The sequence below is a fragment of the Pseudomonas sp. P108 genome, from assembly GCF_032613195.1.
Lineage (GTDB): Bacteria > Pseudomonadota > Gammaproteobacteria > Pseudomonadales > Pseudomonadaceae > Aquipseudomonas.
Window position 1 is genome coordinate 5,858,893 of record NZ_CP126691.1, and the last position, 57,308, is coordinate 5,916,200.

54 protein-coding genes (2 of these 54 only partly in view) are annotated in these 57,308 nt (G+C 60.4%); 32 read left to right on the forward strand and 22 right to left on the reverse strand.

Features of this window, described 5'->3' with window-relative positions; genetic code table 11:
- From eat to QOM10_RS25890, 11 genes are all read left to right on the forward strand, one after another.
- Positions 1–319: the final stretch of an ethanolamine permease gene (gene eat / locus QOM10_RS25840; RefSeq protein WP_127929921.1), read on the forward strand. Its footprint begins 1,133 nt before the window's first position; 319 of the gene's 1,452 nt are visible here — the last part of the coding sequence; its start codon lies off the left edge, out of view; it ends in the stop codon at positions 317–319.
- 52 nt (positions 320–371) lie between these two features.
- Positions 372–1,766 carry an ethanolamine ammonia-lyase subunit EutB gene (locus QOM10_RS25845; protein ID WP_038361972.1) on the forward strand — a complete coding sequence of 465 codons (1,395 nt, stop codon included), beginning with the start codon at positions 372–374 and terminating at the stop codon, positions 1,764–1,766.
- Positions 1,763–2,596: an ethanolamine ammonia-lyase subunit EutC gene (eutC, locus tag QOM10_RS25850; protein WP_410479186.1), complete on the forward strand. Its 834-nt coding sequence runs from the start codon at positions 1,763–1,765 to the stop codon at positions 2,594–2,596. The genes QOM10_RS25845 and eutC overlap by 4 nt, the downstream gene beginning before the upstream one ends.
- 115 nt (positions 2,597–2,711) lie before the next feature.
- Entirely contained in the window at positions 2,712–3,173 is a 462-nt protein-coding gene (locus tag QOM10_RS25855) for a GNAT family N-acetyltransferase (protein ID WP_003228592.1), read from the forward strand.
- Between the two features lie 229 nt (positions 3,174–3,402).
- Complete coding sequence (locus QOM10_RS25860) at positions 3,403–4,053, forward strand: DedA family protein (protein ID WP_127929924.1); 651 nt, start codon at positions 3,403–3,405, stop codon at positions 4,051–4,053.
- Positions 4,054–4,058: 5 nt separating this feature from the next.
- Positions 4,059–4,871, forward strand: coding sequence for a zinc-dependent peptidase (locus QOM10_RS25865; RefSeq protein WP_316917169.1), 813 nt, complete (start codon positions 4,059–4,061; stop codon positions 4,869–4,871).
- Between the two features lie 112 nt (positions 4,872–4,983).
- Positions 4,984–5,511 (forward strand): inorganic diphosphatase, encoded by a 528-nt coding sequence (ppa, locus tag QOM10_RS25870; protein WP_053151827.1) that lies wholly within the window; start codon positions 4,984–4,986, stop codon positions 5,509–5,511.
- A gap of 223 nt (positions 5,512–5,734) precedes the next feature.
- Entirely contained in the window at positions 5,735–6,481 is a 747-nt protein-coding gene (locus tag QOM10_RS25875; protein ID WP_150751755.1) for a helix-turn-helix transcriptional regulator, read from the forward strand.
- Positions 6,482–6,976: 495 nt separating this feature from the next.
- Entirely contained in the window at positions 6,977–8,152 is a 1,176-nt protein-coding gene (locus tag QOM10_RS25880) for a diguanylate cyclase (RefSeq protein ID WP_316917170.1), read from the forward strand.
- Positions 8,153–8,279: 127 nt separating this feature from the next.
- Positions 8,280–8,837: a hypothetical protein gene (locus tag QOM10_RS25885; protein ID WP_316917171.1), complete on the forward strand. Its 558-nt coding sequence runs from the start codon at positions 8,280–8,282 to the stop codon at positions 8,835–8,837.
- A 62-nt stretch (positions 8,838–8,899) separates the two neighbouring features.
- Entirely contained in the window at positions 8,900–9,334 is a 435-nt protein-coding gene (locus QOM10_RS25890) for a hypothetical protein (protein WP_127929929.1), read from the forward strand.
- Positions 9,335–9,358: 24 nt separating this feature from the next.
- Here QOM10_RS25890 and QOM10_RS25895 read toward each other — a convergent pair whose 3' ends face one another.
- From QOM10_RS25895 to QOM10_RS25920, 6 genes are read right to left on the reverse strand one after another with little or no spacing between them, the layout of a single operon-like run.
- Entirely contained in the window at positions 9,359–10,171 is an 813-nt protein-coding gene (locus QOM10_RS25895) for a YfaP family protein (protein WP_150774609.1), read from the reverse strand.
- Between the two features lie 3 nt (positions 10,172–10,174).
- A complete protein-coding gene (locus QOM10_RS25900) occupies positions 10,175–11,794 on the reverse strand; it encodes a DUF2300 domain-containing protein (RefSeq protein ID WP_316917172.1) in 1,620 nt (539 codons plus the stop codon).
- Between the two features lies 1 nt (position 11,795).
- Complete coding sequence (locus QOM10_RS25905; RefSeq protein WP_316917173.1) at positions 11,796–16,370, reverse strand: alpha-2-macroglobulin; 4,575 nt, start codon at positions 16,368–16,370, stop codon at positions 11,796–11,798.
- Positions 16,367–17,005, reverse strand: a complete 639-nt coding sequence (locus QOM10_RS25910) for a DUF1175 domain-containing protein (RefSeq protein WP_316917174.1) — start codon at positions 17,003–17,005, stop codon at positions 16,367–16,369. The genes QOM10_RS25905 and QOM10_RS25910 overlap by 4 nt, the downstream gene beginning before the upstream one ends.
- Positions 17,002–18,714, reverse strand: coding sequence for a DUF2138 domain-containing protein (locus QOM10_RS25915; protein WP_316917175.1), 1,713 nt, complete (start codon positions 18,712–18,714; stop codon positions 17,002–17,004). Before QOM10_RS25915 ends, QOM10_RS25910 begins: the two co-directional genes overlap by 4 nt.
- A gap of 40 nt (positions 18,715–18,754) precedes the next feature.
- The gene (locus QOM10_RS25920) at positions 18,755–19,546 is read right to left on the reverse strand and encodes a YfaP family protein (protein ID WP_150774605.1); all 792 of its coding nucleotides are present in this window, start codon (positions 19,544–19,546) and stop codon (positions 18,755–18,757) included.
- Between the two features lie 278 nt (positions 19,547–19,824).
- Between QOM10_RS25920 and QOM10_RS25925 the strand changes: the two genes are divergently transcribed.
- The 5 genes from QOM10_RS25925 to QOM10_RS25945 all read left to right on the forward strand — a co-directional run bounded on the left by QOM10_RS25925 (position 19,825) and on the right by QOM10_RS25945 (position 26,222).
- On the forward strand, positions 19,825–20,970 hold the full coding sequence (locus tag QOM10_RS25925) for a Fic family protein (RefSeq protein ID WP_150751762.1): 1,146 nt from the start codon (positions 19,825–19,827) through the stop codon (positions 20,968–20,970).
- A gap of 112 nt (positions 20,971–21,082) precedes the next feature.
- Positions 21,083–21,325, forward strand: a complete 243-nt coding sequence (locus tag QOM10_RS25930) for an exodeoxyribonuclease VII small subunit (RefSeq protein ID WP_003228627.1) — start codon at positions 21,083–21,085, stop codon at positions 21,323–21,325.
- Positions 21,322–22,209 (forward strand): (2E,6E)-farnesyl diphosphate synthase, encoded by an 888-nt coding sequence (gene ispA / locus QOM10_RS25935; protein ID WP_099757289.1) that lies wholly within the window; start codon positions 21,322–21,324, stop codon positions 22,207–22,209. The genes QOM10_RS25930 and ispA overlap by 4 nt, the downstream gene beginning before the upstream one ends.
- A gap of 91 nt (positions 22,210–22,300) precedes the next feature.
- Positions 22,301–24,199, forward strand: coding sequence for a 1-deoxy-D-xylulose-5-phosphate synthase (gene dxs / locus QOM10_RS25940; RefSeq protein ID WP_150751763.1), 1,899 nt, complete (start codon positions 22,301–22,303; stop codon positions 24,197–24,199).
- Between the two features lie 139 nt (positions 24,200–24,338).
- Entirely contained in the window at positions 24,339–26,222 is a 1,884-nt protein-coding gene (locus tag QOM10_RS25945) for a TonB-dependent receptor domain-containing protein (RefSeq protein WP_316917176.1), read from the forward strand.
- A 110-nt stretch (positions 26,223–26,332) separates the two neighbouring features.
- Here QOM10_RS25945 and QOM10_RS25950 read toward each other — a convergent pair whose 3' ends face one another.
- The 12 genes from QOM10_RS25950 to nrdR form a co-directional block, all read right to left on the reverse strand.
- Positions 26,333–27,133 (reverse strand): cobalamin-binding protein, encoded by an 801-nt coding sequence (locus QOM10_RS25950; protein WP_160041978.1) that lies wholly within the window; start codon positions 27,131–27,133, stop codon positions 26,333–26,335.
- Positions 27,133–27,552, reverse strand: coding sequence for an MFS transporter (locus QOM10_RS25955; protein ID WP_122661425.1), 420 nt, complete (start codon positions 27,550–27,552; stop codon positions 27,133–27,135). The genes QOM10_RS25950 and QOM10_RS25955 overlap by 1 nt, the downstream gene beginning before the upstream one ends.
- Positions 27,549–28,166 carry a GTP cyclohydrolase II gene (gene ribA, locus QOM10_RS25960; protein WP_016984117.1) on the reverse strand — a complete coding sequence of 206 codons (618 nt, stop codon included), beginning with the start codon at positions 28,164–28,166 and terminating at the stop codon, positions 27,549–27,551. Before ribA ends, QOM10_RS25955 begins: the two co-directional genes overlap by 4 nt.
- Positions 28,167–28,317: 151 nt before the next feature.
- Positions 28,318–29,055: a substrate-binding periplasmic protein gene (locus QOM10_RS25965; protein ID WP_127929940.1), complete on the reverse strand. Its 738-nt coding sequence runs from the start codon at positions 29,053–29,055 to the stop codon at positions 28,318–28,320.
- 37 nt (positions 29,056–29,092) lie between these two features.
- Positions 29,093–29,596 (reverse strand): phosphatidylglycerophosphatase A, encoded by a 504-nt coding sequence (locus QOM10_RS25970; protein WP_011336134.1) that lies wholly within the window; start codon positions 29,594–29,596, stop codon positions 29,093–29,095.
- Positions 29,593–30,558 carry a thiamine-phosphate kinase gene (gene thiL, locus QOM10_RS25975; RefSeq protein ID WP_316917177.1) on the reverse strand — a complete coding sequence of 322 codons (966 nt, stop codon included), beginning with the start codon at positions 30,556–30,558 and terminating at the stop codon, positions 29,593–29,595. The genes QOM10_RS25970 and thiL overlap by 4 nt, the downstream gene beginning before the upstream one ends.
- Positions 30,559–30,576: 18 nt before the next feature.
- A complete protein-coding gene (gene nusB / locus QOM10_RS25980; RefSeq protein ID WP_034153728.1) occupies positions 30,577–31,077 on the reverse strand; it encodes a transcription antitermination factor NusB in 501 nt (166 codons plus the stop codon).
- Positions 31,074–31,550: a 6,7-dimethyl-8-ribityllumazine synthase gene (gene ribE / locus QOM10_RS25985; protein WP_003228649.1), complete on the reverse strand. Its 477-nt coding sequence runs from the start codon at positions 31,548–31,550 to the stop codon at positions 31,074–31,076. The genes nusB and ribE overlap by 4 nt, the downstream gene beginning before the upstream one ends.
- A 91-nt stretch (positions 31,551–31,641) precedes the next feature.
- On the reverse strand, positions 31,642–32,733 hold the full coding sequence (gene ribBA / locus QOM10_RS25990) for a bifunctional 3,4-dihydroxy-2-butanone-4-phosphate synthase/GTP cyclohydrolase II (protein WP_127929942.1): 1,092 nt from the start codon (positions 32,731–32,733) through the stop codon (positions 31,642–31,644).
- A 16-nt stretch (positions 32,734–32,749) separates the two neighbouring features.
- On the reverse strand, positions 32,750–33,415 hold the full coding sequence (locus tag QOM10_RS25995; RefSeq protein ID WP_127929943.1) for a riboflavin synthase: 666 nt from the start codon (positions 33,413–33,415) through the stop codon (positions 32,750–32,752).
- A gap of 47 nt (positions 33,416–33,462) precedes the next feature.
- Positions 33,463–34,596: a bifunctional diaminohydroxyphosphoribosylaminopyrimidine deaminase/5-amino-6-(5-phosphoribosylamino)uracil reductase RibD gene (gene ribD, locus QOM10_RS26000; protein ID WP_127929944.1), complete on the reverse strand. Its 1,134-nt coding sequence runs from the start codon at positions 34,594–34,596 to the stop codon at positions 33,463–33,465.
- Positions 34,593–35,057 (reverse strand): transcriptional regulator NrdR, encoded by a 465-nt coding sequence (nrdR, locus tag QOM10_RS26005; RefSeq protein WP_007910946.1) that lies wholly within the window; start codon positions 35,055–35,057, stop codon positions 34,593–34,595. Before nrdR ends, ribD begins: the two co-directional genes overlap by 4 nt.
- A gap of 128 nt (positions 35,058–35,185) precedes the next feature.
- Here nrdR and QOM10_RS26010 point away from each other — a divergent pair, with 128 nt between their 5' ends.
- The 3 genes from QOM10_RS26010 (at position 35,186) to trxA (ending at position 37,356) form a co-directional block, all read left to right on the forward strand.
- On the forward strand, positions 35,186–35,650 hold the full coding sequence (locus tag QOM10_RS26010; RefSeq protein ID WP_127929945.1) for a YbaY family lipoprotein: 465 nt from the start codon (positions 35,186–35,188) through the stop codon (positions 35,648–35,650).
- The gene (locus QOM10_RS26015) at positions 35,647–36,300 is read left to right on the forward strand and encodes a class I SAM-dependent methyltransferase (RefSeq protein WP_127929946.1); all 654 of its coding nucleotides are present in this window, start codon (positions 35,647–35,649) and stop codon (positions 36,298–36,300) included. The genes QOM10_RS26010 and QOM10_RS26015 overlap by 4 nt, the downstream gene beginning before the upstream one ends.
- Positions 36,301–36,483: 183 nt before the next feature.
- Complete coding sequence (gene trxA, locus QOM10_RS26020) at positions 36,484–37,356, forward strand: thioredoxin (protein ID WP_127929947.1); 873 nt, start codon at positions 36,484–36,486, stop codon at positions 37,354–37,356.
- A 112-nt stretch (positions 37,357–37,468) separates the two neighbouring features.
- Here the strand turns inward: trxA and QOM10_RS26025 are convergent, their stop codons facing one another.
- Positions 37,469–37,825 (reverse strand): hypothetical protein, encoded by a 357-nt coding sequence (locus QOM10_RS26025; protein ID WP_102899850.1) that lies wholly within the window; start codon positions 37,823–37,825, stop codon positions 37,469–37,471.
- 125 nt (positions 37,826–37,950) lie between these two features.
- On the opposite strand from QOM10_RS26025, the gene QOM10_RS26030 reads away from it, so the two are divergent.
- The 8 genes from QOM10_RS26030 to QOM10_RS26065 all read left to right on the forward strand — a co-directional run bounded on the left by QOM10_RS26030 (position 37,951) and on the right by QOM10_RS26065 (position 44,364).
- Positions 37,951–38,532 (forward strand): PAAR domain-containing protein, encoded by a 582-nt coding sequence (locus QOM10_RS26030; protein WP_238704362.1) that lies wholly within the window; start codon positions 37,951–37,953, stop codon positions 38,530–38,532.
- A complete protein-coding gene (locus QOM10_RS26035; RefSeq protein WP_102899849.1) occupies positions 38,529–39,476 on the forward strand; it encodes a CHAP domain-containing protein in 948 nt (315 codons plus the stop codon). The genes QOM10_RS26030 and QOM10_RS26035 overlap by 4 nt, the downstream gene beginning before the upstream one ends.
- Complete coding sequence (locus QOM10_RS26040; RefSeq protein ID WP_150774596.1) at positions 39,473–40,039, forward strand: hypothetical protein; 567 nt, start codon at positions 39,473–39,475, stop codon at positions 40,037–40,039. Before QOM10_RS26035 ends, QOM10_RS26040 begins: the two co-directional genes overlap by 4 nt.
- A gap of 158 nt (positions 40,040–40,197) precedes the next feature.
- A complete protein-coding gene (locus QOM10_RS26045) occupies positions 40,198–40,797 on the forward strand; it encodes a DUF2796 domain-containing protein (protein WP_127929949.1) in 600 nt (199 codons plus the stop codon).
- Between the two features lie 139 nt (positions 40,798–40,936).
- Positions 40,937–41,647, forward strand: a complete 711-nt coding sequence (locus QOM10_RS26050; RefSeq protein ID WP_122599851.1) for an ABC transporter ATP-binding protein — start codon at positions 40,937–40,939, stop codon at positions 41,645–41,647.
- A gap of 1 nt (position 41,648) precedes the next feature.
- Positions 41,649–42,914, forward strand: coding sequence for an ABC transporter permease (locus QOM10_RS26055; protein ID WP_150774595.1), 1,266 nt, complete (start codon positions 41,649–41,651; stop codon positions 42,912–42,914).
- An 11-nt stretch (positions 42,915–42,925) separates the two neighbouring features.
- Positions 42,926–43,444 carry a DUF3299 domain-containing protein gene (locus QOM10_RS26060; protein WP_150774594.1) on the forward strand — a complete coding sequence of 173 codons (519 nt, stop codon included), beginning with the start codon at positions 42,926–42,928 and terminating at the stop codon, positions 43,442–43,444.
- 221 nt (positions 43,445–43,665) lie between these two features.
- Positions 43,666–44,364, forward strand: coding sequence for an OmpW/AlkL family protein (locus tag QOM10_RS26065; RefSeq protein WP_316917178.1), 699 nt, complete (start codon positions 43,666–43,668; stop codon positions 44,362–44,364).
- Between the two features lie 465 nt (positions 44,365–44,829).
- On the opposite strand, the gene QOM10_RS26070 is transcribed toward QOM10_RS26065, so the two are convergent.
- Positions 44,830–45,762 (reverse strand): NAD-dependent epimerase/dehydratase family protein, encoded by a 933-nt coding sequence (locus QOM10_RS26070; protein ID WP_127929952.1) that lies wholly within the window; start codon positions 45,760–45,762, stop codon positions 44,830–44,832.
- Positions 45,755–46,639, reverse strand: coding sequence for a sugar nucleotide-binding protein (locus QOM10_RS26075; RefSeq protein ID WP_316917179.1), 885 nt, complete (start codon positions 46,637–46,639; stop codon positions 45,755–45,757). The genes QOM10_RS26070 and QOM10_RS26075 overlap by 8 nt, the downstream gene beginning before the upstream one ends.
- Positions 46,640–46,917: 278 nt before the next feature.
- On the opposite strand from QOM10_RS26075, the gene QOM10_RS26080 reads away from it, so the two are divergent.
- Positions 46,918–51,204: a DEAD/DEAH box helicase gene (locus QOM10_RS26080; protein ID WP_316917180.1), complete on the forward strand. Its 4,287-nt coding sequence runs from the start codon at positions 46,918–46,920 to the stop codon at positions 51,202–51,204.
- A 115-nt stretch (positions 51,205–51,319) separates the two neighbouring features.
- Here QOM10_RS26080 and QOM10_RS26085 read toward each other — a convergent pair whose 3' ends face one another.
- Positions 51,320–53,413 carry a mechanosensitive ion channel family protein gene (locus QOM10_RS26085; protein WP_316917181.1) on the reverse strand — a complete coding sequence of 698 codons (2,094 nt, stop codon included), beginning with the start codon at positions 53,411–53,413 and terminating at the stop codon, positions 51,320–51,322.
- Positions 53,414–54,094: 681 nt separating this feature from the next.
- Between QOM10_RS26085 and QOM10_RS26090 the strand changes: the two genes are divergently transcribed.
- The 4 genes in view from QOM10_RS26090 to QOM10_RS26105 are tightly spaced (each overlapping or abutting the next) and all read left to right on the forward strand, a layout consistent with a single transcriptional unit that may run on beyond the window.
- Positions 54,095–55,021: a DUF72 domain-containing protein gene (locus tag QOM10_RS26090; RefSeq protein WP_316917182.1), complete on the forward strand. Its 927-nt coding sequence runs from the start codon at positions 54,095–54,097 to the stop codon at positions 55,019–55,021.
- A complete protein-coding gene (locus QOM10_RS26095; RefSeq protein WP_038362074.1) occupies positions 55,018–55,815 on the forward strand; it encodes an endonuclease/exonuclease/phosphatase family protein in 798 nt (265 codons plus the stop codon). Before QOM10_RS26090 ends, QOM10_RS26095 begins: the two co-directional genes overlap by 4 nt.
- On the forward strand, positions 55,812–57,086 hold the full coding sequence (clsB, locus tag QOM10_RS26100; RefSeq protein ID WP_127929957.1) for a cardiolipin synthase ClsB: 1,275 nt from the start codon (positions 55,812–55,814) through the stop codon (positions 57,084–57,086). The genes QOM10_RS26095 and clsB overlap by 4 nt, the downstream gene beginning before the upstream one ends.
- Positions 57,083–57,308, forward strand: partial view of a lysylphosphatidylglycerol synthase domain-containing protein gene (locus tag QOM10_RS26105; RefSeq protein WP_150751777.1) — the 5' portion only. The gene runs 761 nt beyond the window's last position; only the first 226 of its 987 coding nucleotides appear in the window; it begins with the start codon at positions 57,083–57,085; its stop codon lies off the right edge, out of view. Before clsB ends, QOM10_RS26105 begins: the two co-directional genes overlap by 4 nt.

The window sequence follows — 57,308 nt, forward strand, 5'->3', positions numbered from 1 at the left end:
TCTGGTGGCGGTATTCGGCGCAACCATCTCCTACGTGCTGATGATGGCCGCGCACATCACCTTGCGGATTCGTCGCCCCAAAATGGACCGGCCGTACCGCACACCGGGCGGCATCTTCACCTCCGGCGTGGCCTTGGTGCTGGCGTGCATCGCCGTGGTCGCAGGCTTCCTGGTCGATCCACGGGTGGTAATCGGTGCCGCCGTCATCTATGGAGTGTTAATTGCTTACTTTGCGTTCTACAGTCGACATCACTTGGTAGCAGGCACGCCGGAAGAAGAGTTCGCGGCGATCCAGAAGGCTGAGCAAGCCTTGCACTGAGTGCCGACAATCCCGGCGCAGGCTCGGTCTGCGCCGTCACGGAGAATTGTGTATGGCCAGTTTCGCTCACACGGTCGGCGCCCAGACCTATCGCTTCGACAGCCTCAAGGACGTCATGGCCAAAGCCAGCCCGGCACGCTCCGGGGACTTTCTCGCCGGCGTCGCCGCCCTCAATGATGGCGAGCGCGTGGCTGCGCAAATGGCGCTGGCCGACATTCCGCTCACGCATTTCCTGCAGGAAGCGCTGATTCCTTACGAGTCCGATGAAGTCACCCGGCTGATCATCGACACCCACGACAAACAGGCCTTCGCCGTGGTCAGCCATCTCACCGTGGGTGGCTTCCGCGACTGGCTGCTCAGTGATGCCGCCGATGAAACCAGCCTGCGCAACCTCGCCCCCGGCCTGACCCCGGAAATGGTCGCCGCCGTATCGAAGATCATGCGCGTGCAGGATCTGGTGCTGGTGGCGCAAAAGATCCGTGTCGTGACGAAGTTTCGCGGCACCCTTGGCCTGCGCGGACGTTTGTCGACGCGCCTGCAACCCAATCACCCGACCGACGAACCGTCCGGCATTGCCGCGAGCATCCTCGACGGCCTGCTCTACGGTAATGGCGATGCGATGATCGGCATCAACCCGGCCACCGACAGCATCGCCTCGATCTGCGCGATGCTGGAGATGCTCGACGCGATCATCCAGCGCTACGACATCCCGACCCAGGCCTGCGTACTGACCCACGTCACCACCTCCATCGAGGCGATCAACCGTGGCGTGCCGCTGGATCTGGTATTCCAGTCCATCGCGGGTACCGAAGCGGCCAATGCCAGTTTCGGCATCAACCTGAATGTCTTGCAGGAAGGCTACGACGCCGGTCTGAGTCTGAATCGCGGCACCCTCGGGCAGAACCTGATGTATTTCGAAACCGGTCAGGGCAGCGCACTGTCGGCCAACGCCCACCACGGCGTCGACCAACAGACCTGCGAGACGCGGGCCTACGCCGTAGCACGACATTTCAAGCCGTTTCTGGTGAACACGGTCGTAGGATTTATCGGCCCGGAATACCTCTACAACGGCAAACAGATCATCCGCGCCGGCCTCGAAGACCACTTCTGCGGCAAGTTGCTCGGCGTGCCAATGGGTTGTGACATCTGCTACACCAACCACGCCGAAGCCGATCAGGACGACATGGACACCCTGCTGACCCTCTTGGGTGTCGCCGGGATCAACTTCATCATGGGCATCCCCGGATCCGACGACATCATGCTCAATTACCAGACCACGTCGTTCCATGACGCGCTTTACGCCCGGCAGACCCTGGGCCTGAAACCGGCGCCGGAGTTCGAGCAATGGCTGGCGAACATGGGCATCTTCACTCAGGCGGACGGCAAGGTTCGCTTCGGTAACAACTTGCCGCCGGCCTTCCGCCAGGCGCTGGCGCAACTGGGATGAGTCACATGGAAAAACCGCCCGTGGACCCGCAAAACCCTTGGCTGGAGCTGCGCCGTCTGACGCCAGCGCGGATCGCCCTCGGCCGCACCGGCACCAGCCTGCCGACCACTGCGCAACTGGATTTTCAGTTTGCCCACGCGCAAGCGCGGGATGCCGTGCATTTACCGTTCGATCACGCCGGGCTCAGCGCGCAACTGACTGAGCGCGGCCGTGAAAGCCTGCTGCTGCACAGTGCCGCCGTAGATCGAAACAGCTATCTGCAACGTCCGGATCTGGGGCGCAAGCTCAGCGATGAATCGGCGCAGGCCTTGCGCGAGTACGCGGCGGCGCATTCCGGCGGTGTCGATCTGGCAATTGTCGTGGCCGATGGCCTGTCGGCATTGGCGGTGCATCGGCATACGCTGCCGTTTCTCAACCGTCTGGAGGAGCAGATCAGTGACGACGGCTGGTCTGTTGCACCGGTGATTCTGGTGGAACAGGGCCGCGTCGCGGTCGGTGATGAAATCGGCCAATTGCTCGGCGCAAAAATGCTGGTGATGCTGATTGGCGAGCGCCCGGGACTCAGTTCACCGGACAGCCTCGGTTTATATTTCACCTACAATCCAAAGATCGGTCTGACCGATGCCTACCGCAACTGCATTTCCAATGTACGGCTCGAAGGCTTGAGCTACGGCATGGCGGCGCATCGCTTGCTCTACCTGATGCGCGAAGCCTGTCGGCGGCAGTTGTCAGGGGTCAACCTGAAGGACGAAGCACAGGTTCAGACGCTGGAATCGGACGCCGGTGTAGACATGAAAGGTAATTTCCTACTCGATCCGCCCACAACCTGAACCGTTTCCGCATTGCGTTTCTGCGCCGGTTTCAGGCAGGATCGATGCACGGCCGCACGGGTTTCCCATCGCCGTCAGAGCAGTTGAAGACAGCCACTTGAAGACGAGACCTATCATGCGGATTATTCAAGCGACCCTCGAACATCTGGACTTACTGACTCCGTTGTTCGTCAAATATCGCGAGTTCTACGGTTCCCTGCCTTACCCGGATTCATCCCGCGCCTTCCTTGAAAAGCGCCTGCGCCGCAAGGAATCGGTGATCTACCTGGCCTTGGCCGATGATGACGACAAGAAACTGATGGGCTTCTGTCAGCTCTATCCAAGCTTCTCCTCGCTGTCACTCAAGCGCGTATGGATCCTCAACGATATCTATGTTGCCGAAGACGCACGTCGCCAACTGGTCGCCGACAACCTGATCCGCACCGCAAAAAAAATGGCCAAGGAAACCCAGGCCGTGCGCATGCGTGTTTCCACCAGCAGCAACAACGAAGTGGCGCAGAAAACCTACGAATCCATCGGGTTCAAGGAAGACACCGAGTTCAAGAACTACGTGTTGCCGATCAGCGACGAACTCTGATTGCGCGGTTTGCCTGTGATGAGGGAGCAAGCTCCCTCGCCACAATGATTATCTGTCTGACAAATCCTCACATCCCGACATCCCCCGCTACAAAACCAACGCGCTTTTCATCCTTCAGACCGTATAATCCCGAGCTTTCCGGCTTGTAAGAAAAACTACACCCCGCTGTAGGCTTACACGAAGTCATCCGCACAGGCCTGCCGAGTCGGGCCGTCAAACAGGTGCCCCCATGGATTTCAACCCGCTCGACCTTATCCTGCATCTCGATGTGTACCTCGATTTGCTGGTGAACAACTATGGGCCATGGATCTACGCCATCCTGTTTCTGGTGATCTTCTGTGAAACCGGACTGGTGGTGATGCCGTTCCTGCCGGGTGATTCGCTGCTATTCATTGCCGGTGCCGTTGCGGCCGGTGGCGGGATGGATCCGGTGCTGTTGGGCGGTCTGCTGATGCTCGCGGCCATACTCGGCGACAGCACCAACTACGTGATCGGACGAACGGCTGGGGAACGACTGTTCAGCAACCCGAACTCGAAAATCTTCCGCCGCGATTACCTGCAAAAAACCCACGACTTCTATGACAAGCATGGTGGCAAGACTGTCACCCTGGCGCGCTTCCTGCCGATCATCCGCACCTTTGCGCCATTCGTCGCCGGTGTGGCGAAGATGCCGTATCCGCGTTTCTTTGGTTTCAGCGTGCTGGGCACCATCCTCTGGGTCGGCGGCCTGGTGACATTGGGATACTTCTTCGGCAACGTACCGTTCATCAAGAAAAACCTGTCGTTGCTGGTGGTGGCGATCATTCTGCTGTCGCTGGTGCCGATGATCCTTGGTGTGGTTCGCAGCCGTTTCGGCGGCACCAAAGCCCAATCGCACTAAGCCGGATGTGGTCGCTGAGCGCCTGGCGCCGCCGGCGCATTCTGGCGAAGTACCCGATTGCCGACGAGATGTGGCAACGGGTGCGCCATCAATTGAGTTTTCTTGATGGCATCAGCGCTGCCGAAGACCAATGGCTGCGTGAAGCCTGCGTGCTGTTCCTCGACGACAAACACCTGAGCGCCCTGCCTGGCGTCGAACTGCATCAGGAACAACGCCTGCTGCTCGCCGCCCAAGCGCAATTACCGCTGCTCAACCTCGGTAATCTGAACTGGTATCAGGGTTTCCACGAAATCGTCCTCTACCCGGACGATTTCCTCAGTCCGCAACGTCATCGCGACGCCAGCGGCGTCGAGCACGAATGGGACGGCGAACACAGCGGCGAAGCCTGGCAGCAGGGACCGATAATCCTCGCCTGGCCCGGCGTCATGGCCAGTGGCGGCTGGGAAGGCTACAACCTGGTGATTCACGAACTGGCGCACAAACTCGACATGCTCAACGGCGACGCCAATGGCCTGCCACCGCTGCACGCCGATATGCGCGTCAGCGACTGGGCCGAAGTGATGCAACACGCCTACGACGATCTCAATCGCCAGCTCGACCGCAATCCCGACGCCGAAACTGCTATCGATCCCTACGCCGCCGAGAACCCGGCGGAATTCTTTGCGGTCACCAGCGAATACTTCTTCAGCGCCCCGGATTTGCTGCATGAGGCCTATCCACAGGTCTATGCGCAGTTGCAGCTTTTCTACCGCCAGGATCCGTTGGGCAGGTTGCGGCAACTTCAGGCCACAGACCCGGTCTATCAGCCACACGACTAAGCGCTGCACGACTTTCGGTACATGGCGTCCACGGCAGAATATGCCTATAATCGCCGCCACTTTTTGGTCAATCCGGCCAAGTGTTTTTGGTCAACTACGGGGGCAACGCCCAATGAGCTACAGCAAGATTCCGGCTGGCAAAGACCTGCCGAACGACATCTACGTCGCGATCGAGATCCCGGCCAACCACGCGCCGATCAAATACGAAATCGACAAAGACAGCGATTGCCTGTTCGTTGACCGTTTCATGGCCACCCCAATGTTCTACCCGGCCAACTACGGTTACATCCCGAACACCCTGGCTGACGACGGTGATCCCCTCGACGTGCTGGTTGTGACCCCTTACCCGGTTGCGCCAGGTTCGGTGATCCGCGCACGTCCAGTCGGCATCCTGAACATGACCGACGACGGCGGCGGCGATGCCAAAGTCATCGCAGTGCCACACGACAAGCTGTCCCAGCTGTACGTCGATGTGAAGGAATACACTGACCTGCCGCCACTGCTGATCCAGCAGATCGAGCACTTCTTCGAGAACTACAAAGATCTCGAAAAAGGCAAATGGGTCAAGATCGAAGGCTGGGCCGGTGCTGACGCCGCCCGCGAAGCGATCACCAAGTCGGTTGCCGCCTACAAAGGCTAAGCACCTGCACGACGCGTGATGCTTGAAGAAAACCCCGGTTGATCCGGGGTTTTTTGTGCTCGGAAAAAGCCGCCTTAAACAGCGTGTTTATGGCGGACTACAGAAAAGTTTTATCCTGTGTAATTTCCCACAAGAGCGTCTTACATCCCGTCGCAAAATTCAGCCCGTTTTTGAACGTTCAGTTTATTCAAACCGCTCTGGCACGGCCGTAGACTCCGTGTTTATGAGAAAGAACACTAGCGGTCCAAGATTCAAGGCACTCCTGGAAGCAGCGAACATCTCCACAACGGGTTTCGCAAAGTTCTGGGGCACGGAAGCCCAAAATGTCCACAACTGGTACACCCGGGGCGTCCCGGCGTATCGCATGGAAGAAGTCTCACGCCTGCTGTCCGTCAACAGCGAATGGCTGAAAACCGGTGAAGGCATTAAAGAGCTGCCAAGCCTGACTCCGCCTGCCAGCAACGGCGACAGCTTTGACGCCCACGATCCTCAGGGCGCCTACCGATTCATCCATCCCAACGACATCGAACTGGCCTTCTTCAAAGAAACGCCACTGACCAACGGCTCCGACAAAACCCACGTCATTCAGGACCCGGACCTGTCCATCCGCCTGCTGCGTGCACAGGTTGATCAACTGGAGATCCGCCCCGCCGACGCCATCTGCGCGCACATGATCGGCAACAGCATGGCCGAACGCATCGAAGACGGCTCCGTCGTTGCCATCGACCGCGGCCTGACCCAAGTGGTGGACGGCGAAATCTACGCCATCGAACACGACGGCATGCTGCGCATCAAATACCTGCACCGCATGCCCGGCAACGGTCTGCGCCTGCGCAGCCACAACAGCGCCGAATACCCGGACGAAGTGTTCCGCGCGGCGCAGATCGAAGAGCAACGGATTCATATATTGGGCTGGGTGTTCTGGTGGTCGACGGTGAGCAAACGGCGGCCGGTGGTGCCGTTTCTTTGATCCGACGCAGCTATGCCTGCTTGCACAGAACCCTGTGGGAGCGAGCCTGCTCGCGAAGAGGCCCGGACAATCGGTACAAATCCCGGATTTCTGGTGAAGAAGTCGCTCTAAACCGCACTTCAGACTGGGAATCCCAAGCAAAACTCAGTATCCTGCGCCCCACATTTGCGCATCGACCCGCCCCGCGGCTCAGACAGCGCCCGACGCGGCAGACCAACGTCTGACCAAGTCCCGCAGCCGGACGCAGATCCGGATGTAAGTTTTGAAGGCTGGCAAGGCTTACCAAAAATAGGCCAAGCCAGTCCCCGAGAAGCCGGCCACAAGCCGGCTTTTTAATGCCTGCAAAAAAAACGTTTACCTTGGCGAGCTAGACTCAACACTTGCCAACCTCAACCCCTCAGTGCTAAATCCCGCCCAACACCCACCCCCTCTGTTTTTACCCGCATCCCCGAACCCGGCCGGATTCCGGTATTGAGCCTCACGGGAATCCATGGAATGGCCCTGCATATCCCGACCCTGTTGGTCGTTTCGGTCTTCGTCTTCTTTTTGATGGGGCTTTTGACGCTGCACGCCTGGTATCGCGAAACCCGTGAGCCGCCGCTGGCGTACCTCGGCAGCATGATGCTGCTGGGCGCCTTGGGCGTGGTACTGGTCAGTTGGCGTGATCGAGGGGTCGACTTCATTCCGATTGTGTTCGGCAATGTTGTTCTATTGCTCAGTGCAGCGATGAACTGGACGGCCATGCGCACGCTGGTCGGGCGCAGGCCGTCAGTGTCCGGCATTCTGGCAGGGGCGTTCGCCTGGCTGACCTTGTGCCTGATTCCCGCCTTCTACGAGTCGATGCCAAATAGGGTCTTAATCTACTCCTTGCTGGCATTCGGTTACGGCGTGATGACAACGCTGGAGCTCTGGCGCAGCCGCCACACTCTGGACGTCGCGTTTATGCCGGCGCTGGTGCTGACCGTTCTGCACACTGTGTTCTACGCCGTTCGCAGTGCGACCGATGAAGGGCTGCCGGTGACAAAGGCGCTGCTGGGCACTGGCGAGGGTGTGCCGTTTTTCTCGTTCATGCTGTTCGAGTCGATGCTGTATGTCATCGGCATTGCCTACATCACCCTGGCGATGGTCAAGGAACGTGCAGAGCTCAAGCTCAAAGCGGCGGCGTTCAGCGATCCGCTGACGGGCATTGGCAATCGTCGCGCGTTCATGATGAACGCCGGCCAGTTGCTTACTGAAAGCCAGCAACACGCAGAACCGGCGGCGTTGCTGCTTTGCGACCTGGATAACTTCAAGCGTCTGAATGATACCTATGGCCATCCCGTTGGGGATCAGGCGTTGATCGCGTTCGGCCGGATCGTGGTCGAGAGCCTGCGCAAGGAAGATGTTTGCGGGCGGATTGGCGGTGAGGAGTTTGCCTGCCTGCTCAACGATTGCGATGAGCAGACTGCACTGGAAATTGCCGAACGGATCCGCCGTTCGTTCTCGCAATTGTCGATTCTTGAGCCGGGGCTGCTCAGCGTCAGCATCGGCGTGGTGACCACCCGCGAATCCGGCTACGACTTGTCACGTCTGCTCTCGGAAGCCGATCAGGCGCTGTACGGCGCCAAAGACAAGGGGCGTAATCGTGTACAGACGTTGCGTTCGCTGTACCTGAGCCTTACCGATAATTAGTGCCCAGCCACCGACCATTTCAATAAGCCACTAGCACATCCGCCCTAATTGCCCCTGCCGGCGCCCGCCACTAAATTTCCATTCTGTTTTTGTGCATTACAAAAGCGCCAAGGAATGGAGCAACACCATGTCATCGTTTTTCAAACTGAGTAAATCCGTCGCTTTACTGACTGCACTCTTGACTGCCACTTCAGTGTCAGCAGAAGAGCCGAACCCCGTTGGCGACTGGTGGATCATTTACGGTAACGGCGTCCCGCACAAGAACATCATGTATGTCGCCGACAGCACATCCGTGGTGCCGTCGACGCGTACCAAGGGTGCGCAAATGCTGGCGGTGACGCTGGTGTATGAAGAGCCGGGCAAGCCAATGATCGATGCCTACAACCTGGAAGTTCAGTGCAAGACCAACAAGGTGCGGTTTGTTAACGGCCAGTCGGTGGATCGAATTGCCTACATGCTGCGGCACCTGAAAGTGAACGAGCAATGGCAACAGCCGAAGGAGTTCTGGGTGCAGCGCGCTTTGGCTTTCGTTTGCACTCCAGAGAAAAAAGACATGATTGCAGTGGGCAAGATGGAGTACTTGCAGATGATTCAGGGCATGCAGCAGATGTTCTTCAAACTTGCACCGATTCAAGAGAAAGGCCAGATGATGGACAACCTCGACTCGATACTGGGCAACAAGTAGCAGCCTGATTTCTGGGCGCTGCAGCGCGCTATTTCGTCTCGCACATGACACCGGGAGTCATGATGAATCAATGGACTAAAACGTTTTCGGCGCTGTTGATAACAGCCACAGTATCAATGGTGAATGGCTGCCACCTGATTGCACAGTCGCGCTGGGAAGGACGGGATGTTCAGGAAGCACTCGATCTGTTCGGCAAACCTGACTCGATGAAAAAACAGACCGGTGCGAACGGCGAAAATCTGGCCGTCTTGACCTGGTTCAAATCCTCCAGCTGGACCACCACCGAAGCGGCCGGCACTTCCATGAATCACACCGGCAACGGCATGGTGTACACCGAGTACTACGAGACGGTCGGGCATAGCTCTGACTGCAAACTGGAAGCCACCGTCAACAAAGCCAAAAAGATCGTACTGTTTCGGATCGAGGACGGAAAGATCATTCATGGCAAATGCATCAACGTTCCGTTCGTACCCGGTTACATTCCGCCTGGACTCTAGTGCTGTCCCTGAGCAAGTAACTGCTCAGGGATAACTGAACGACTTCACCAGCGTCAGCTCACCCACCGCGCGCATCGGGATCAGAAACGTCTCCATTTTCTCGCTCGGCGTGCCTTCTTCAGTAATCACCGTCACCTGCGCCGTGGTCAGCGCCTGCACCGCCTCATCGCCGCCCTCGTCATCCCCGCGATAGCCACCGCCGTAATAATTCACATACACCAGATACTGGCCCTTGATCGGCGCCGGCATGGCGAAGATTTCCGGGCCGTAGCCGGTGGTGACGTCAACGTCGAGCGCGGCGCCGTTGGCGGCGCTGCGGTTGCCGTACCAGATGTGCGCGCCGTCGGGGGTGACGAGGTGCAGGTCGAGGTCGGTGCCGTCACTGTCCCACGCCAACAGCACGCGCAGCTTGGCCGGGGTGGCGCCGCCGCTGGTGTTGAGGAACTGTGTGCGGTGGCGTTGCTGGCCATCGGGACTGCGCACTTCCACGCTGTTGCTGCCGTTGGGGAAGGAAAACGGGCGGTCAAAGCGGCCGCTGTCGTCGATTTTCAGCGGCATGCTGACGCCGTTGACGATCAAGCGACCGGGTTCGTTGCCCTTCTGCGTAGCTTTGATTTCGCCGCTGATGCGGGCGGTATTGGCCTGGCCAATCGGGGTGTTGACCGAGGAGGCCGGGTAGTTGACGGTCTGACGGAAGCTTTCGCCCTCGCCTTCCGGGGCGCCGCTGCGCCAGCCGCCGACCGGGGTGTCGAGTTTGACGCTGTCGGCGGCCATCGCTGGCGATAGCGCGGTCAAGGTGCAGAGCAACAGCAAGACCTGTGGATAACGGAGTGTCATGGTCTATTCCAGCAAAAGATGACGGGCGAGCCCTTCGATGTAGGTTTCATCCTGGCCGTTGGGGTGAGCTTCAAAGGCCAGGTGCAGATATTCGTGGGTCAGGTCTAGGCGATCCTGCAAAGTCAGTACGCCGCGTACGTAGATGCGTTGGCGTTCACGGTCGACGAAAGGACGGCCGAAGGCCAGTTTGCACACGGCGAAGGTGCTGACTTCGTTGTAGCCGGTTTCGCTTTCCAGCGTCGGACGCCAGCCGCGTCGTTGTTTCTGCAGCCAGTCTTGCGCAGCGGGCAGTGCTTCGCAGGAGGCGACCGGGTTGTCCCAGCGGCTGAGGCTGGCGCGCGGGTAGGCGTGCAGCAGAATCGCGTCGTAACGCTGACCGGCGCTGGCTTGCTCGACGGCTTGTTGCCAGGCGAGTTTGTCCGGGCCGGGTTGATCGGAGTGATAGGTGACGGTGCTACCAGCCAGCACGAGGTCTGCCGTCCATGCGGCGATGTTGCGGGATTCGGCCGAGGCTGGACGCGGGGCGACACGCTGGTGATTGCTGCTGTCATCGATGCTCAGGCAGTCGCCGTTGCGCGTGGCGTTTTGCAGCAGATAGGTGCGGATTGCCACGGCCAGCGCTTTGGCCGCTTCGGCGGGTTCGGGTTTGGCTTCACGCTCAAGGACGCGGGCTACATATTCTTCGCGATCAAGCCTTGCGACGAGTTTGTCGTTGAGTAGAAACAGTTCGCCGTCGCTGTGGATATCCAGCGCGTTGCCGTTGGCGAATTCGACGCGATAGTCGCCTTGCAACGGGCCGGATGTCGCGAGGCGATCACCCGCTAACACCTTCGAAACTGGGTACTTCGAAAACAGGCTGACTTCGACACAACGCCCCGCCTCCGCCGGCCAGGCTGCCGGCAACACGGTCGCCAATGCTTGGCCGTAATGCCGCAAGACCATCTGGCTGGTGCCGCGCCCGCCTGCCCAGACCGGCGAGCCATCAGCCGTCCAACCGGCGAAACCACCCTGGCGCGATTGCGGATCCTGATCGCCAAGCCAGCTCCAGGTTTTCACCCGCAAGCGTCCGCCCAGTTCACCAACGACATTGCCGTCCGCCGCATTCAGCACCACGTCGAGCAGCACTCGACGCGCCTGATCCTGCGCCGGTAGCGAGGCCAGGACCTTCAGCAAATCAGCCACGGAAACCCGTTGAGCCGGTTGCACCGACGGCAAATCCAGCAACCACAATGGCGCTTCGCGCGCTTGCCAATACGCTCGCCAATCCGCCGCCGTAATTCCCAACCGCGCAGGTTCGAAATATAACCCGCAGGATTTCACAAGCGCCTGATCTCGTTCGATCCTGCCGCCCGCTGCGCAGCAATAAACCTCTTCCTTCGACTGTCCGCGACATTCATACGCCGGCTCCCGCGCGCCGGTATCCACCAGCCATGTGTAGACAAACAACTTCCACAGACTGCCCAGCGGCGTATCCAGCGATGACGGCAACGGTTCACGCTTGATCAGTTGCGTCTGACTCAACGACAACAATTCGCCCTTGTAGGCCACGCGCAACGGCTCATCCTGCGCCGTCGCCAGCGCAGGGATCACACACATCAGCAGCCACAGCAGCGGCCGGGTCATGTCAGTTGACCGTGACCTGACCGAGGGCGGCTTTCGCTTCCTGGGCCTGATGCTGCGGTGCGTAGACCTGCTTGAAGCGCACCGGCGGCAAGTTGAACTGGCCCTTCTGCGAGAATCGCACCAGATGGCGCAGCCGCAACTCGCCGCTCAGCGCATCGACCGGCACCGCATAGGCCAACTGGCCCGGTTCGAAACGCGCCTTCTCCAGCGCCGTCGGCTCGGTGCCGTCCTTGCCCTGCAACTTGATGCCCCACGTCGTGCGCTCGACATCAGCGCCCGGTGGCAGCGGCACTTCGAGCATGCCGTAGCGCAGTGGTTTCGGCGCTTTGCTGGTGAGGATCACTTCGTCCAGATACAGGCTGTCGCTGGACAGCGGCTTGGTGCCCACCGGCTCCAGCTTGAAGGTGAAGGCTTCATCGCCCGGCACCAGTCGCGACAGGCGACGGGTGATGGTCACGGCCATTGGATCGACTGGCGGTTGCTGGGTCTGGAAGCTCAACGCCGCGCGCAATGGACGCTCTTGCGTGCCGGACACTGTCAGCACGCTTGGCACCGGAGTGGCGCCTTGCCAGGTCCAGTACATCTCACCGGTTGCACCGTAGTTTTTCTTCCAGCCCTCACCCGGCGTCAAGGCGATGGTCGGCGAAGCCTGGGCGATGCTGCGCTGCAACCAGGTCAGCGCCAGTGCACGTTCGAGGGTCGATTGCTGCGGCAACAGTCGTTGCAACAGCGCTTGCGCACGTGCCTGATCGAACGGTTGCAGTGACAGGTTCAGCGCTTCGGCAAACGGCTGCGAGCTGACCGACAGACGCTGTTGTGCAGCAGCCAACTGACGATTGAACGCGTCCGGCAAGGCGACTTTCGACTGCGTGGCCAAAGAGGCGGTCAACACCCGTGCCGCTGCCAGACCGAGCGCCGAATCCGGATCGCTCATCACCAGACTGTCTTCGCCATCGTCGAGCATGGTCTCAACATGACCTTCACCCGCCTTGCCCAGATCGTCCATCAAGCCGCTAAGCAGCGTGTTCACCGGCAAATGCATCTGCTTGGCGAACGACAGAATCAGCGCACGTTGCAGCAAAGGCGTGTTCGGCGCTTGCTTGGCGTAAACCTCCAGCACCCGCTGCCAGTGCTCCGGCGGCAGGGTCAGCTCCAGCACCTGGCTGGCGTTCCAGTCGGCGTAATAGGCGTAGGCCGTGAGGAACGCATCCGGTTCACCGTCGTAGCCCCACCAAGTGAAGCTCGCCGACGGCCCGGCCATTTGCACCAGACGCAGACGGCTGTTCTGCATGATCAGACGCAAGCGATCACGAATCTGCGGATTCGATGCCAGCGACGGATAAGCAATACTCAGCGGCAGCAAACGACTGGCCGTCTGCTCGACGCCGCCATACGGGTAGCTGAGCAGATCATCGAGGGCCGAGCGGAACAACGCTTGCGGACTGTCATCCAGACGCAGGCGAATATCCGTGGCATCCGCTGGCAGACTCAGCGCAGTGTCGCCGCTGGCGACATCAAGGCTTTGCGTTTGCGTCACTTGCCAGCCATCACCGGTCGCACTCAGGCGCACGGCCAGAGAGTCCGCGGTTTTGCCGTCCTGAACCAGCTCCGCCGTCCACTCACCGGAGGCCAAGGCGAACGCCGGTAGCGGCAGGTAATTGATGCCGTTGTTCAGGGTCACCGGCAGGCGTTGTTCGGCGCCAGCATAGTGAGTGACCAGCTCAGCCTTGACCGGTTTCTCGGCCTGACTGAACGCGAACACACCGAGTTGCGGCTGATCGCCCTTACGGAATTTGCTCGGCCCACTCCACTTCAGGTACAGCGGTTTTTCCGAACGCACGAACTGCTTCTTCTGCCCGACCTGACCGTCATCGGCGATGGCGCGGGCGGTAATGCGCCAGCGGGTCAGCGAGTCCGGCATCTTGAAGGTGAAGCGGGTTTTGCCGTCGGCACCGGTCAACAACTCCGGCTGCCACGCAGCGGTGTCGACGTCTTCACGACGCGGCCGCTCCAGCACTTTAACCCCGCGCTCGCTGCGGTTGGCTTTGCCCGGTGCGCCGGGGCTGCCCGGCAACGCCACGTCGTAACTGATGAACGACAGGCTCGCACTGGTGCGCACGTTGTTACGGCGCGGGTGATAGAAGAACTGGTCGATGGTCGGCGCAACTTCGGGTTGCAGCGCGTAGACCATTTCGTCGACGACGCTGACCGTCAGATGCGCCGGAACGGCTTTGCCGGCGAACTGCGTGGTCAGGTCAACCGTGACCGTGTCGCCCGGCAGATACACCGCTTTGTCGGTGCTGATCGCCACGTCGATTTGCGGCGCGACCACTTTGATCCCGGCGTTCTGGAAGCTGTACTGACCGCCCTTGGTGTAGAGCACGGAGAAGGTCAGGTTCGGTGCAAAGTTGTCCTTCACCGGGATACGCGCGCGGTATTGGGTGTCGCTGAGCTTTTCCAGTTTCAGCCAGTCGCCGCCCTTGGCCAGCAGCGCAGTAGCTTCGACCTTGTCGCGCTCCAGAGAAAGCAGAGCATCGCTGACCGGTTCCGGGAAGGTGATCAGCGCCAGCGCTTCATCGCCAGCCTTGTACTCAGGTTTATCGAGGACGATTTCCACGGTGCCCGGCACTGCTTTTACGCCATCGCCGGTGACCGAATGCCCGGTGGCACCGAGCACGCGACCGTGCTGATCCTTGAGTGTCAGGTTGTAAGTGCCCGGACGTTCGAAGGCAATGCTGAAGCCTTTGTCAGTCGCCGCAAGTTTGCCTTCACCGGTGCTCTGGTCTTCCAGACGCACCCAGTTGTAGCTGCTCGGGGTGACCGCTTTGCTCTGCTCGCTGCCGCCCTCGTTGGCGTAGCTGAACGCAACCTTGTCGCCGACCGCGCTGAAGCGTTGCGGTGCGCTCAAGCGGAAGCTCGCCGCGCCACGGTCGATGAGGATTTCCTTGGTGGTCTTGACCCGATACGCCGCGCCATCGCTGGCAAACACGGTGAGCATGTAGCGGCTCGGTTTGTCGGCGGCAGGCAGGTCGAGGGTCGCGTTGCCCTTGCTGTCGGTGGTCAGTTCGGTGCTGGTCAGCTCCACCGGGAATTGCCCGAGGTATTGCAGCTCGTTGTCGACCATCGACAGTTGCTGGGCGCGCAGGCTCAGGGTCAGTTTGGCGTTGGCCACCGGTTTGCCGTCCGGGTAGAGCAGCACCAGACTGCCCTTCACCGGTTCGCCGGTGCGGTAATCCTGCTTGGCCAGATTCAGCGAAATCTCGAAGTGCGGCTTGATGTACTCCGCCACACGGAACGCGCTGCTGTAAGCCTGATCCTTGTAGTTGAAGCGAATCTCGTAACCACCGGCAACGGCGTTGTCCGGCAACTGGAAACGGCCCTGAGTGCCCGCCTTCGAATCGAGTTTAAGGTCAAGGTGTTGTAGCTCGGTACCGGTCGCATCGAGCACGCTGACCGAGACATCCCCTGCCCCCGGCAATACCGAATCCCGCGCATTCTTGAACTCGCGACCGACGATCTTCAGTGACACCCAATCACCCGGGCGGTACAGCGGCCGGTCGGTGAAGGCATAGAGTTTGGTGTCGTAGATTTCGCTGTCGTAGTAGAAGTTTTCCGAGACGAAGACGCCGCCCTCTTCATCCTCGCCGATCACGAACGAACGCTCAGGGCTGACGTGTTTCAGGCGCAGCAAACCATCAGTGTCGGTCGCGCCGCTGCTCATCACACCGAGGCCATCCGTCCACAGCACATTGACCTTCGGCACCGAGCTGCCTTCGTGTTTGCGTGCGGCCCAGACCAGCAATTCATCGCCAGCAATCTTGCTCACCGCGACGGTGTTGGAGACGAACACCATAGTGGTCGCGCGGTACTTGCCGATCAGCGCTTCGACCAGATACAGACCCGGTTTCAGATTACCCAACGGGATATAAACGTTACCCGGCGCGACACTGACGAAATCGCTCGAAGAGCCCGCGAGATTGACCCCGGCTGGCGGCTGAATCGGCTTGGCCTGCCACAGCGGATAACGGAACTGGCTGACCACCGGCAGACCCGGAATCAGCGCAAATTGCGGCTGTGCATCGTACGGTGTCGGCGCGGCAATGGCGTTGCCCATCTTCAGTTCCGGCACCTCTTCGGTGACCTGTTTGCGCGACTCATAAGAGAACGCGCGCTGCATCACCCGACGGGATTTTCGGTACCAGTTGTCCCACAAGTACGCGAGGGTGTTGGACAAGCCTTCGCCCTTGAACTGGCCATCGCTGACCACGCGATGCAGGTTCTTCTGACGCTTGAGGAAATCCAGCGGCTTGTCGATGCGATACACACGAATGTCGGCGCCACCGTACGGTTCCATGCGGAAACGGCGATAGTCTCGGCCCGGCGCTTCGAGGCGCACCATCGCCTGCTCGTCCGCTGCGAAACTACTGTCGGCAAGGAGGAAAAAGCTCTCACCGGACACCGGCGTATAGCCGCTCGGCTCCACCGAATCTTCGGCGTTAACGGTCGCCAATGGCAGCAACAGCGCCAGCAGCAAAGGAATTCGTGAGCAGATACGCAACATGCGGGCACCGGTCATTGGGAGAGAAAGTTCAGTCGATAGACGCCGATGAAGTTGGGGTTGGCTGCGTCGGGTATCCATCGGGTGTCCTTCCATGTCATGAGTTGCTGCAGGCTTGCCGAACGCATGCCGTTGTCAGTCGGGGTGGTGGTACCGGTGTGATAGGCGATGTAGCGGCCCATCCAGATCATCAGGTGCTGGTCGTCGCCCTGATCGAAAAACATCAGGTCACCGGGCCGCGCCTGCGACACGTCGCGACTGACCAGATGGCTGTTGAACTGAATCAGTTTGATCGCGTTGACGTACGGCCCGACCTTGCCGCCGCCCTGCTGCCATTGCTGGGCAAGCTTGCGTTGCTCATCGCTCAGCGAAAGCTCGGGCGGCAGGTAGCGATTGGACAGGCCATTGCTGCGCAGCCATTTGTCGTCGTGGACTTTCAGCGCTTCGTTGGCGGCAAAACGTACCAGCCCGGCACAATCCTGCTGATACCAGCGCGGGCTCGGGCCCTGGCTGAGTTGCTCTTGGGCGATGCGCACAAACCAGGCGCGAAACACCTGGGATTGCGCCGGATCCAGCGCCGGTGCTTCAACGGCTCGGGCACCCGCACTCAATAGCAGCGCAAGCAGGCCGAGGCTGCGGATCAGTGTCGTCACAGCGCTTTCCACTCCAGCGGCAGCCACTGCCAGTGGCCGTCAGGCTCGCTGCCTTCAGGCAAAGTCAGGGCATATTTGCCGTAGCCGCCGAGGGTGCGCAGTTTCGGAATCAGGTAGGTTTGCGCGGCGTTGTAGAACACCGGCTCCATGTCCTGCGGCAGGCTGTCGAGGGTTTCCTGCTGCATCAGTTGCGCCATCGAATCCGGGCCGAAATAGATCGGCATCAGCACATCTTTCGGCAGCACGTCGGCCATTGGCGGGAAGCGCTTATCGAGGGTGCCGAGGGCCTTGTCGACCAGTTTGTCGTCGAGGGAAAACAGCAGCGTCGAGCCGTGACGGGCAAGACTGACTTTCATGAATGCCTTGCCGGAAATCGCGTTCGGGTTTTCCGCAGTCTTCGCCGCGTAGGGGCCGAAATTGGAACTGACCTGACGCTGCCAGACGTGGTTCTGGCCTTCCTGCTTCTCGACCACCGGGAACACGTTTTCTTCGACGTTGGCCTCGTACGCACCAACCATCGAACCGAATAGCTTGCCGAGATCGCCATCAAGTTTGCTGCTGTCCTCGTCTTTCAGACTGGCCACCAACAGCGGCGTGTACAAACGCGAATCGGCGTACCAGCACAGGCCTGCCGCGCCGGCCACGTGTTCGGTGAGGGTCTGCGCCACGGTCTCTTCGGCACCAAGTTTTACCAACAGCGGTTTTTGCGGTTCGGCCGCGACCGGCAGGGTTACGCAGGCACTGGCCCCCAGCGGCATGGCTTGCCAGACCGGTTTGAAATCGAAGTCGGGCTGGTTTTCCAGCTCGTCCATGGCGAGGTAGCTGTGCCAGCCCTTGTCGTCCATGTCGAAGCGCAGCCCGGCGAAGTTCGGGATGAAGCGCTGATAACCCATGGCCAGAACACTGGAATTGACCGACAGACGCTGCTTGGTTTCCGCGGTTTTCGCTGGCAGACCGAACGCTTCGGGGAAGAGTTTTTCGCCATTGAGCAGCGCTGCCAGCGCTTGTGGCGAGACGTGCCCCGATTCTTCAGAGACGCCACTTTCCGGGTCGTAGTACTTGGCCGGGTTCGACAGCACCACCAGTTTGTCGCCGTGGGAGGCAAACAGCAGCGCTTTGCTGGCGTTATAGGTCAGTTGGTACAACGGCACGCTATCGCCGCCGACTTTGAGTTCGCCCATCTGACTGAGTTGCGTGTCATCCATCGCGACTTTCGCCAGCGGCTCGAGCAGCTTCGCCAGCCCGCCGCGATCCATCACCAGCAGGAAATCCTTCAAGCGACCATCCGCGCCACGCCACAGCGCGACATCGGCCGGTTGATCGAAAAGCTGCTCGATCAGGCTGTCCTGCAACTTCAGATCATGCTCGTAGATGATCCGGCGCAGACTGCCGATCAAGCCGAGGCGATCAGCATGAGTCTCGTAATAGAAGACGAAATCCTCGGTGAGCGTGGCCTTGAGGAACGGCACCGTCAGCAGGTCCTTGGGCAACTGGCTCAGCGAACGGGTTTCCAGCAACGCATCCGGACGGCTGAGGCCAAGCTTGTCACTGGCCAATTCCGCCGGCGGTGCCTTGGGCTTGAGCAGCAACCAGCCAAAACCACCCGCCACGCCGGCCACCAGGCACAACCCGGCCAGAAGCAAAGGCCAGCGCCGCGAAGGTTTGGCCGCTGGCGTGTCGGCAGCCGGAGTAACAGTGTTATCGCTCATCTTTTCAAAGCCCGATTTCATCCGTGCAGCGGGATGCTTATTAATAGTTGAAAGTCTTGACCAGCAGCAGATCACCGATCGCCCGCAGGGGTACGATGAACGTTTCGCGTTTTTCGTCGACGGTGTTTTCGTTGAGCACCAGCGTGATTTGCGAGGTGATCACCTCGTTCTGGTTGCTGGTCTCCTCGAAGTTATAGCCGCCGTTGCCGAAGTTGCCCCAATAGTTGACGTAAACCAGATAGGTGCCGTGCAACGGCGCGGTCATGGTGAACATTTCCGGGCCCGGGCCATCAACGCCATCCGGGTCAAGACCGCCGCCATTGCTCAGCGCTGGCCGAGCCCAGAACGCATGCTGACCGTCGGGCGTGACAATGTGCAGATCGAGCTCGGCTTTCGGATCGTCCCATCCCAAGACAAGACGAATCCGCGCCGGCGTGCGCAAATTGTTTGCTTCATAAAATTGCACGCGCTTGAGCGACTGGCCTTCGGCGCTGATCACTTCGACGCTGTTGGAGCCAGCCCCGAACGCGTACGGCCGGGCGAAACGGCCTTGGTCGTCGGTGTACAGATTCAGTGGATTGCCATTCACGGCGAGACTATGCGGCGGGCGCATATGCCCGATGGCCTTGAGCTGGCCCTGGATCATCGTGCGATTGCGCTGGATGCCGCGATCGATCGGCGGCGTCGGATAGGCGACTTGCGGGTTTTCGCTGCGGTCGAGCAAGCCGTGATAGCGCCAACCGCCCACTGGCTCCGAAAGCTCGGCCGTCGGCGCCGCCAGCAGCGCGGGCGCGCAGGCCAGGCCGATCAGCAGCCAAAGAAATGAACGCATGTAATGCCTCCTGCCATGCCTGAACGAAACCTTGCACCCGATCCTCGGTACTTCACAGCGGTGAAAACTGCGTTTCGTCTGAAAGACCCGTGACTATGGGGTCGTAGAAGGCGCGAAGATTAGCGATTCGGCGGTTTTTTAACAATCGGATACATGTGCTTTTGCTGTAGGAATCACGCCAATCCGGTGGACGCTGAGCCGAATAGCCGTCATATTCGGCTCACAAAATGAGCCGAATAGCTTTTCTATTCGGCTCACGGACTCAAGGCAGGCAACGAATGGCAACTCACTGGATCTGGCAGCAGCCCGATTGGCCCGACTTCAACTGGCAGGCAGAACGCCTGACACCGTTGTTGCGTGAGTGTGTGCAGGCGCAAGGTCAGTTGATGGGTATGGCGGGTTCGGTAGGTGACTCTTTGGGGGCTCAGGCCGAACTGGACGCCCTTTTGCAGAATATCGTGACGTCTTCGGCCATCGAAGGTGAGCAACTGAATGTCGGCTCCGTGCGGTCATCCTTGGCGCGACGTTTGGGCCTGGAGTTGATCGACGGCGATAAAGTCAGCCAACGCAGTGAAGGTCTGGCGCAACTCATGCTTGATGCCACCCGTCGATTTGTCGAACCGTTGACGCTGGAACGCTTGCTGGAATGGCACCAATGGCTGTTTCCCGATCAAGAGGCTGACCTTACTGCGCGCTCAATGCATGTGGGTGCGCTACGCGGTGACGAGCCAATGCAGGTGGTTTCGGGTCGCATTGATCGTCCAACGGTTCATTTCGAAGCCCCACCACGCCAAGGTCTTGAACAGCAGCTCGACCAGTTTCTCCAATGGTTCGAGGCCAGCCAGCATCAGACAGCACTGGACCCGATGCTTCGCGCGGGCATCGCCCACTTCTGGTTCGTCACCCTGCATCCGTTCGACGATGGTAACGGCCGTCTGACCCGCACCATCACTGATCTGGCGCTGGCACAGGGCGAAGCGCAAGCCATCCGTTTCTACGCCATATCGGCGAGCATTCTGGATGATCGTTCCGGCTACTACCGGATTCTGGAGTCCAGCCAGAAAGCCGCGCTGGATATCACCGAGTGGCTCTCTTGGTTCCTGCAAACCTTGCTACGCAGTCTGCAACAAGCCATCACCCGGATTGAAAGCGTGCTGGGCAAGACGCGTTTCTGGCAGGCACACCGCGAGTCCGAACTTTCGGCTGAGCAGGTCAAAGTGCTCAATCGCCTGCTCGATGGCGGCGAGCGGGGCTTTGAGCACGGCATCAGCGCCGGGCAATATCAAGCGGTGGCGAAAGTGTCGAAGGCCACGGCGACCCGACATCTTGTGGAGTTGCTGGAGAAAGGTTGCCTGCAACGCTTGCCGGGAGGTGGCCGTAGCACGCGCTACCAGATCAATTATCCGGACAGAGCAGCACGTTAAACCCAACCGCCACAGAGTTATTTTTGCCCTTGAGAGCCGGCCCGCTCATTTGCCCATAACCCCCCTATCTGCTAGTGTCGCGCCGGTTTAACGTCAACCGGAAATCGCCGCCATGGCCCGCAAAAAAGCTGCACTGGATTTCGAACAGTCCCTCGCCGACCTGCAAACACTGGTCGAGCGTCTGGAGAACGGTGAATTGTCGCTGGAAGACTCGCTGACCGCTTTCGAGCAGGGCATCGGTCTGACCCGTGACTGCCAGGCAGCGCTGGCGCAGGCCGAGCAGAAAGTGCAAGTGCTGCTGGAGCGCGATGGCGAACTCGCCGAGGAACCCTTCGACGCGGAACAGCCAGAATGATTGCGGCGTATACGGCGAGCAGCCAGACCCGGGTCAACGCAGCGCTGGAAACCCTGTTCAATGCGCCGCTGCCGGAGCTGGCGCGGCTTTACGAAGCCATGCGCTACAGCGTGATGAACGGAGGCAAACGCGTGCGCCCGCTGCTCGCCTACGCAGCGTGCGAGGCGCTCGGTGGCAAGGCTGAACAAGCCAACGGCGCGGCCTGCGCGGTTGAGCTGATCCACGCTTATTCGCTGGTTCACGATGATTTGCCGGCGATGGACGACGACGATTTGCGTCGCGGCCAGCCGACCACCCACAAGAAATTCGACGAAGCCTGCGCGATTCTTGCCGGTGATGGTTTGCAGAGCCTGGCTTTCAGTGCCCTGCTCGACCCGCGCCTGAGCGATTGCAGCAGTGACATCCGCCTGCAAATGGTCACCGCGCTGGCTAATGCCGCAGGCCCGGCAGGCATGGTCGGCGGTCAAGCCATCGACCTCGGCTCGGTCGGCCTCAAACTCGATCAGAAAGCCCTCGAACAGATGCACCGGCACAAGACCGGCGCACTGATCGAAGTCAGCGTCAAACTCGGTGCTCTGGCCAGCGGCCGTGCCGAGCAGGATGAACTCCGTGCCCTGCAGACTTATGCACAGGCCATCGGCCTGGCCTTTCAGGTGCAGGACGACATCCTCGACGTCGAAAGCGATACCGAAACCCTCGGTAAACGCCAGGGCGCCGACATTGCCCGCGACAAACCGACCTACCCGGCGCTGCTCGGTCTCGACGCTGCCAAGGCTTACGCGCTGGAACTGCGCGATCAGGCCCTGCACGCCCTGCGACCGTTTGACGCGGCGGCCGAGCCGTTGCGCGAGCTGGCCCGGTATATCGTCGAGCGGCGCAACTGACGGCGTATCCGCCAAAAAAGACCAACGCGTGGGCAGGGGGCGATGCATCAGGTAAACTGCGGCATCTTTTATACCTATAACGATTCGCCTGATGCCCACGACGTTTCATGAGATTCCCCGCAAGCGCCCGACCACGCCCCTGCTCGACCGCGCGAATACGCCGGACGGCCTGCGCCGGTTAGGCGAAGCCGAGCTGGAAACCCTGGCCGATGAGTTGCGCCTGGAATTGCTCTACACGGTCGGTCAGACCGGTGGGCATTTCGGTGCCGGCCTGGGCGTGATCGAGCTGACCATCGCGTTGCATTACGTCTTCGACACGCCGGACGACCGTCTGCTGTGGGACGTCGGGCATCAGGCGTATCCGCACAAAATCCTCACCGGTCGCCGCGAGCGCATGGGCACCCTGCGCCAGAAAGACGGCATCGCCGCTTTCCCGCGTCGCTCCGAGAGCGAGTACGACACCTTTGGCGTCGGCCACTCCAGCACGTCGATCAGCGCTGCGCTGGGTATGGCGATTGCCGCCCGCCTGCAGGACAGTGATCGCAAGGCGATTGCCGTGATCGGCGACGGCGCATTGACCGCCGGCATGGCTTTCGAAGCGCTGAACCACGCGCCGGAAGTGAACGCCAACATGCTGGTGATTCTCAACGACAACGACATGTCGATCTCGCGCAATGTCGGCGGTCTGTCGAACTATCTGGCGAAGATCCTTTCCAGCCGCACTTACGCGAGCATGCGCGAGGGCAGCAAGAAAGTCCTGTCGCGCCTGCCCGGCGCCTGGGAAATCGCCCGCCGCACCGAAGAATACGCCAAAGGCATGCTGGTCCCCGGCACGCTGTTCGAAGAGCTGGGCTGGAACTACATCGGCCCGATCGATGGCCACGACCTGCCAACGCTGATCGCCACGCTGCGCAACATGCGTGATTTGAAAGGCCCGCAGTTCCTGCACATCGTCACCAAGAAAGGCAAAGGCTTCGCCCCGGCGGAAGTCGACCCGATCGGTTACCACGCCATTACCAAGCTCGAACCACTGGACGCTCCGGCCGCCGCGCCGAAGCAGGCCAGCGGGCCGAAGTATTCGGCAGTGTTTGGCGAGTGGCTGTGCGACATGGCCGCCGCTGATCCACGTCTGGTCGGGATTACCCCGGCGATGAAGGAAGGCTCGGATCTGGTGGCGTTCAGCGAACGTTTTCCGTTGCGCTACTTCGACGTGGCGATTGCCGAGCAACACGCGGTAACGTTCGCTGCCGGCATGGCCTGTGAAGGCGCAAAACCGGTGGTGGCGATCTACTCGACGTTCCTCCAGCGTGGTTACGACCAACTGGTGCATGACGTCGCGGTGCAGAACCTCGACGTGCTGTTCGCCATCGACCGTGCAGGTTTAGTTGGCGAAGACGGACCGACCCACGCTGGCAGCTTCGATCTGTCGTACCTGCGCTGCATCCCGGGCATGGTCATCATGACCCCGAGCGATGAAAACGAACTGCGCAAGATGCTCACCACCGGCCACCTCTACAACGGCCCGGCGGCGGTGCGTTACCCGCGTGGCAATGGTCCGAATGCGACCATTGAGAAAGACCTTGAGCCGATCGAAATCGGCAAGGGCATCGTCCGTCGTCAGGGCAGCAAAGTCGCCTTGCTGGTGTTCGGTGTGCAACTGTCCGAAGCGCTGAAAGTCGCTGAAAAACTCGATGCCACCGTGGTCGACATGCGTTTCGTCAAACCGCTCGACGAAGAGCTGGTGCGCGAGATTGCCGACAGCCACGAATTGCTGGTGACCATCGAAGAGAACGCGATCATGGGCGGCGCCGGTGGCGCGGTCAGCGAGTTCCTCGCGCGCGAGAACATTCTCAAGTCGATGCTGCATCTGGGCTTGCCGGATATCTACGTTGAGCACGCCAAGCCTGCGCAAATGCTGGCCGAGTGCGGGCTGGATGAGGCCGGGATCGAAGCGTCGATTCGTGAGCGTCTGGCCTTACTCGACAAATAAACGCAATACCCTTGTGGGAGCGAGCCTGCTCGCGAATGCGGACTGTCAGTCAAATCAGGGCTGACTGATACACCGCATTCGCGAGCAGGCTCGCTCCCACATTTGATTTGTGCACATCTGAAATTCCCGATGGATTTCCATGAAACTCTCGCGCCTCGCCCTGCCCTTTCTTCTGCTGCCATCCACCAACGCTTTCGCCGATACCTTCGAGCGTGATCAGGCACTGAAACTGCCGGACACGCTGATCTCAGCCAACCGCCAGGTCGAAGCCCGAAACGACAGCAGCGCCGCCAACACGGTATTCACCCGCGAAGACATCGACCGCCTGCAACCGAGCGACGTGCCTGATCTGCTGCGGCGCGTACCCGGCGTGCAAGTGGCGCAGGCCGGCGGGCGCGGCAGCCTGCCGGGGATCTACATTCGCGGCACGCAGTCGGCGCAGAGTCTGGTGCTGGTCGATGGCCAGCGCATCGGCAGTTCAACGTCCGGCGACAGCAACCTGCAGCATCTGAATATCGAACAGATCGAGCGCGTGGAAGTACTGCGCGGTTCGCGTTCGGTGATTTACGGCAGCGATGCGATTGGCGGGGTGATTCAGATCTTCACCCGACGCGGCACTGAGCAGGGTTTGCAGCCCCGGATGCACGTCGGTTTCGGCAGCAACCAGACTTGGCAGCGCAGCCTCGGCTTGTCCGGCGGCGATGAGAAAACCCGTTTCAACCTCGGCGCCAGCCTGGATGAGACTGCCGGGATTGATCGCACCCATGAGTCGTATCCAAGCGATGGCGATCACGACGCCTACCGCAATAAATCCGTCAGCCTGAGCCTCAGCCATGCACTGACCGATGACATCGAAATCGGCACCAATCTGCTCGATAACCGTGGCAAGGGCGAGTTCGACAACCCGTTCGGCCGCTTCGATATGACCACGTTCGAGTCTGTGCAACAGCAGCCGTACAGCGATTTCAACGTCAGCAGTGTCAGCAGTTACGTCGATGCCCGGGTCAACGAAACCTGGAAAACCCGCGTCGAGTTCGGCCACACCGAGAATCGCGAGAAGACCCTCGACAAGCTCAGCGACGAACGCACGGTGTTCAACACCTACCGCGATTCGGTGAACTGGCAGAACGACCTGACACTGGACGCGCGCAACAGCCTGATCCTCGGCGGCGACTGGTACGAAGACCGGGTCAACAGCAGCACCGCATTCGACGAAGACAGCCGCTGGAACCGCGCCGCGTTTATCCAGCATCGTTATCAAGCCGACAGCTTCTCCACGGAGCTGGGCCTGCGCCATGACGACAATCAACAATTCGGCAGCCAGAACACCTGGAGCGGCACGTTTACCCTGCCACTGAACCCGGACAACGACTTGCTGTTGAGTTACAGCGAAGGTTTCCGCGCGCCGACCTTCAACGACCTGTACTACCCGGACTTCAGCAACCCGGATCTGAAACCGGAAACCTCGAAAAGCTACGAGCTGCAATGGCGCAGTCAGTTGACCGACAGCAGCCGTCTCGAGGCGTCGATTTACCGTACTGACCTGGAAGACGCGATCATCTTCGGCAGCAACTCACGTCCAGAGAACGTGGCTTCGGCACGAATCAATGGATTTGAAGCGGCACTGAAGCAGGAACTGTTCGACTGGCAGAGCAACCTTGGCGTTTCGATCATCGATCCGCGTGATCGTGATACCGGGCACACCTTGGCCCGACGTGCGCGGCGCACGTTGAGCTGGGATCTGGATCGACAGTTTGATCAAGTCAGCCTCGGCGCCAGTTGGCAGGCGGTCAGCAGCAGTTATGACGATAAGGACAATACGCAGGCGCTGGGCGGCTATGCGCTGTTCGGCTTACGCAGCGGCTGGGCGTTGAACCGCGAGATCAAGCTGGATCTGAAGGTCGATAACGTTTTCGACAAGGGCTACAGCCGGGCGAACTACAGCTATGACGGCAGCCAGTATGGCTATCGCGAAGAAGGTCGAGTGTGGATGTTTGGTGTCACCTGGACTCCCCAGCTTTGATTTGAATCTTCGGTGATTTCACAGGCCCCTTCGCGAGCAGGCTCGCTCCCACATTTGGAATGCAATCCCCCTGTGGGAGCGAGCCTGCTCGCGAAGTAGTCACCACGGTTTCAGTGGTCCGGCGCGATCAATTGGCAGAGTTTGGCGGTGGCGCTGATCATCTGGCCGCTTGGGCGCTCAAGGCCTTTGTCGGTGACCAGCAGTAATTTCCCCTGCGTCACCGCGGCGACCTGCGGCCACGCCTTCCACGCATTCAGCTGCGCCCGATCACTCGCCAGAATCACCTCAGGATCGCGCTGCAACACTGCCTCAATACTCACCTGCGGCGCCGGCAGACTCAGATCGCCGAACACATTGCCCGCCCCGCACACTTGCAGCGCATCGCTGATGATCTGCCCGCCACCGACGGTGTACAGCGGCTTGTCCCACACCTGATAAAACACCCGCAACGGCACGTCCCGGCGATAGCGCTGGCGCAGCTCTGCGAGTTGTTTGCGCAACTCCGAAGCCCGTTTCACCCCACGTTGAGGTCGCCCCAATTGCGCGGCAATGGCTTCTATCTGGGTAATGAGTTGCTCAAAGGAATGCGGTTCGGCGACGAAGGTCGGGATGCCCAAGCGCTTGAGCTGATCACGCTGCGCAGGGCCGACACTGCCGGGCCACAGCAACAATAAATCAGGCTGGAGGCTCAGCAATTGTTCCATGTCGAGTTGGCCATAGCGGCCGACAGAGGGGACGTTGGCAATTTCAGCAGGACGCTCCCCGGCATCCAGCACGCCGACCAGCAGGTCAGCCGAATCCAGTTCAACGACAATTTCAGACAGCGACGGCGCGAGGCTGACCACCCGCAGGTTCGCCAGCACAGGGCCACTGACGGCCAGCAGCAGAAGCGCCAGCCACAGACGACGCATCAGCCGAGTTGACGCGGGATACGGTAGAGATAAAACAGCACCGCCGTGGACAACGCCAGCAGCATCAACGGTACGGCTTCAAGACCGACAAACACCGCCAGCGCGCCGATCCACGCCGGCAAGGCTGCCGCGAGAAAAGCCGCACGACGACGGGCTGCGAGGGCAATCCACGCTGCAGGTTCATCCGGGGTATCGAGGGCTTTTTGCGTGGCGATCAGCGCATGTTTATAGCGACCGAAAAACTTCAGGCTGACAAACATCGACGCGACGCCGGCAATGAAAAACGGCATCGCCAGTACTGGCAGAATCCCTTCGCCCTGACCAAACAGCGCGTTGAGCACGAACAACGGCACTAGCGCCAGCGCGAGGTATTTCCACCAATCGACCGACAACCGGCGCCGCACCTGACCGCGAGTCACGCGCGATCAACCTCGCCCTGATGCTCATTGCCCATCATGTGGTCGAGCTTGCTGGCCTTGGTTGCCAGGTAGAGTTTGTTGTGCGGGTTGTGGCCGGTGTGCAACGGCACGCGCTCGGCGACGGTGATGCCCATGTCGGTCAAGGCTTTGACCTTGCGCGGGTTGTTGGTCATCAGACGCAGGGATTTCACGCCCAGATGTTCAAGCATCGGCAGGCACATTGCGTAGTCGCGCTGGTCAGCGGCAAAGCCCAGACGCTCGTTGGCTTCAACGGTGTCGGCACCGCCGTCCTGCAATTCGTAGGCACGGATCTTGTTCAGCAGACCAATTCCGCGACCTTCCTGACGCAGGTAAAGCAATACGCCACGGCCTTCACGGGCGATGGCTTTGAGCGCGCCTTCCAGTTGCGAGCCGCAGTCGCAGCGCTGGCTGAACAAGGCGTCGCCAGTCAGGCATTCGGAGTGCAAACGGCCGAGAACCGGGGCACCGTCGGCAATTTCACCCAGGCTCAGCACGACGTGCTCGCGGCCGGTGGCTTCATCGAGAAAACCGTGCATGGTGAATTGCGCAAAAGGCGTTGGCAGCTTGGAAGCGGCGACAAAGACGACAGGCACCGGTGTGCTCCTGATCTAAAGAGTCTGAAAATTCGCAGGCCGGCATTGTAACAGCAGGTTCCTACAGACGCTTAGGCTGAATTATCGGGCATAACGATCAAAAAGTTTGATAACTACTGAGTTGCCTCTATCCCCTGTGGGAGTTGTATGCTCAATTCGGGTTGAACGGATACGGCTGCTTCCACTTCTCGAAGATTGGCTTCAACTCGCCGCTCTTCACCAACTGCTCCATGCGCTGGTCATATAGCGCCATCAGCGCTCGCGCCTGCGGAGTGTCGGCAAAGCCGAGAAACAACGGCAGCTCGATCAGATGTGAATAGCGATACAGCGCCGGATCTGCTGCGGTTTTGAGCACGGCCTCGATCTCGGTCAACGCATCGATGTAGTAATCCGCCCGCCCCTGCTTGAGCATCGATAAAATGCCGGTGCGCCGTTGGATCTGGTTGTAACGCTTGATATTCGGCAGGTAGTTTTCGTAGCGATAACCGCGCACCCAGGCCAGACGATATTTGCCCAGCGTCGCCTGGGTCGGCGATGGATTGCTCGCCAGACCCAACGCGTAGATGTGGTCGGAATCGAAATTCCAGTGTGGATACAACACCTGCTCGGCTTCGTCGCGATAGGAACCGACCAGCGCGTCGACTTCCTTCAACTGCACCAGCCCGACCGAACGGGTGTATGGCACGCTGCGGATATCCAGCTTTACTCCGGCCGGTTCGAACACTTTGCGCAACACGTCCCAGCCAAGGCCATGGCCGTCGGCAGCGGTGTAGTCTTCCCAGTCTTCGCTGGCCAGATGGATGACCGCCGGCGTCGGCGCAGCTTCCTGCGCACCGGCCACGGTACTCAGCAAAGCCAAAACCACTAACGCCAACCAGCGTCGAGCCATCCCTAGTCCCCTCACTTGACCCTGATATCCCGTGGAATCAGGCGAAAACCCACACCAGACCCTGCATGGCCAGCCAGGCAAATACACCGGCCAGCACGTCGTCGAGCATGATGCCGACGCCGCCATGCACATGTCGGTCGATCCAGCGAATCGGCCACGGCTTGAGAATGTCGAAGAAACGGAATACGAGGAAACCCGCAAGCAACCAGTACCAGCCTTCCGGCACCAGCCACAGGGTGATCCACATCCCGACCATTTCGTCCCAGACGATGCCTTCGTGGTCGTGTACCCGTAGATCGTCGGCGACTTTGCCGCACAGCCAGAAGCCGAACAGCATGGTGATCCCGAGCATCAGCCAGTAACCCCAGTCGGGCAACATTTGCCACAACGGAATAAAGGGTAGCGCAACCAGCGAGCCCCACGTGCCCGGCGCCTTGGGCAAGGTGCCGGAACCGAAGCCGAACGCAAGAAAATGCCAGGGATTGCGCCAGACCGACGGCGGAACGAATTCGGCCGGAACCTGTTTCGGGTGATCTGTCACGGTGTCTCCTGAAAATGTTGATAGCCCCGGATTTGCGGGGTGATGTCGTGCCCTTCGCGATCCAGCAGAATCACGCCCTGACCTTCTGACACACGACCGATCACATGGATCGGCCAGCCATTGGCCAGCAGCGCCGGCAACTCGACGCACGGCAGGGTGAACGCCAGCACGTAATCATCGCCACCGCTTAGCGCTGCACGCTCGGCGCCACGCTGACCGAGAAACGCCACTAATGCATCCGACAGCGGTACGCGCTCGCGTTCAATCTCAAGCCGCACCTTCGACGCCAGTGCGATGTGGCCACAGTCGGCGAGCAGGCCATCGGAGATATCCAGCGCCGAGGTGGCTTTGCCGCGCAGGGCCTGACCGAGGGCGAGTTGCGGTTGCGGCGACCAGTAATGATCGAGCAGCGGTTGGGCGATGTGTGCTTCAGCCTCACGCTGACCGAGCACCAAAGGCAAGGCGCCGGCCGCATTGCCCAGCTCCCCGCCGACACATAACAAGTCACCCGGTTGTGCACCGCTGCGGGTCAGCGCCTGCTCCGCCGGCACTCGACCAAACACAGTTACCGTAAGACTCAACGGCCCGCGCGTGGTATCGCCGCCGACCAGCGCAACGCCGCAGCTCTGCGCCATGCGGTTCAAACCGCGGGCATAGGCTTGCAGCCAATCGGCGGTCACCGTCGGTACAGTCAGGGCAAGGGTAAAGGCAACGGGCGTGGCGCCCATGGCGGCCAGATCGCTGACCGCGACGGCCAGCGAGCGCTGACCGAGCAGAAACGGATCGCAGGGGTCGGCGAAATGCACACCGGCCACCAGCGTATCGGTGGAGATCGCCAACTGTTCCCCGAGGGGAACAGCGAGCAAGGCGCAATCGTCGCCGATCCCCAGAGCAACGCCTTCGCCGCCTTGCGCACAAGGCGCGGCGGCGAAAAAATTGCGGATCAGCTCGAATTCGCCCATTGAGGTTTCAAGCGCGTTTCAGCGCTTGAACGCCTTCACTTCAGCTTCACGCAGGCGCGGGGCCAGCTTGTCGAGCACGCCGTTGACGAACTTGTGACCGTCGGTGGAACCGTAGACTTTCGCCAGTTCGATCCCTTCGTTGATCACAACACGGTACGGCACGTCGACGCGCTTGAGCAGTTCCCAGGTCGACAGGCGCAGTACGCACAGTTCAACCGGGTCCAGCTCTTCGATGGTCAGGTCCAGGCACGGCGCCAACGCAGTGTCGATCTCGGTCAGACTGGCCGGAACACCATGCAGGATGTCGTGGAAGTAGCTGGCATCGGCGAAGGTGAAATCGTTGTCGACGCGAAACTGCGCTTCGATTTCGTTCAGCGAAGTACTGGCCATGTGGCGCTGGTACAACGCTTGAGTCGCCAGCTGACGGGCAGCGCGGCGCTTTTCACTTTTCGAAGGCTTGCCGGCGTCCGTTGGACGCGGTTCGCGCGGGTTGAAACGATCGCTTTCGTCGCTAATCACTTGGCCTCCAACTGTGCCAGCAGGCTGACCATTTCCAGAGCGGACAGGGCAGCTTCGGCACCTTTGTTACCGGCCTTGGTGCCGGAACGTTCGATGGCTTGCTCGATGGAATCAACGGTCAGGACGCCGAAGGCAACCGGTACGCCGAACTCCATGGACACCTGGGCCAGGCCCTTGGTGCACTCGCCTGCGACGTATTCGAAGTGCGGAGTACCGCCACGAATGACCGCGCCGAGGGCGATGATGGCTGCGAATTCACCTTTCTGGGCGACTTTCTGCGCAACCAGCGGGATTTCGAAGGCGCCAGGTGCGCGGATGATGGTGATGTCGCTTTCGCTCACGCCGTGGCGAACCAGGGCATCAACTGCACCGCTGACCAGGCTTTCAACCACGAAGCTGTTGAAGCGGCCCACTACCAAAGCGTAGCGGCCTTTAGGGGCGATGAAGGTACCTTCGATGGTCTTCAGGGTCATTCGTCAGTTCTCTTAAAGAGCCGGGACGCGTCTGCTACGCGTCCCTCAGTGATTTATTTGCCGCGAATCGGAGTCCGGAAACAACCGGTCATTATTCGGAGGGCACGTATTCTACAACTTCCAGATCGAAACCGGATATCGCATTAAATTTCATTGGCGCTGACATCAAGCGCATTTTGCGTACGCCGAGGTCACGCAGGATCTGCGAACCGGCACCGACGATGCTGTAGGTGGTCGGTTTTTTCGGCGTGGCCTGATCACCGGTTTCGCGGATGTGCGCGAGCAGCACGTCGCCATCGAGCGGATGACCGAGCAACAGCACCACACCGCTGCCTGCCTCGGCAACCGCAGCCATGGCGGCGCGCAGGCTCCAGCGGCCCGGTTGCTTGACCATCAGCAGGTCGCGCAGCGGGTCCATGTTGTGCACACGAACCAGTGTCGGTTCTTCAGCGCAAACAGTGCCCAGGGTCAGCGCCATGTGCACGTCGCCTTCCACGGAATCACGATAAGTCACCAGGTTGAATTGGCCCAGTTCGCTGTCCAGTGGCTGCTCGGCAATCCGCTGAACGGTACGTTCGTGGATCATCCGGTAGTGAATCAGGTCGGCAATGGTGCCGATCTTGATGTTGTGCTCAGCGGCGAAAGCTTCCAGTTCAGCGCGACGGGACATGGTGCCGTCGTCGTTCATCACTTCGCAGATCACCCCGCTCGGCTCGAAACCGGCCATGCGCGCCAGGTCGCAAGCGGCTTCGGTGTGGCCGGCGCGAGCGAGGGTGCCGCCGGCCTGTGCCATCAGCGGGAAAATGTGGCCCGGGCTGACGATATCTTCCGCCTTGGCGTCCTTGGCCGCAGCCGCTTGCACGGTGCGCGCACGGTCAGCGGCGGAGATGCCGGTGGTCACGCCTTCGGCGGCTTCGATCGACACGGTGAACTTGGTGCCGAAACCGGAACCGTTGCGCGGCGCCATCAACGGCAGCTTCAACAGTTCGCAGCGCTCGCGGCTCATCGGCATGCAGATCAGGCCACGGGCGTGCTTGGCCATGAAGTTGATGTGTTCGGCCTGGCAGCATTCGGCAGCCATGATCAGGTCGCCTTCGTTCTCGCGATCTTCGTCATCCATGAGGATGACCATCTTTCCTTGGCGGATGTCTTCAACCAGTTCTTCGATGCTATTGAGCGCCACAAGGCACCCCCTTCAGTCAGGATTTGAGGTAGCCGTTGGCGGCCAGAAAGCTTTCGGTGATCGTGCCGCCGGATGCCGACTCTGCGGCCTTGTCGCCCAAAAGCAGACGCTCCAGATAACGCGCCAGCAAGTCGACTTCCAGATTCACCCGACGACCTGGCTTGTACGACGCCATGATGGTTTCGCTCAGAGTGTGCGGAATGATCGTCAGCATGAACTCGGCGCCATCGACGGCGTTCACGGTCAGGCTGGTGCCGTCGACGGTGATCGAGCCTTTGTGGGCGATGTACTTGGCCAGCTCTTTCGGCGCGCGGATACGAAATTCCACGGCGCGGGCATTGTCACTGCGCGAGACGATTTCGCCGACACCGTCGACGTGACCGCTGACCAGATGCCCGCCGAGACGAGTGGTCGGGGTCAGAGCTTTTTCCAGATTGACCGGGCTGCCGCTTTTCAGGTCATTCATAGCGGTGCAGTCGAGGGTTTCGCGGCTGACGTCGGCCGCGAAGCCGTCGCCCGGCAGCTCAACGGCGGTCAGGCAAACGCCGTTGACCGCGATGCTGTCGCCGAGTTTGACGTCGCTCAGGTCGAGCTTGCCGGTGGCGACGTGGACCCGCACATCACCGCCCTTTGGGGTCAGTGCGCGGATACTGCCGATGGATTCGATGATGCCGGTAAACATGGGGTTCTCCTTGAGAACTAAGCCAGCGTAATAACGATGGCCGGGAATTATACGCTCGCCGCTTGAGCAGGGATGGCAGTGACTCGCCAGTCATCGCCTACCGCGCGAATTTCAGTGATTTTCAGCTCTGGCGCATCCTTCATATAAGCCAGCGGCCAGTCCAGCAACGGACGCGCCGTGGAGCCGAGGAACTTGCCGGCGATGAAGATCACGAACTCGTCGACCAGACCCAGCTGAGCAAAAGCGCCGGCCAGCCGTGGGCCAGCTTCGACGAGCACTTCGTTGGTACCACGGTTGGCCAGTTCGATCAGCAATTGATGCAGATCGACCTGACCGTCATCACCCGGCACGATCAGGCATTCAGGGCCGTGAGCGTATTGCTCTTCGATCGCGACACAGGTGGCGACCAACGCCGGGCCGGCCTTGAAGAACGGCGCATCGAGCGGCACCCGCAGGCGCCCGTCGATCAACACGCGCAGTGGCGGACGGCTCATGGCCAATGCGGTTTGTTCGGCATCCAGCCCCAACTCGTCGGCCCGCACAGTCAAACGTGCGCCATCTGCCAGCACGGTGTCGGCACCGGTCAGCACCACCGCGGCCTGAGCGCGCAACCGCTGGACCGCCGAACGCGCAGCCGGACCGGTGATCCATTGGCTTTCGCCGCTTTCCATCGCCGTGCGACCATCGAGGCTCATGGCCAACTTGACCCGCACGAACGGCAAGCCGTGTTCCATGCGCTTCAGAAAACCTTGATTGAGCTTGCGCGCTTCGGCTTCGAGCACACCGCTTTCAGTGGCGATGCCGGCATCGGCCAGACGCTGCAAACCACGCCCAGCCACTTGTGGATTCGGATCACGCATCGCTGCGACCACGCGGCCTACGCCAGCATTCACCAGCGCATCGGCGCATGGCGGTGTGCGGCCATGGTGGCTGCACGGTTCGAGGGTCACATAAGCGGTCGCGCCCCGGGCCAGCTCACCGGCGGTGCGCAGGGCATGGACTTCGGCGTGCGGTTCGCCGGCACGTTCATGCCAGCCTTCGCCGACAATCTGCCCGTCACGCACCACCACGCAGCCCACCCGAGGATTGGGGTGCGTGGTGTAGTGACCTTTACGCGCCAGTTCCAGCGCGCGCGCCATGAAGTGAGCGTCGAGGATGGCCTGCTCGGCGACGGTGGTCATTCTTTCACCGGTTCGCGGGCGAGGCGGTCGATTTCTTCGCGGAATTCGTTGAGGTCCTGGAAGCGCTTGTACACCGAAGCGAAACGGATGTAGGCGACTTCATCAAGCTTTTGCAGCTCGGCCATGACCAGTTCGCCGACCACAAGGGATTTGACCTCGCGTTCGCCGGTGGCGCGCAGCTTGTGCTTGATGTGAACCAGAGAGGATTCGAGGCGCTCGACGCTCACCGGACGTTTCTCCAGGGCGCGTTGCATGCCGGCGCGGAGTTTTTCTTCGTCGAACGGTTGGCGGCTGCCGTCGGTTTTGATCAGGCGCGGCAACACCAGTTCGGCCGTCTCGAACGTCGTGAAACGCTCGCCGCAGGCCAGGCATTCACGCCGGCGGCGCACCTGTTCGCCCTCGGCGACCAGACGCGAGTCGATGACCTTGGTGTCGTTGGCACCGCAGAAGGGACAGTGCATGGTGGCTGGCAACAAAAAAAGGGAGGGCCATGGTAGCGCATCCCGGTGGCAAGACAAGCCATAGGCTTTGCGGTATACAGAACGGCATGATCGTTTGATCCATGGATTTCATTTTGCTGGAGCATCCAATGCCGTTACGTCCGCTCGTTTTGCTCAGTCTTTTCAGCCTGCTGGTGGCCTGTGGCAGCGATGCACCCAAGCCCCAGCCGCCAACGCCGGGCCCTGCGCCGCAACAGGCGCAGAAAAAAGCCAAGGAAGCCGCTGACCTCGGCCCGCTGCCGGCCTATCAACGCGAACTGAGCGGCACCCTGCAAGGCGTGCCGGCCGGTGCCGAAGTCGAACTGGCGTTGCTGGTGATCGATGAAAAGGATCGCCCGCAACAATTGCTCGCCAGTTCCAGCCTGATCGGCAACAACCAGGTTCTGCCGTTCCGCCTGCGCTTCAACCCGGACGCCTTCCCGGCCGGCGCGCGGGTCGAGCTGCGCGGTCGCGCCAGCCAGTCCGGTCAGTTGATCCTGCATCTGCCGTCGCAAACTATCGGCCAGCCGACCACTCAGGCGTTGGGCCAACTGCAATTTGTCAAAGCACCATGAATGCACCGCTCGACCTGCAACAGGCGTTAGGTGAATTGCTCGGCGACGCCAGACTCAAGGTCTGTGCGTTGCCGGACACTGATTTACAGCTATGGCTGATCGATGGCGACAACATGGATCGCGAGTTCAGCCAGGAAGAAATTCAGCGAATTCTGCATGAGCCACCGTATTGGGGTTTCTGCTGGGCCAGTGGTCTGGCGGTGGCGCGGTATCTGGCCGAGTTCCCGGAGTGGGTGCGTGGCAAGCGCGTGCTGGATTTCGGTGCCGGTTCCGGGATTGCCGGGATCGCGGCAGTGAAGGCCGGAGCGCAGGAAGTCGTGGCGTGCGATCTCGATCCGCTGGCGATTTCCGCGTGCCGGGCGAATGCCACGCTGAATGGCGTAGAGATGAGTTACTCGACGGACTTCTTTGCCGAAGCCGATCGGTTTGATCTGATCCTGGTGGCGGATGTGTTGTATGACCGGGCGAATCTGCCGTTGCTCGATGCATTCTTGAGTCGTGGCCGTGAAGCGCTGGTGGCGGATTCGCGGGTTCGGGATTTTCGTCATCCGTTGTATGAGCGGATTGAAATGCTTGAGGCGATGACGTTGCCGGATCTGGCGGAGCCGGAAGAGTTCAGACATGTCAGCCTGTACCATGCGCGGCGCTAGCTAAAAGCTTCGCGAGCAGGCTCGCTCCCACATTGGATCTATGTCGTTCACAAATCCCCTGTGGGAGCGAGCCTGCTCGCGAAGGCGTCCGCCCATGCAACACACCTCTCAAAAGCTGACCGCTTCCGGCCACACCCCGCCAAGCCGTATAGTTGCCCCATCCACGCTTCTACGAGATCCCCCATGAGTCAGCAAACGCCGTACATCTTCGACGCCACGACGGCCGATTTCGACCAGTCGGTGATCGAGGCCTCTTTCAACAAACCGGTGCTGGTGGATTTCTGGGCCGAATGGTGTGCGCCGTGCAAGGCGCTGATGCCGATGCTGCAAGGGATTGCCGAGAGCTATCAGGGCGAGTTGCTGCTGGCCAAGGTCAACTGCGACATCGAGCAGGACATCGTCGCCCGCTTCGGCATTCGCAGCCTGCCGACCGTAGTGCTGTTCAAGGACGGTCAACCGGTCGACGGTTTTGCCGGTGCACAACCAGAGTCCGCCGTCCGCGCCCTGCTTGAGCCGCACGTGAAAATGCCACCGCCGGCCGCAGCCGATCCGTTCGAGCAGGCTCAGGCACTGTTCGATGACGGTCGATACGCCGATGCCGAAGCGGCGCTGGTGGTCATGCTCAATGAAGACAATACCAACGCCAAGGCGTTGATCCTCTACGCGCGCTGCCTGACTGAACGCGGCGAACTGGACGAAGCGCAAACCGTGCTGGATGCAGTCAAGAGCGACGAACACAAAGCCGCACTGGCCGGAGCCAAGGCGCAGATCAAGTTCCTCGGCCTGGCGCGTGACCTGCCGGATGCCGCCGACCTGAAAGCGCGTTTGGCGAAAGATCCGCAGGACGATGAAGCGGTGTATCAACTGGCGATTCAGCAACTGGCGCGCCAGCAATACGAGGCGGCGCTGGAGGCGCTGCTCAAGCTGTTCATCCGCAACCGCAGTTATGGCGAAGGTCTGCCGCACAAGACCTTGCTGCAGGTGTTCGAGCTGCTGGGCAACGATCATCCGCTGGTGACGGTGTACCGCCGCAAGATGTTTGCTGCGCTTTATTAAGATCAAAAGATCGCAGCCTTCGGCAGCTCCTACACGGGATTGTGTTCACCGCGCATTTTGCGGATGAACGCTGCATCTATAGGAGCTGCCGCTGGCTGCGATCTTTTGCGGTTCACTCGATCCAGCTGTAGAGCGGCGTATCCCCGCCGCTCACCACTTTCACGTCCGAACTGTGGCGCAGTCGTACCAGCAGGCGCTTGCCTGACACCGCGCTGCCGGTCAGGCCTTCCAGTTGCTCAAGCAGATCCGGCCCGCTGAGCTGGCCAGCCTTGCGCAGTAAATCCCTGGCGACCTGCCACAACGCATCGTCCTGATTTTGCGGTTTCGCCGCTGGCACCGCCACGGCCGCCGCTTGGGCTATCTGCGGCTGTGCGCCAAGGGCTGAGCCCAGCTTCGCCCAGTCGTTGTCATCCAGTTCCACCGTCAAATCCACCGGCACGTCGCCGACGGTTCCGCGTATCCGCAACATTGAGTTCGCCTCCGTACATTTCTGACCTGCATGCTCCCACGGTACATGTGTAACACCAAGTGTAGGCAGCTGGCAGTTCGAGAGTTATCAACTACATTTTTGTTTTTTCCATGGGAAGGATGCCCATGTCTTCAGGACGAAAGCTGGCGTCAAAAGGAGGCCCGACTTCGACGGGCGGCGTGATACTTGAGGGAAACGAAAACCTCAAGATTGAAGGAAAAATCATCGCTTCCATCGGGCAAATCGCCAGTTGTCCGGTTTGCGGTCCCGGCAAGGGACCGATCGTGGCAGTGGGTGAAAGAACACTGATATTGCCTGCAGGCCCTGCAGCGTTGGTAGATGACTATGTCGCCTGCGGCTGCCCGCCCATGTCCAACAAGCTGCTTCCCCAACAACACAGTGGTTTTGCCGGAACAGGCCGTCCTGTCCCCATCGACATGGGCTCACCAGTTGTCGCGATGACTTCGTACCGTTATCTGCAAGTGATCATTGAACGTTTGGACGACAGCGAAAAACCCGGACTGGCGTACAAACTCAAGGACAGAAAAAAGGTTGCCGTCTTGCAGGACAGCACCTGCAACGCCACGGGTGAAGGCTGCGAACACCCGGTTGAAAACCATGCGGATTACGACACTCTGTTGGTCGGTGAAGACTCGGAATGGACGTTTTACGCCTACGAAGAAACCCTTGATCAGGATATTTCATGAAATCGGAAATCAAACTGATCTTTAAAGACTTTCTGATGCAGCCACCCAAAGGAGTCAAGTTTCAGTTGCTGGTGGATGCGCTGGTCATTGATGACAACATTATTCAGAACGATGACAAACCCCGAATCTACTCACTCATCTCTGATAAGGAGCAAACCGCAATAACCTTGGGCACAAAGAAATTGCCGTCGATAAAAAACCGCCACAGCCACGAAGTTATTGTCCAGATCGTCGGTGCATCGGGAGCGACAAAGGCAATGCACACAGCCACATTGACCGAAGGAAAATCCTTGTCGATCGTCGCCGTCTCGCCATGGGTCAAAGTGCCCTTGTCCACCAGCGGTGCCGTTTCAAATGACACTTTTTACGAAGTGGAGTACGGGGTCAAACGCAGGAACGAGACCCGTACCGTCAAGGTAGTCATCCAGGACATGCCGCGCCGAATATTGATGGCGGCGCTGTCGTATCGTGGCTCCACCACATGGGCATATGGCAAGAGCAAAGAATCGTTGCCACACCCGACTATCAATAAAACGGTGACATTTGCAGCCGAAACCAACAAATGCAACCTCTTCGTCTATGACGTACTGACCTCGATCGGCATCAATGTCGCGTGGATTGAACACGGCAAGTCAAAATTTCTGCCAGGAATGATGAAGGTCAGTCCACCTGTGGCAGGTGAATGGGCTGACGATGAACGCCTTCTCGCCACCTGGAAAGTGGAGCGTTCACCTTTACCCGGCGATATCGGTGCGTATGCTGTCAATTATTCTAACGCCAGCGGTCATGTCGGTTTCGTGCTAACCCATGGGGTCTGTATTTCCGCTGGCCGAGAGAAAGTCGAAGTCAACGACGTAGGCTTTCGAAACGCCGCAGGCAATGCAATACGCGGTGACCATGACTTCACTATTTTTCGACGGTACAAACACAGCACGCCAAGATGAAACGACTTTTCTGGATACTTCCTGCAATCCCCCTTCTGCTGATCATGGGGTGGCGCTTCTGGTCGCCTGTCGATCTTTCTTCCTGTACAAACGATTCCGCGGCACCGGGACCACTTAGCGTATTCATTCGCAACTACTTCGAGAGCAACCTTCGTACAGACTGGCGGGATATGGATGATCGTTTCGATGTTCTCTCCACTCCCGAAGGCCAGAGTATTGCCAGCCAGCCACAGCCGTACGCCTGCGAAGCATTACATATCCTGCAAAGCCCGACTTTCAGTCAGAGCGAAAAGATCTACACCACCGTATTGATGTTCCAGTTGCCGATCAGTCAGTACATGGGCTTCATGGATCGTACCCATCAACTCTATGCAGAGGGCAAAATAGATCAGGAGGTCATGAAAGTGGTGATACGTCCACGCGGAACAGCCATCAATTACTGGTGGCTGCCAGCATGGCGCCAGCGCTTCACTCGCGATGCCCCGAGCGTACTTGAGGCAAATCTGATCAATTATGTGCTATCGGGCCATTACTGGTTCGACTATCCCGGCGCAGGCTTCTGACTCTAAAAGTGTGACCTCCAATCTAAGAACCGCCCCGGAATCTGCCTCGGGCGGTGCTCAGTCATGTCTTGCGCAAAGCGGAGCGCACGGGCAAACTCTGCGCACTTTCGTTATAAGATTACATAACAAACTCTTCACTTTACTTCCCGGAGACCGCCATGCGTCGTCTGCTGCTCGCTTTGCCGTTTGCCCTGTTGCCGCTGGCCATCGCCCACGCGGCTGATGAGCATGACCACGATCACGACCATGAACACGGCAGCCTCGGCGCGCATGAGCATGGCGTTGGTCGACTGAACGCGGCGCTGGATGGTCAGACCCTGGAGTTGGAGCTGGAAAGCCCGGCGATGAACCTCGTCGGTTTCGAACACGTCGCCACCAGCGATGCCGACAAGGCCAAAGTCGCTGCCGCCCGCGCACAATTGGAAAAACCGCTGACCCTGTTCAGCCTGCCGTCTGATGCCGGGTGCAAAGTGGTCAGTCAGGAACTGGAGAGCCCGCTGTTCGGTGACAAGCCGGATGCTGACGACCATGACGACGATGAAGCGGACAAGGACGGTCACGAGCATCACCACGACCACAGCGAAATCCATGCGCACTATCAGTTCAACTGCGCCACACCGGGCGCGCTGAAGACCCTGGATCTGGCGAACGTCTTCAAGACCTTCCCGGCGACGCAGAAAATTCAGGTACAACTGATCAGCGCCAGCGGCCAGCAAGGTACCGAAGTGACGGCCAAGGCTGCCGCGCTGAAATTCTGATCACTCCGTAAATCCCCTGTGGGAGCGAGCCTGCTCGCGAAAGCGGTGCATCAGTCGATATCGATGTCGACTGTCAGATTGCATTCGCGAGCAGGCTCGCTCCCACAAGGGTTCAGTGTCCAACCATGAAACTGGTGCCATGACCCAAGCACTCATCGAACTGTCCGACCTGGGCTTCAACTGGCCCGGTCATCCGCCGTTGCTGGACATCCCGGCGTTTCGTCTGGAAGCCGGCGAAACCCTGTTCCTCAAAGGCCCCAGCGGCAGCGGCAAGACCACCCTGCTCGGTCTGCTCGGCGGCGTGCAGAAACCCGGTCGCGGCAGCATTCGCCTGCTCGGCCAGGAGCTGACCGAACTCTCCGCCGGCGCTCGCGACACCTTCCGCGTCGATCACACCGGCTACATTTTCCAGCAGTTCAACTTGCTGCCGTTTCTTTCGGTCCGCGAGAACGTTGAGCTGCCGTGTCACTTCTCAAAAATGCGCGCACAAAGGGCGAAACAGCGCCACGGCAGTGTCGATCAAGCGGCAGCGACCTTGCTCGCCCACTTGGGTTTGAAGGATGAAAGCATCCTAAGCCGTCGCGCCGACTCGCTGTCGATCGGCCAACAGCAACGGGTTGCCGCCGCACGCGCATTGATCGGCCAGCCTGAGCTGGTGATCGCCGACGAACCAACCTCGGCACTGGATTACGACGCCCGGGAAAACTTCATTCGCCTGCTGTTCGCCGAATGCCGCGAGGCCGGCTCCAGTCTGCTGTTTGTCAGCCACGACCAGAGCCTGGCGCCGCTGTTCGACCGTCATCTGTCCCTGGCCGAACTCAATCGCGCCGCCACGTCTGCCGAGGTCTGAGATGTATCTGTTTCGTCTGGCCATGGCCAGCCTGGCCAACCGCCGTTTTACCGCCCTGCTCACTGCATTCGCCATCGCCCTGTCGGTGTGCCTGCTGCTCGCCGTCGAGCGGGTGCGCACCGAAGCCAAAGCCAGTTTCGCCAGCACCATCAGCGGCACCGACCTGATCGTCGGCGCGCGCTCCGGCTCGGTGAACCTGCTGCTGTACTCGGTGTTTCGTATTGGCAACGCCACCAACAACATCCGCTGGGACAGCTTCGAACACTTCGCCAGCAACCCGAAAGTGAAGTGGGCAATCCCGATGTCCCTCGGCGACTCCCATCGCGGCTATCGCGTGATGGGCACCACCGAAGCCTATTTCGAGCATTACCAGTACGGTCGCCAGCAACACCTGGCACTGGCCGACGGCCGCGCGTTTGCAACGGATCCGTTCGAAGTTGTGCTGGGTGCCGAGGTCGCGGATACGCTGCATTACAAACTCGGTGACAAACTGGTGCTGGCCCACGGTGTGGCGGCGATCAGTCTGGTCAAGCACGACGACAAACCGTTCACCGTGGTCGGTATTCTCAAGCGCACCGGCACCCCGGTCGATCGCACGCTGCACATCAGCCTCGGCGGCATGGAAGCGATTCACATCGACTGGCACAACGGTGTGCCGGCACGGGGCAACGGCCGGATCAGCGCCGATCAGGCGCGCAACATGGACCTGACGCCGCAAGCGATCACTGCATTCATGCTCGGTCTAAACAGCAAGATTTCCACGTTTGCGCTGCAACGCGAGATCAATGAATTCCGTGGCGAACCGATGCTGGCGATCCTGCCGGGCGTAGCGTTGCAAGAATTGTGGAGCCTGATGAGCACCGCCGAAAAAGCGCTGTTTGTGGTCTCGCTGTTTGTGGTGCTGACCGGGTTGATCGGCATGCTCACGGCGATTCTCACCAGCCTTAACGAGCGGCGCCGCGAGATGGCGATTCTACGTTCGGTCGGCGCGCGGCCGTGGCACATCGCGAGTCTGTTGGTGCTGGAAGCGTTTGCTCTGGCGCTGACCGGGGTGATCGCCGGCGTTGCGTTGTTGTACATCGGCATCGCCGCTGCGCAGGGTTACGTACAGGCCAATTACGGTTTGTATCTGCCGCTGGCATGGCCGAGCGAGTATGAATGGACGCTGCTCGGTGGCATTCTGGCGGCCGCGCTGCTGATGGGCAGCGTGCCGGCCTGGCGCGCTTATCGCCAATCCCTGGCCGATGGCCTGTCGATCCGTTTATGAGGATGTTCACCATGCCCCGCGCTGCACTCGCGCTGCTATTGCTGATCGCCCTGCCCGTGTGGGCAGCGGCGCCGAAAGACCTGACGTGGTCGGAAATGATTCCGCCGGACGCCGCGCCGGAAGTACCGAACATGACGCCGTTGCATGACCTGTCGAAGATGGGCGATGCGTTGTCTGCCGAGTCCGCGCCAGCAGCGAAGCAGGACATGCCAAACGCGCCGGTGGTGAAGTCGCTCGACGGGCAGAACATTCGTTTGCCGGGCTACATCGTGCCGCTGGAAGTCAACGAAGAAGGGCGCACCACAGACTTTTTGCTGGTGCCGTATTTCGGCGCGTGCATCCATGTGCCGCCACCGCCGTCGAACCAGATCGTGCATGTCAAAAGCGAGTTGGGCGTGAAGCTTGATGAGCTGTATCAGCCGTACTGGGTCGAAGGGCCGTTGCAGGTCAAGGCGTCGAGCAGTGAGCTGGCGGATGCCGGGTATCAGATGGATGCCGACAAGATTTATGTGTATGAGCTGCCGGAGTGAATCCGGCGGTTTTGTGTTGATTGATCTATCGTCTTCGCGAGCAGGCTCGCTCCCACAGGAGATCACATTCCAGGGTGGGAGCGAGCCTGCTCGCGAAGAGGCTCTCAAGGTTCCACAGAAATCTGCTCCTTCACTGTTTCATTGAGCTGAGTCAAAAGACCGTATCAGTTGGCTTCGTACCATAGGACATCAGACATTTCTAACGTCCTTTCGGAGCCCCCATGAACAAGTCCTTGCTCAGCGCCTCGCTGTTTGCCCTTGCGTTCGCAGCCCCGCTCGCCCACGCCCACGAAGCTGGTGACATCCTCATCCGCGCCGGTGCGATCACCGTCAACCCGAAGGCCGACAGCTCCAGCGTCAAAGTCGATCAGGGTCCGTTGAGCGGCACCAATCTGGGCGGCAAGGCGACCATGAGCAGCGACACTCAACTGGGTCTCAACTTCGCCTACATGCTCACCGATCACGTCGGCCTCGAACTGCTCGCGGCCACGCCGTTCGAGCATGACGTCAAGCTCAAGGGCACTGCCCTGCCAGCGGCCAATGGCAAGCTCGGCACCCTGAAACACCTGCCGCCAACCCTCAGCGTTGTGTACTACCCGCTGGACTCGAAGTCGCCGTTCCAGCCCTACGTCGGCGGTGGCATCAACTACACCTGGATCTACGACGAGCACGTTGGCAGCGAAGCCAGCGCCAACGGTTTCAGCAACTTCAAGGCGAAAAACTCCTGGGGTCTGGCCTGGCAGGTCGGTGCTGACTACATGCTGACCGACAACATCATGCTCAACGCCCAAGTGCGTTACATCGACATCGACACCCGCGCCACCGTCGAGAACAACGCGGTTGCACCGGGCACTCGCGCACGGGTCAACGTCGATGTGGATCCGTTCATCTACATGGTTGGCTTGGGCTATAAGTTCTAAGTCGAGTTATCGAACGTTCACGTGGTGGTGAATGAGGCTTGGTGGCGAGCAGGCATAGACCTGACGGCGACCGTACGCAGTTGATCGGGGGATAACATCCCCTTGCCACAGGGATAGCGACATATTCCGGCCGTGAAAAAGGCGCCTGTCAAAGGGCGCCTTTTTCATGTCCGCTGAAAACCTGTGGCGTGAGCTGGATCCCCCCCTCACCCCAGCCCTCTCCCTCAGGGAGAGGGGGAAAGGGAGCCGATTTGGGTGCCTTTAAAATCCGAGTTCGACTCGATATTTCAGGTCGATGTATCTCGTCCAAACACCTCAGTCAGTCCCCTATCCCCCGGGAGAGGGAGGCGATTTGGGTGACTTTCAAAACCTGAGTTCGACTCGGTATTTCACGTCGGTGTAACTCGAAAGAACACCTCGGTCAGTCCCCTCTCCCTCTGGGAGAGGGCTAGGGTGAGGGGATTTTCAGGAGCGACCGAGCAACCGCGCCAAACCCACGCTCATCGCCGTCTGCTGCGGCAGCTTGAAGCGCTCCAGCAAACGAGCGTTGTTCGCCCGCGAATGCCGGATGTCGCCGGAACGCGCCGGGCCGTAGCTGACGGGCGGCAGCTCACCGACTACCGCTTGCAGTGCTTCAAGCATCTGCTTGAGGCTCATTGCCTGATTCCAGCCGACGTTCACTGCACCGACCTCCACCTCAGGCTTTTCGATCGCCTGCACCAGCAAATCGACCAGATCTTCGACATACAGGAAATCGCGCGTCTGTTCACCATCGCCGAACACGGTAATCGGCAGACCTTTCTGCGCGCGTTCGCTGAAGATGCTGATCACCCCGGAATACGGCGAGGACGGATCCTGACGCGGGCCAAAAATGTTGAAGAAGCGGAAAATCACCGGTTCCAGCGCATGTTGGCGACGATAGAAATCGAAATAATGCTCGCCCGCCAACTTGTCCGAGGCGTAAGGCGTCAGTGGCGCTTTGGGCGTGTCCTCATCAATCGACTCGCCCTCGCCGTTGTTGCCGTACACCGCCGCACTGGAGGCATACACCACGCGCTTGACCCCGGCCAGACGCATGGCTTCGCAGACGTTCAGCGTGCCAATGAAGTTGCTTTGATGCGTCTTCACCGGATCATCCACCGACGCCTGCACCGACGCCACAGCCGCCAGGTGAGCGACCGCGCTGCAGCCGTGCATGGCTTTGGCCACCAGCGCCGCATCGGCGACGTCGCCAACAATCAGTTCAACCTTCGGATTGTCCAGCGGCAGGTTGCTGCGTTTGCCAGTCGACAAGTCGTCGAGGATGCGCACCGAATGCCCGGCAGCGAGCAACGCATCGGTCAGGTGCGAGCCAATGAAACCGGCTCCGCCAGTGATTAATACAGTCCCTTTAGCCATGACGGTAGAACCTATCCAGTAAGCCCGGGAGTGCCGCACGCCAGGCGCGCGGTTTGATCCCGAAAGTGTGCAGAATTTTCTTGCAGGCCAGCACCGCATGTTGCGGCTCCTCGGCAGCGTCCGGCCGTGCGGCGTGGGCCTGGGCGGTCGGCGCTTCGATGGCCAGGGCGTGCAGGCTGCGCGCCTCAGTCAGAATCGCCTGACCCAGCGCCAGCGGTGTGGTCGCTTCGTGGCCGGCGTAGTGATAAGTGCCCCACAGCGGCGCGGCGCAATCAAGTTGTTTGAGCACTGAAATGATCACTCGCGCGGCATCATCGACTGGCGTCGGGTTGCCACGACGGTCATCGGCCAGGAGCAATTCTTCCGGTTGTTCGGCACGTGCGAGGAAACGTCCGAGGGTGCCGTCCAGGCTGTCATCGAGCAGCCAGCCGAAACGCAGCAGGACATGTTGCGGGCAAGTGGCGCGAACGCTTTGTTCGATCCGCCACAACGCCTGACCGCGCAGCCCCAGCGGCACCGGTTCGTCTTTTTCGCTGTACGCCGTGGCGCGCGAACCATCGAACACCCGATAACTGGAGGGCTGCACAAGGACGATGTTGTGGTGCTGGCACAGTTCGGCCAGACGCTCAACCGCGCGTTCCTGCCCGGCCATGCGGCTTTCGCTGACGGTTTCGGCCTGGAACCAGTCGAAATAGTAGGCGAGGTTGATCAACGCGTCGGGACGGGTGTCGTCGAGCAGTTGGGTCAGGCTCGCGGCATCCCAGCCGTCTTCGGGCGGGCGGGGGGCGAGGAAACCGATGTCTTCCTCCGCACCGAGGCGAATCAGCGCCTGCCCAAGGGCATTTCCGCCGCCCAGTAACATAAGGCGCATTCGCATAGAGTCAGCAGGCCCAGTCTGATTGGAACGATGGCTTTAGCGACGGATCTCGTGGAACCGTCGTCGATAATTACCGGAATCGTTGCATTTTGCGGGTTTAGTGCGCAACCGTCATCCGTAAAGTGTACATCCCGGATATTTGTAGCGCTTCGACGGGCGCCATCGCGAGCAGGCTCACTCCTACAATTGAAATGCATTCCCCTGTAGGAGTGAGCCTGCTCGCGATGAGGCCCGAACGGTACTTGCATCTTCCCCCCTGCGCCCGCATAACTTGAGCCATGAATCTGCCCATCCCCACGGACGCGGCCCTGGCAGGCTTTCACCCCGCCGTCAGCGCCTGGTTCCGCAAGACTTTCCCGACGGTCACCGCCGCCCAGGCCCGCGCATGGCCGTTGATCCGCCAGCGCCGTTCGACGCTGATCGCTGCGCCCACCGGCTCGGGCAAAACCCTCACAGCCTTTCTCGCCGTACTCGATGATCTGGTTCACCGTGGCCTGGAAAACCCCGAAGGTTTGCCCGACGAAACCCTGGTGGTCTACGTCTCGCCATTGAAAGCGCTGTCCAACGACATCCGCATCAACCTGCAAAACCCGCTCGCTGGGATCACCGAACAACTGCGGCAGATGAACCTGCCGGAAGTACACATCACCACCGCCGTGCGCACCGGTGACACGCCGCAGAAAGAACGCGCGGCCATGCGCAAATCGGCACCGCACATTCTGGTGACCACACCGGAATCGCTTTACGTTCTGCTCGGCTCGGAATCGGGCCGCAAAATGCTCGGCACCACGCGCACAGTGATCATCGACGAAATCCACGCGATGGCCGCCGGCAAGCGCGGCAGTCATCTGGCCCTGAGCCTGGAGCGCCTGCAAGCGCTTTGCGCCGAACCGCTGACCCGCATCGGCCTGTCCGCCACACAGAAACCGGTGGAAGCCGTGGCGCAATTTCTCGTCGGCCATGAGCGCCCCTGCGAAATCATCGACATTGGCCACGCCCGGCCACGGGACCTGGGCATCGAAGTACCGCCCGTGCCGTTGTCGGCAGTCATGGCCAACGATGTCTGGGAGCTGGTCTACGACCGCCTCGCCGAACTCGCCCGCGAGCACCGCACCACGCTGATTTTCGTCAACACCCGGCGCCTCGCCGAGCGGCTTAGCCGGCACCTCAGCGAACGCCTCGGCAAGCACGCCGTGGCGGCGCACCACGGCAGTCTGGCCAAGGCGTTTCGCCTCGACGCCGAACAACGGCTCAAGCGCGGCGAACTGCAAGTGCTGATTGCCACCGCCTCACTGGAACTGGGCATTGATATCGGCGAAGTCGATCTGGTCTGTCAGATCGCGTCGCCGCGCTCCATCGCCGGGTTTCTGCAACGGGTCGGCCGCTCCGGCCACCAGGTCGGTGGCACACCGAAAGGCCGTTTGTTCGCCACCACCCGTGACGACCTGATCGAATGTGCCGCCCTGCTCGACTGCGTACGCCGAGGCGAACTCGATACCCTGCACATCCCGGTCGCGCCGCTGGATGTTTTGGCGCAGCAGATCATTGCCGAAGTCAGTTGCCAGGAATGGCCGGAGGACGCCTTGCTGGCGATGTTCCGCCAAGCCTCGCCCTACCGTGACCTTGACGAAAGACACTATCAGGCCCTGCTGAGCATGCTCGCCGAAGGCTACAACGGTCGCCAAGGCATTCGCAGCGCCTACCTGCACCGCGACGCCGTCAGCCGCACCTTGCGTGGCCGGCGTGGCGCAAAACTCGCTGCCGTGACCAGCGGCGGCACCATCCCCGACAACGCTGATTACAGCGTGATGCTCGAGCCGCAAGGCCTGAACATCGGCAGCGTCAACGAAGACTTCGCCGTGGAAAGCATTGCTGGCGACGTGTTCCAGCTCGGCAATACGTCCTATCGGATTCTGCGCGTGGAAACCGGCAAGGTGCGCGTCGAGGATGCCCACGGCCAGCCGCCGACCATTCCGTTCTGGCTCGGCGAAGCGCCGGGGCGCAGCGATGAATTGTCATCGGCTGTCGCCCGCCTGCAAGCGCAGCTCGACGCGTTGCTCGGCGCCAGCCCCGGCGATCTGCAACCGGCGCTCGACTGGCTGACGCACACCCTCGGCCTCAACCGCGCCAGCGCCGAGCAACTGGTCGAATACCTCGCCTGCGCCCGTCAGACCCTCGGCGCCCTGCCGTCGCAGGACACGCTGTTGATGGAGCGTTTTTTCGACGAGTCCGGCGGCACGCAATTGATCATCCACTCGCCGTTCGGCAGCCGTATCAACCGCGCCTGGGGCCTGGCCCTGCGCAAGCGATTCTGCCGCACCTTCAATTTCGAATTGCAGGCTGCCGCCAGCGAAGACGCGATCGTGCTGTCGCTGTCCACCAGCCACAGCTTTGAACTCGATGACGTCTGGCGTTACCTGCACAGCAACAGCGCCGAGCACATCCTTATTCAAGCGGTGCTCGATGCGCCGCTGTTCGGCGTGCGCTGGCGCTGGAATGCCGGGGTGGCATTGGCGCTGCCGCGTTTTACCGGTGGGCGCAAAGTCGCTCCGCAGTTGCAGCGGATGAAAAGCGAAGACCTGATTGCCAGCGTGTTTCCCGACCAGATCGCCTGCCTGGAAAACCTCGCCGGCGAACGGGAAATTCCCGAGCATCCACTGATCGAGCAAACCCTCGACGATTGCCTGCATGAAGCGATGGACAGCGAGGGCTGGCTGAATCTGCTGCGGCGCATGGAGCGTGGCGAGGTGCGTTTGATCAGTCGCGATCTGCCGGCGCCTTCGCCGCTCGCGGCAGAAATTCTCAGTGCGCGGCCGTACACCTTTCTCGACGATGCACCGCTGGAAGAACGTCGCACCCAAGCGGTGATCAACCGGCGCTGGAGCGATCCGCAATCGACCGATGATCTCGGTGCGCTGGACGCGGACGCTATTAACGCCGTGCGCGAAGAAGCCTGGCCGACGCCGAACGCTGTGGATGAAATGCATGAAGCGCTGATGAGCCTTGCATGCGTCAGCGAGGGGGAAGTGCAAGCGAATGAAGGCTGGCGCGCATGGCTGGAAACCCTGGCCCGCAGCGGGCGCGCCTGCCGTTTGCAGATCGACTCCGAGCATGGCTTGTGGCTGGCCCGCGAACGCCTGACCTGTCTGCAAGCGCTTTATCCACAGGCCAAATTGCAAGACGAACTGGAGGCGTTACCGGGGTTCGATGAAGCCTGGACGTTCGATGAAGCGCTGATCGAAGTGATCCGCGCGCGCCTCGGTGCCTTCGGACCGCTGCCGTTATCCGCGATTGCCGAACCGCTCGCGCTGCCGACCACTGAAGTCCATCAAGCCCTCGCGCAACTGGAGCGCGAAGGTTATGTGCTGCGCGGTCAGTTCACGCCCAAGGTCAACGTTGAAGAATGGTGCGAACGGCATCTGCTCGCGCGCATTCATCGCTACACGGTCAAGCGTCTGCGCCGGGAAATCGAACCGGTAGCGCTGCAGGATTTCATGCGGTTCCTGTTTGACTGGCAGCATCTGTCGCCCTCAACACGCGGACAGGGCAGCGCGGTGTTGCCGGCGATTGTCGGCCAGTTCGAAGGCTACGCGGCGGCGGCTTCGGCGTGGGACAGCGATATCCTCCCGGCGCGATTAAAAGACTATTCGCCAAGTTGGCTGGATGAGCTGTGCCGCAACGGCAAACTGGTGTGGACGCGCCTCAGTGCCCGGCAAAAAATCAGCGGTACGGCGTTGCGCAGTACGCCGATCGTGCTGCTGCCGCGCAGTCAGGTCGGCCTGTGGAGTGCGCTGGCCGAACAGACGCCGGTGAGCGAACTTTCGCCGAAAACCCAGAAGGTTTTTGAAGCCTTGAGCCAGCACGGCGCGCTATTTTTCGATGAGCTGATTCATGAAGCGCACCTGCTGCGCACCGAGCTGGAAATCGCCTTGCAGGAACTGGTCGGCGCCGGCCTGGTGAACGCCGACAGCTTCGCCGGCCTGCGCGCGCTGATCACCCCGGCGAGCAAGCGCCAGCAGCGCAGCAGTCGTCGCGGGCGCGGGGCGTTTATCGGTGGGATGGATGATGCCGGGCGCTGGGCCTTGCTGCGGCGCGGGGCGGCTGTGGATAACAGCGAAATCCTTGAACATGTCGCGATGACATTGTTGCGGCGCTATGGCGTGGTGTTCTGGCGTTTGCTGGAGCGCGAGGCGGACTGGTTGCCGAGTTGGCGCGAATTGCTGCGCACGTTTCATCGGCTGGAGGCGCGCGGCGAGATTCGCGGCGGGCGGTTTGTCAGTGGCTTGGCGGGGGAACAGTTTGCCTTGCCCGAGGCGATTCCGTTGTTACGCGAAGTTCGGCGGCGACCGCATGACGGTAGTTTGATTGCGGTGTGCGGGGTGGATCCGTTGAACCTGGCCGGGACGCTGCTGCCGGGGGTGAAAGTGCCGGCACTGGTGAGTAATCGGTTAGTGTATCGCGATGGATTGCCGGCGGCGGCGGAGATTGCCGGCAAGCAGCAGTTTTGGCTGGAGCTGGATCAGATTGATATGGAGCATGTGCGCGGCAAATTGATCCGGCATTGAGGGTGTTTGGGCTGACGTCTTCGCGAGCAGGCTCGCTCCCACAGTTTGATCGCGTTCCCCCTGTGGGAGCGAGCCTGCTCGCGAAAGGGCCGGCACAGCCCCACAAAATCCTGCATTAAGTCCGCGATTCCTGTGGCACCTCGCTCGCCACGACCTCACCCTCCTGCTGCCGTTTCGGCAACAAAACCTGCTGTGGATAAGTCTGCGCGAAATGCACGGTCGCGGTGTTATCCACAAGCTTCTTCAACCGCTGGTTGAACGCCCGACTCACCGCATACTGCCCCCCCGACACAGTGCGGAATTGCGCCGTCAGCACCACGCCATTCAAATCCATCTTGTCCACGCCAAACACGTCCAGCGGCCCTTGCAGGTTGTACTTGAGGAACGGGTCTTCGCGGATCGAATCACCGGTCTCGCGGATCAGCTCGATGGCTTTATCCACGTCCGTGTCATAAGTGAACTGCACCGAGAAAAATGCAAAGGCAAACTGCCGCGATTGGTTGGTCACAGCCTTGATCTGGCCGAACGGCACCGAGTGCACAAAGCCCTTGCCGTCGCGCAGACGCAGGGTACGAATGGTCAACCCCTCGACCGTGCCGGCGTGCCCGGAATCGAGCACCACCCAATCACCAATCGACAGGGTGTCCTCGATGATGATGAACAGCCCGGTGATCACGTCCTGCACCAGTTGCTGCGAACCGAAACCGATGGCCAGACCGACCACCCCGGCACCGGCCAGCAGTGGCGCAACGTTGATCCCCAGGTTAGCCATGGTAGTGATCGCGCAAATCACCACAAGGATGATTTTGATCGCGTTGCGCAGCAGCGGCAGAATGGTTTTTACCCGCGTACTTGGCTGGCGTGCGCCGCGCTTGCTGACCGGTGGTTTCAGCGCTTCCTGAATTGCCGTGTCGAGTACCACCCACAGTAACCACGTCACCAGGAAGATCAGACCGATGCTGCTCAGTGCGTTGCTGATGGCCCGACCGACCGTGCTGCTCTGGGCAAAATCGAGCAGCGACACGCCCCAGATCCGCCCGAGGATATCGATGAACGCGATGGCGATGACAATCCGCAGCAAGGCGTGCAACAGGCTGAGAAAACGCTCCTTGTAGGCACTGCTGCGCTGGATCGCTTCGGCTTTTCGTGACTTGAACAGATGCTGCAGGATCGTGCTGAGGAACACCGTGCCGATCAGCAGCACCGTGGTGAACAGCGCGCAGCGCAAGGCTTTCTGATTGTCCTCGCCGATGCCGATCAGATTGACCGCAGAGACCAGCACCATCAGCACGATCGGCCAATACCACAGCCCGGAAAAAATCCGCAGCGACTCCTGCAACGAGGGCTGTTTCAGCCGCTGGCTCAGCGAGCGATTGCGGATCAGGTGTGCCACCGGGCGACGCAGGCGAATCACCAGCAAACCGAAAATGATCGAGGCGACCAACCCGGTAAACACCGCGATGCTGCTGGTGATATTGCCACCCAATTGACGGGCGATCTGCGGGCTGGTCAGCGCATCGCTGAGAGCAGCGAGGAAGCCGATCAGGAACAGCGGGCGCGGGCAATAATCACGAATGATCCGCGCCGCCGGACGTTTATGGCCGACGTTGAACATCACCACCACGCACAGCAACATCGAAGTGGAAAAGATGCCGCTGCTGGTGGCGTAGGCCAGACACAGCGCCAGCGCGCGTCCCACCGAGGCTTGCAGAAAATGGCTGACGTACAGGGTCAGCGGCAGGCAGATCAGCGCCGGCACGGTGTACGGCAGCAAGTAACCAATAAGATCCTGACTGCGCTGACGGGTGCGCAACCAGCGGCCCTCGCGCAGGCGCTTGGCCAACAGACTGCCCAGTACGGTCAATAACGCGAAACTGCCGAGCCAGACGCCCGACAGCGTGAGGAAATCCCCGGCGACGCTCCAGCCCGAGCGGTTCGACGGTTGATTGACCAGTTTGTCGACTTCATCGGCGGCGCGATCGGCGCGCAGGCGCCAGGCGTCGACCAGGTGTTCGTTGAGATCGAGTTTGTCTTGTACATCATCGATGCTCGAACTGATCGCACCGAGCAGCCCGCCCTGCACAATCGGTTCGGGTTTGGCCGCTTCTTCGGCGGCGGCCGGGACACCCGGCAAAGCAGCGGCGTCGATTTCACTGGCGCCGAGAAACAGCAGTGCTCCCAGCAGAATGGCGATCCTGAACTTGACCAAAACTCCGACCTCCCTTGGCTGAACCTGTAAGGAACTGATCGGTAATTGCACAGCAAGTTCAAGAGCCCCCTCACCCTAGCCCTCTCCCAGAGGGAGAGGGAACTGACCGAGTTGCCTGATCTGGCTGCACCGACCTGAAAGTCCTGAGTCGAACTCGAATCCTGAGAACCCTGAACATCTGATCCCCTCGCCCCCTCCCAGCGTGAGAGGGAACTGACCGAGTTGCCTGATCTGGCTGCACCGATCTGAAAGTCCTGAGTCGAACTCGAATCCTGAGACCCCTGAATATCTGCTCCCCTCGCCCCCTCCCAGCGTGAGAGGGAACTGACCGAGTTGCCTGATCTGGCTGCACCGATCTGAAAGTCCTGAGTCGAACTCGAATCCTGAGAACCCTGAACATCTGATCCCCTCGCCCCCTCCCAGCGTGAGAGGGAACTGACCGAGTTGCCTGATCTGGCTGCACCGACCTGAAAGTCCTGAGTCGAACTCGAATCCTGAGAACCCTGAAGATCAGCTCCCTTCCCCCTCGCCCCCTCTGGGGGAGAGGGTTGGGGTGAGGGGGAGCGCTTTTGATCTTCACCTTAAAGACGTGACCGTCCGTAATACCGTCGAAACTTTCCCGCACCGCCCACAGTCATCAAAAGATACCGGCAACACGAGGACTTTCAACGGGAGGGCGGCATGGCGACGATTCACATCGGTATTTCCGGCTGGCGCTACGCACCGTGGCGCGGGGACTTCTACCCCAAGGGACTGGCGCAAAAACGCGAATTGCAGTTCGCGTCGCGGGCGGTCAACAGTATCGAAATCAATGGATCGTTCTACGCCCTGCAACGGCCCGAACGTTACGCCCAGTGGTATGCCGAAACACCCGACGACTTCGTCTTCAGCGTCAAAGCCCCGCGTTTCATCACCCATATCCGGCGTTTGCGCGAGATCGAAAAACCGCTGGCGAACTTCTTCGCCTCGGGGATTCTGGAGCTCAAGGAAAAACTTGGCCCGATCCTTTGGCAATTTCCACCCAACTTCAAATTCGAGCCTGAGCGTTTCGAGCACTTCCTCGCGCTACTGCCACACGATACCGAAGCCGCGGCCACCCTCGCCCATCAACACGATTCCCACCTGCACGGCCACGCGAGCATGAAAGCCTGGCGTAAAAAACCGCTGCGCCACGCTGTAGAAATCCGCAACGACAGCTTCCTTGATCCCGATTTTGTGCGGCTATTGAAGCGCTACAACACTGCGCTGGTGATCGCCGACACCGCCAACAAATGGCCGTACCGCGAAGATCTCACCAGCGACTTTGTCTATTTGCGCCTGCACGGCGCCGAGGCGCTTTACGCCAGCGGCTACACCGCCCCGGCCCTCAAGCGCTGGGCCGAGCGCATCGACGCCTGGCACCACGGCGAGCAACCCAAAGATGCGCATTTGATTGCGCCACGCCTGAAGCCGCGCGCGCGCAAATCCCGCGAAGTGTTCTGCTACTTCGACAACGACATCAAAGTCCGCGCGCCCTATGACGCCCGCGATCTGCTGCATCGCTTCGAACTGGATAAAGACCTCGCCACCCGCCCCGGCGAAACGGCTGGCGAAGGAGTGTTGGCATGAGCATTCCAGAACCGGTCGGCTTCACCGATGAAGGCTCGGTGGTCGCGCCTTCAGTGCGCACCTTCACTGTGCTGACGGTCAACACCCACAAGGGTTTTACCGCGCTCAACCGGCGCTTCATCCTGCCGGAGTTGCGCGAAGCGGTGCGCAGCGTGGCCGCCGACGTGGTGTTCCTGCAGGAAGTCCATGGCACCCACGAGCATCATCCCAAGCGCTACAGCAATTGGCCGACAATGCCGCAGTACGAGTTCCTCGCCGACAGCCTCTGGCCGCAGTTCGCCTACGGACGCAACGCGGTGTACCCGGAGGGTGACCACGGCAACGCGTTGCTGTCGAAATTCCAGATCATCCGTCACGACAACCTCGACGTGTCGATCAATGGCCACGAGAACCGCGGCCTGCTGCATTGCGTGCTGCGCCTGCCCGGTGACGGCACCGAGGTGCATGCGATCTGCGTGCATCTGGGCCTGCGCGAAAGTCATCGCAACGCCCAACTGGATTTGCTCATGCAACGCCTCGCGGAGCTGCCAGATGACGCACCGGTGATCGTCGCGGGCGATTTCAACGACTGGCGCCAGCGCGCCGATGCGCAGCTCAAACCTTGCGGCCTGCGCGAAGTGTTCGCCGAGCACCAGGGCAAACCGGCGCGCAGTTTTCCCGCGCGCCTGCCAGCACTTCGGCTTGATCGTATTTACGTGCGCAACCTCAAGGCCAGCCAGCCGAAAGTCCTGGCGAACCGGCCATGGTCGCACCTTTCCGACCACGTTCCTTTATCGGTAGAGATCGAACTATGAGCAGCGCGCCGCTGGAGAAATCCGCCGTGGAACCGATAGCCATCAACCCGCCGATCCGCGAGCCCGGCCACGTTGATGTCGAGTACAGCTGGCAGGGCAACAATCGGGTCGAGTTGCTGGAAAACGGTGAGGAATATTTCCCGCGGGTGTTCGAAGCGATGCGCGCGGCGAAGAGTGAAATCCTCCTCGAGACCTTTATCGTTTTCGAAGATAAGGTCGGTGCCGAATTACAGGAGATTCTGATCGACGCTGCCCGGCGCGGTGTGCGCACCACGGTCAGTCTCGACGGTTTCGGTTGCGGTGAGTTGACCACCGGTTATCTGACCGCGCTGAGCGAAGCCGGCGTACACCTGCAAATCTTTGACCCGGCGCCGAAACGTCTGGGCATCCGCACCAACTGGTTCCGTCGTTTGCACCGCAAGATCGTGGTGGTCGACGGGTTGATCGCGTTCATTGGCGGGATCAACTTTTCCGGCGATCACCTGGCCGATTTCGGCCCCGAAGCCAAGCAGGACTACTCGGTGCAAGTGCAGGGGCCAGCGGTCGCCGACATTCACCACTTCGCCCTGCTGCAAAGTGGTCGTCCCGGTCGTGCACGCTTCTGGTGGCAACGTCGGCGCCAGCGTCGCGCCGAGATGGCCTTCACTGATCACGATGGTCAGGTGCGCCTGGTGTTCCGCGATAACGACCAGCACCACTCCGACATCGAAGACGTGTATTTACAGGTACTGCGCCGCGCCAAACGCCGCGTGGTGATCGCCAACGCCTACTTCTTCCCCGGTTACCGCTTGCTAAGGGAAATCCGCAATGCAGCGCGGCGCGGGGTCGAAGTGCGGCTGATTCTGCAAGGCCAGCCGGACATGCTGGTGGCCAAACTCGCCGCGCGCATGACCTACGATTATTTACTCAAGGCCGGGGTACAGATTCACGAATATTGTCAGCGCCCGCTGCACGGCAAAGTCGCGCTGGTTGACGACGAATGGAGCACCGTCGGCTCAAGCAATCTCGACCCGCTGAGCCTGTCGCTCAACCTCGAAGCCAACGTGCTGATCCGCGACCGCGCGTTCAATCAGCATCTGTTCGAACGCCTCGAAGACCTCAGTCAAAACCATTGCAAAGCCATGGATGCCAGCAAGTCGCCGCGTGGCCGCATCTGGCACATGACCGTGGGTTTTCTGGTGTTCCACTTTCTGCGGCATTTCCCGGCGATGGCCGGTTGGCTGCCAGCGCACAAACCAAGGCTCAAGCCGTTTCGAGGTGACCGCTCATGAGCCATTCCGAGGTGCATTCCGCCCAGCATTCGGCGCCAGCAACGCACTCGAAATGGAGCCGCTGGAAGCGTCCGTTGACGCTGCTGTTTTTCCTCGCGCTGATCGTGTTGCTGACGATGTTCGCCACGCGCATCGAATGGGCCGAAGTGCTGCAGACCCTTGCCGACTTCAAGGTGCGCACACTGATCATCGCCGCCAGCCTGACGCTGCTGAGTTTTCTCG

What these genes read in the sequence shown, in the direction of transcription:
- QOM10_RS26090 (WP_316917182.1), top strand. Translation starts at nt 54,095, where the DNA reads ATGGCGACGATTCACATCGGTATTTCCGGCTGGCGCTACGCACCGTGG.
- trxA (WP_127929947.1), top strand. Translation starts at nt 36,484, where the DNA reads ATGAGTCAGCAAACGCCGTACATCTTCGACGCCACGACGGCCGATTTC.
- QOM10_RS26030 (WP_238704362.1), top strand. Translation starts at nt 37,951, where the DNA reads ATGTCTTCAGGACGAAAGCTGGCGTCAAAAGGAGGCCCGACTTCGACG.
- QOM10_RS25920 (WP_150774605.1), bottom strand. Translation starts at nt 19,546, where the DNA reads ATGCGTTCATTTCTTTGGCTGCTGATCGGCCTGGCCTGCGCGCCCGCG.
- QOM10_RS26070 (WP_127929952.1), bottom strand. Translation starts at nt 45,762, where the DNA reads ATGGCTAAAGGGACTGTATTAATCACTGGCGGAGCCGGTTTCATTGGC.
- QOM10_RS25900 (WP_316917172.1), bottom strand. Translation starts at nt 11,794, where the DNA reads ATGACCCGGCCGCTGCTGTGGCTGCTGATGTGTGTGATCCCTGCGCTG.
- QOM10_RS25945 (WP_316917176.1), top strand. Translation starts at nt 24,339, where the DNA reads ATGAAACTCTCGCGCCTCGCCCTGCCCTTTCTTCTGCTGCCATCCACC.
- QOM10_RS26050 (WP_122599851.1), top strand. Translation starts at nt 40,937, where the DNA reads ATGACCCAAGCACTCATCGAACTGTCCGACCTGGGCTTCAACTGGCCC.
- eutC (WP_410479186.1), top strand. Translation starts at nt 1,763, where the DNA reads ATGAGTCACATGGAAAAACCGCCCGTGGACCCGCAAAACCCTTGGCTG.
- QOM10_RS26025 (WP_102899850.1), bottom strand. Translation starts at nt 37,825, where the DNA reads ATGTTGCGGATACGCGGAACCGTCGGCGACGTGCCGGTGGATTTGACG.
- nrdR (WP_007910946.1), bottom strand. Translation starts at nt 35,057, where the DNA reads ATGCACTGTCCCTTCTGCGGTGCCAACGACACCAAGGTCATCGACTCG.
- QOM10_RS25930 (WP_003228627.1), top strand. Translation starts at nt 21,083, where the DNA reads ATGGCCCGCAAAAAAGCTGCACTGGATTTCGAACAGTCCCTCGCCGAC.
- QOM10_RS25875 (WP_150751755.1), top strand. Translation starts at nt 5,735, where the DNA reads ATGAGAAAGAACACTAGCGGTCCAAGATTCAAGGCACTCCTGGAAGCA.
- QOM10_RS25915 (WP_316917175.1), bottom strand. Translation starts at nt 18,714, where the DNA reads ATGAGCGATAACACTGTTACTCCGGCTGCCGACACGCCAGCGGCCAAA.
- QOM10_RS25995 (WP_127929943.1), bottom strand. Translation starts at nt 33,415, where the DNA reads ATGTTTACCGGCATCATCGAATCCATCGGCAGTATCCGCGCACTGACC.
- QOM10_RS26060 (WP_150774594.1), top strand. Translation starts at nt 42,926, where the DNA reads ATGCCCCGCGCTGCACTCGCGCTGCTATTGCTGATCGCCCTGCCCGTG.
- dxs (WP_150751763.1), top strand. Translation starts at nt 22,301, where the DNA reads ATGCCCACGACGTTTCATGAGATTCCCCGCAAGCGCCCGACCACGCCC.
- QOM10_RS25950 (WP_160041978.1), bottom strand. Translation starts at nt 27,133, where the DNA reads ATGCGTCGTCTGTGGCTGGCGCTTCTGCTGCTGGCCGTCAGTGGCCCT.
- QOM10_RS25865 (WP_316917169.1), top strand. Translation starts at nt 4,059, where the DNA reads ATGTGGTCGCTGAGCGCCTGGCGCCGCCGGCGCATTCTGGCGAAGTAC.
- QOM10_RS26045 (WP_127929949.1), top strand. Translation starts at nt 40,198, where the DNA reads ATGCGTCGTCTGCTGCTCGCTTTGCCGTTTGCCCTGTTGCCGCTGGCC.
- QOM10_RS25890 (WP_127929929.1), top strand. Translation starts at nt 8,900, where the DNA reads ATGAATCAATGGACTAAAACGTTTTCGGCGCTGTTGATAACAGCCACA.
- QOM10_RS26065 (WP_316917178.1), top strand. Translation starts at nt 43,666, where the DNA reads ATGAACAAGTCCTTGCTCAGCGCCTCGCTGTTTGCCCTTGCGTTCGCA.
- QOM10_RS26035 (WP_102899849.1), top strand. Translation starts at nt 38,529, where the DNA reads ATGAAATCGGAAATCAAACTGATCTTTAAAGACTTTCTGATGCAGCCA.
- QOM10_RS25885 (WP_316917171.1), top strand. Translation starts at nt 8,280, where the DNA reads ATGTCATCGTTTTTCAAACTGAGTAAATCCGTCGCTTTACTGACTGCA.
- QOM10_RS25895 (WP_150774609.1), bottom strand. Translation starts at nt 10,171, where the DNA reads ATGACACTCCGTTATCCACAGGTCTTGCTGTTGCTCTGCACCTTGACC.
- ispA (WP_099757289.1), top strand. Translation starts at nt 21,322, where the DNA reads ATGATTGCGGCGTATACGGCGAGCAGCCAGACCCGGGTCAACGCAGCG.
- QOM10_RS25845 (WP_038361972.1), top strand. Translation starts at nt 372, where the DNA reads ATGGCCAGTTTCGCTCACACGGTCGGCGCCCAGACCTATCGCTTCGAC.
- QOM10_RS26040 (WP_150774596.1), top strand. Translation starts at nt 39,473, where the DNA reads ATGAAACGACTTTTCTGGATACTTCCTGCAATCCCCCTTCTGCTGATC.
- QOM10_RS25880 (WP_316917170.1), top strand. Translation starts at nt 6,977, where the DNA reads ATGGCCCTGCATATCCCGACCCTGTTGGTCGTTTCGGTCTTCGTCTTC.
- QOM10_RS25905 (WP_316917173.1), bottom strand. Translation starts at nt 16,370, where the DNA reads ATGACCGGTGCCCGCATGTTGCGTATCTGCTCACGAATTCCTTTGCTG.
- QOM10_RS26080 (WP_316917180.1), top strand. Translation starts at nt 46,918, where the DNA reads ATGAATCTGCCCATCCCCACGGACGCGGCCCTGGCAGGCTTTCACCCC.
- QOM10_RS26010 (WP_127929945.1), top strand. Translation starts at nt 35,186, where the DNA reads ATGCCGTTACGTCCGCTCGTTTTGCTCAGTCTTTTCAGCCTGCTGGTG.
- QOM10_RS26055 (WP_150774595.1), top strand. Translation starts at nt 41,649, where the DNA reads ATGTATCTGTTTCGTCTGGCCATGGCCAGCCTGGCCAACCGCCGTTTT.
- ribD (WP_127929944.1), bottom strand. Translation starts at nt 34,596, where the DNA reads ATGACCACCGTCGCCGAGCAGGCCATCCTCGACGCTCACTTCATGGCG.
- thiL (WP_316917177.1), bottom strand. Translation starts at nt 30,558, where the DNA reads ATGGGCGAATTCGAGCTGATCCGCAATTTTTTCGCCGCCGCGCCTTGT.
- QOM10_RS26015 (WP_127929946.1), top strand. Translation starts at nt 35,647, where the DNA reads ATGAATGCACCGCTCGACCTGCAACAGGCGTTAGGTGAATTGCTCGGC.
- ppa (WP_053151827.1), top strand. Translation starts at nt 4,984, where the DNA reads ATGAGCTACAGCAAGATTCCGGCTGGCAAAGACCTGCCGAACGACATC.
- QOM10_RS25860 (WP_127929924.1), top strand. Translation starts at nt 3,403, where the DNA reads ATGGATTTCAACCCGCTCGACCTTATCCTGCATCTCGATGTGTACCTC.
- QOM10_RS26075 (WP_316917179.1), bottom strand. Translation starts at nt 46,639, where the DNA reads ATGCGAATGCGCCTTATGTTACTGGGCGGCGGAAATGCCCTTGGGCAG.
- QOM10_RS26095 (WP_038362074.1), top strand. Translation starts at nt 55,018, where the DNA reads ATGAGCATTCCAGAACCGGTCGGCTTCACCGATGAAGGCTCGGTGGTC.
- ribE (WP_003228649.1), bottom strand. Translation starts at nt 31,550, where the DNA reads ATGACCCTGAAGACCATCGAAGGTACCTTCATCGCCCCTAAAGGCCGC.
- clsB (WP_127929957.1), top strand. Translation starts at nt 55,812, where the DNA reads ATGAGCAGCGCGCCGCTGGAGAAATCCGCCGTGGAACCGATAGCCATC.
- QOM10_RS25965 (WP_127929940.1), bottom strand. Translation starts at nt 29,055, where the DNA reads ATGGCTCGACGCTGGTTGGCGTTAGTGGTTTTGGCTTTGCTGAGTACC.
- QOM10_RS25855 (WP_003228592.1), top strand. Translation starts at nt 2,712, where the DNA reads ATGCGGATTATTCAAGCGACCCTCGAACATCTGGACTTACTGACTCCG.
- QOM10_RS25925 (WP_150751762.1), top strand. Translation starts at nt 19,825, where the DNA reads ATGGCAACTCACTGGATCTGGCAGCAGCCCGATTGGCCCGACTTCAAC.